The 40726-nt window shown below is 44.8% G+C and carries 37 protein-coding genes and 3 pseudogenes; 35 read left to right on the top strand and 5 right to left on the bottom strand.

The features are described from left to right. Together STRDD13_RS04545 and STRDD13_RS04540 are read left to right on the top strand one after the other, a co-directional pair. Positions 1-642 (top strand): glycine--tRNA ligase subunit beta (locus STRDD13_RS04545; RefSeq protein WP_156471274.1); only part of this gene is annotated, 642 nt, incomplete at its 5' end. Between the two features lie 32 nt (positions 643-674). Further along, positions 675-931 (top strand): annotated as a pseudogene (locus STRDD13_RS04540) (DUF896 family protein). Positions 932-1172: 241 nt separating this feature from the next. On the opposite strand, the gene STRDD13_RS04535 reads toward STRDD13_RS04540, so the two are convergent. Together STRDD13_RS04535 and STRDD13_RS04530 are read right to left on the bottom strand one after the other, a co-directional pair. After that, positions 1173-1844, bottom strand: coding sequence for a potassium channel family protein (locus tag STRDD13_RS04535; RefSeq protein WP_067102444.1), 672 nt, complete (start codon positions 1842-1844; stop codon positions 1173-1175). A 10-nt stretch (positions 1845-1854) separates the two neighbouring features. Beyond that, the gene (locus STRDD13_RS04530) at positions 1855-3210 is read right to left on the bottom strand and encodes a TrkH family potassium uptake protein (protein ID WP_067102442.1); all 1356 of its coding nucleotides are present in this window, start codon (positions 3208-3210) and stop codon (positions 1855-1857) included. 339 nt (positions 3211-3549) lie between these two features. On the opposite strand from STRDD13_RS04530, the gene rsmH reads away from it, so the two are divergent. The 25 genes and pseudogenes from rsmH to greA all read left to right on the top strand — a co-directional run bounded on the left by rsmH (position 3550) and on the right by greA (position 31525). After that, positions 3550-4500 carry a 16S rRNA (cytosine(1402)-N(4))-methyltransferase RsmH gene (gene rsmH, locus STRDD13_RS04525; RefSeq protein ID WP_067102439.1) on the top strand — a complete coding sequence of 317 codons (951 nt, stop codon included), beginning with the start codon at positions 3550-3552 and terminating at the stop codon, positions 4498-4500. 17 nt (positions 4501-4517) lie between these two features. Then, positions 4518-4850 carry a cell division protein FtsL gene (ftsL, locus tag STRDD13_RS04520; protein ID WP_067102436.1) on the top strand — a complete coding sequence of 111 codons (333 nt, stop codon included), beginning with the start codon at positions 4518-4520 and terminating at the stop codon, positions 4848-4850. Continuing rightward, a pseudogene (pbp2x, locus tag STRDD13_RS04515) lies at positions 4843-7160 on the top strand (penicillin-binding protein PBP2X). The gene ftsL and the pseudogene pbp2x overlap by 8 nt, the downstream one beginning before the upstream one ends. Position 7161: 1 nt before the next feature. Continuing rightward, positions 7162-8172, top strand: a complete 1011-nt coding sequence (gene mraY, locus STRDD13_RS04510) for a phospho-N-acetylmuramoyl-pentapeptide-transferase (RefSeq protein WP_067102430.1) — start codon at positions 7162-7164, stop codon at positions 8170-8172. Positions 8173-8299: 127 nt separating this feature from the next. Beyond that, positions 8300-9643 carry a DEAD/DEAH box helicase gene (locus STRDD13_RS04505; RefSeq protein WP_067102428.1) on the top strand — a complete coding sequence of 448 codons (1344 nt, stop codon included), beginning with the start codon at positions 8300-8302 and terminating at the stop codon, positions 9641-9643. A 45-nt stretch (positions 9644-9688) separates the two neighbouring features. Next, positions 9689-9913 (top strand): DUF4059 family protein, encoded by a 225-nt coding sequence (locus tag STRDD13_RS04500; protein WP_067102426.1) that lies wholly within the window; start codon positions 9689-9691, stop codon positions 9911-9913. A gap of 9 nt (positions 9914-9922) precedes the next feature. After that, on the top strand, positions 9923-10846 hold the full coding sequence (gene trxB, locus STRDD13_RS04495; protein ID WP_067102423.1) for a thioredoxin-disulfide reductase: 924 nt from the start codon (positions 9923-9925) through the stop codon (positions 10844-10846). 3 nt (positions 10847-10849) lie between these two features. Next, the gene (locus STRDD13_RS04490; protein ID WP_067102421.1) at positions 10850-11407 is read left to right on the top strand and encodes a YceD family protein; all 558 of its coding nucleotides are present in this window, start codon (positions 10850-10852) and stop codon (positions 11405-11407) included. 182 nt (positions 11408-11589) lie between these two features. After that, positions 11590-13011 carry an NADP-dependent phosphogluconate dehydrogenase gene (gene gndA, locus STRDD13_RS04485; RefSeq protein ID WP_067102418.1) on the top strand — a complete coding sequence of 474 codons (1422 nt, stop codon included), beginning with the start codon at positions 11590-11592 and terminating at the stop codon, positions 13009-13011. 2 nt (positions 13012-13013) lie between these two features. After that, entirely contained in the window at positions 13014-13706 is a 693-nt protein-coding gene (locus STRDD13_RS04480; RefSeq protein ID WP_067102415.1) for a winged helix-turn-helix transcriptional regulator, read from the top strand. A gap of 146 nt (positions 13707-13852) precedes the next feature. After that, positions 13853-14248 carry a CopY/TcrY family copper transport repressor gene (locus STRDD13_RS04475; protein ID WP_067102413.1) on the top strand — a complete coding sequence of 132 codons (396 nt, stop codon included), beginning with the start codon at positions 13853-13855 and terminating at the stop codon, positions 14246-14248. A 37-nt stretch (positions 14249-14285) separates the two neighbouring features. Beyond that, positions 14286-14654, top strand: a complete 369-nt coding sequence (locus tag STRDD13_RS04470; protein ID WP_067102412.1) for a cupredoxin domain-containing protein — start codon at positions 14286-14288, stop codon at positions 14652-14654. Between the two features lie 106 nt (positions 14655-14760). Next, a complete protein-coding gene (locus tag STRDD13_RS04465) occupies positions 14761-16998 on the top strand; it encodes a heavy metal translocating P-type ATPase (protein ID WP_067102410.1) in 2238 nt (745 codons plus the stop codon). Between the two features lie 342 nt (positions 16999-17340). After that, positions 17341-18477, top strand: coding sequence for an AI-2E family transporter (locus STRDD13_RS04460; RefSeq protein WP_067102407.1), 1137 nt, complete (start codon positions 17341-17343; stop codon positions 18475-18477). A gap of 83 nt (positions 18478-18560) precedes the next feature. Continuing rightward, positions 18561-19034: a transcriptional regulator NrdR gene (gene nrdR / locus STRDD13_RS04455; RefSeq protein WP_067102404.1), complete on the top strand. Its 474-nt coding sequence runs from the start codon at positions 18561-18563 to the stop codon at positions 19032-19034. Between the two features lies 1 nt (position 19035). Further along, positions 19036-20223: a DnaD domain protein gene (locus tag STRDD13_RS04450; RefSeq protein WP_067102402.1), complete on the top strand. Its 1188-nt coding sequence runs from the start codon at positions 19036-19038 to the stop codon at positions 20221-20223. Next, complete coding sequence (dnaI, locus tag STRDD13_RS04445; protein ID WP_067102400.1) at positions 20224-21129, top strand: primosomal protein DnaI; 906 nt, start codon at positions 20224-20226, stop codon at positions 21127-21129. Then, positions 21122-21835 (top strand): nitroreductase family protein, encoded by a 714-nt coding sequence (locus STRDD13_RS04440; protein WP_067102397.1) that lies wholly within the window; start codon positions 21122-21124, stop codon positions 21833-21835. Before dnaI ends, STRDD13_RS04440 begins: the two co-directional genes overlap by 8 nt. Positions 21836-21849: 14 nt before the next feature. Continuing rightward, entirely contained in the window at positions 21850-23160 is a 1311-nt protein-coding gene (der, locus tag STRDD13_RS04435) for a ribosome biogenesis GTPase Der (RefSeq protein ID WP_067102396.1), read from the top strand. Positions 23161-23356: 196 nt separating this feature from the next. After that, entirely contained in the window at positions 23357-26494 is a 3138-nt protein-coding gene (locus tag STRDD13_RS04430; RefSeq protein WP_067102391.1) for a pilus expression-regulating Snf2 family helicase, read from the top strand. A gap of 23 nt (positions 26495-26517) precedes the next feature. After that, positions 26518-27252, top strand: coding sequence for a divisome accessory protein ZapJ (locus STRDD13_RS04425; RefSeq protein ID WP_067102388.1), 735 nt, complete (start codon positions 26518-26520; stop codon positions 27250-27252). Then, positions 27249-28580, top strand: coding sequence for a UDP-N-acetylmuramate--L-alanine ligase (gene murC / locus STRDD13_RS04420; RefSeq protein ID WP_067102385.1), 1332 nt, complete (start codon positions 27249-27251; stop codon positions 28578-28580). Before STRDD13_RS04425 ends, murC begins: the two co-directional genes overlap by 4 nt. A 64-nt stretch (positions 28581-28644) precedes the next feature. After that, a complete protein-coding gene (locus tag STRDD13_RS04415) occupies positions 28645-29130 on the top strand; it encodes a GNAT family N-acetyltransferase (protein WP_067102383.1) in 486 nt (161 codons plus the stop codon). Between the two features lie 168 nt (positions 29131-29298). After that, entirely contained in the window at positions 29299-30948 is a 1650-nt protein-coding gene (mltG, locus tag STRDD13_RS04410) for an endolytic transglycosylase MltG (RefSeq protein WP_156471244.1), read from the top strand. A 91-nt stretch (positions 30949-31039) separates the two neighbouring features. Continuing rightward, positions 31040-31525: a transcription elongation factor GreA gene (greA, locus tag STRDD13_RS04405; protein WP_067102380.1), complete on the top strand. Its 486-nt coding sequence runs from the start codon at positions 31040-31042 to the stop codon at positions 31523-31525. A gap of 270 nt (positions 31526-31795) precedes the next feature. Here greA and yidC read toward each other — a convergent pair. After that, positions 31796-32718 (bottom strand): annotated as a pseudogene (gene yidC, locus STRDD13_RS04400) (membrane protein insertase YidC). Positions 32719-32795: 77 nt separating this feature from the next. Beyond that, the gene (locus STRDD13_RS04395) at positions 32796-33074 is read right to left on the bottom strand and encodes an acylphosphatase (RefSeq protein WP_067102377.1); all 279 of its coding nucleotides are present in this window, start codon (positions 33072-33074) and stop codon (positions 32796-32798) included. Positions 33075-33141: 67 nt separating this feature from the next. On the opposite strand from STRDD13_RS04395, the gene STRDD13_RS04390 reads away from it, so the two are divergent. Both STRDD13_RS04390 and STRDD13_RS04385 read left to right on the top strand, forming a co-directional pair. Next, positions 33142-33882, top strand: a complete 741-nt coding sequence (locus tag STRDD13_RS04390) for a TrmH family RNA methyltransferase (protein ID WP_067102372.1) — start codon at positions 33142-33144, stop codon at positions 33880-33882. Between the two features lie 66 nt (positions 33883-33948). Beyond that, positions 33949-34650, top strand: a complete 702-nt coding sequence (locus STRDD13_RS04385) for a Bax inhibitor-1/YccA family protein (protein WP_067102369.1) — start codon at positions 33949-33951, stop codon at positions 34648-34650. Between the two features lie 126 nt (positions 34651-34776). Here STRDD13_RS04385 and pepC read toward each other — a convergent pair whose 3' ends face one another. Continuing rightward, complete coding sequence (gene pepC, locus STRDD13_RS04380; RefSeq protein ID WP_067102366.1) at positions 34777-36102, bottom strand: aminopeptidase C; 1326 nt, start codon at positions 36100-36102, stop codon at positions 34777-34779. A 136-nt stretch (positions 36103-36238) separates the two neighbouring features. Here pepC and STRDD13_RS04375 point away from each other — a divergent pair, with 136 nt between their 5' ends. From STRDD13_RS04375 to xerD, 6 genes are all read left to right on the top strand, one after another. Then, positions 36239-37519, top strand: a complete 1281-nt coding sequence (locus tag STRDD13_RS04375) for a diaminopimelate decarboxylase (protein ID WP_067102363.1) — start codon at positions 36239-36241, stop codon at positions 37517-37519. 66 nt (positions 37520-37585) lie between these two features. After that, a complete protein-coding gene (locus STRDD13_RS04370; protein ID WP_067102360.1) occupies positions 37586-37816 on the top strand; it encodes a YneF family protein in 231 nt (76 codons plus the stop codon). Between the two features lie 88 nt (positions 37817-37904). After that, entirely contained in the window at positions 37905-38699 is a 795-nt protein-coding gene (racE, locus tag STRDD13_RS04365) for a glutamate racemase (RefSeq protein ID WP_067102357.1), read from the top strand. Then, positions 38696-39709 carry a nucleoside-triphosphate diphosphatase gene (locus STRDD13_RS04360; RefSeq protein ID WP_067102354.1) on the top strand — a complete coding sequence of 338 codons (1014 nt, stop codon included), beginning with the start codon at positions 38696-38698 and terminating at the stop codon, positions 39707-39709. The genes racE and STRDD13_RS04360 overlap by 4 nt, the downstream gene beginning before the upstream one ends. Beyond that, positions 39688-40206, top strand: a complete 519-nt coding sequence (locus STRDD13_RS04355) for a metallophosphoesterase (protein WP_067102351.1) — start codon at positions 39688-39690, stop codon at positions 40204-40206. Before STRDD13_RS04360 ends, STRDD13_RS04355 begins: the two co-directional genes overlap by 22 nt. Before the next feature lie 9 nt (positions 40207-40215). Next, the coding region (xerD, locus tag STRDD13_RS04350; RefSeq protein ID WP_082781177.1) for a site-specific tyrosine recombinase XerD at positions 40216-40726 on the top strand (511 nt) is incomplete at its 3' end.

Below are 40726 nucleotides of genomic sequence, written 5' to 3'. Positions count from 1 at the left end.
GTTGGCTTGATTCCATCAGGTTCCAATGATCCTTATGCGCTTCGTCGTGCCACACAAGGGATTGTTCGTATCTTGGATGCCTTTGGCTGGCACATCCCGATGGATGAGTTGATTGAAAGCCTTTATGCCCTTTCATTTGATAGCCTTTCCTATGACCATCAAGCAGAAGTGCTCCACTTCATCAAAGCGCGCGTGGACAAGATGATGGGACGCACACCAAAAGATATCAAAGAAGCTGTTCTTGCTGGTTCAAACTTTGTCGTTGCAGATATGCTGGAAGCAGCTGAAGCTCTTTCGGAAGCTGCGAAGACGGATGGCTATAAGTCTGCTGTTGAGTCCCTCTCTCGTGCCTTCAACTTGGCAGAAAAAGCAGATGCTTCAGTAGCAGTCGATGCTAGTCTCTTTGAAAATGATCAAGAAAAAGCCCTTGCTAAAGCGATTGATGAGCTTGAATTGACAGGTTCAGCTAGTGACAAATTGGCTCAACTCTTTGCTCTGAGCCCAGTCATCGATGCCTTCTTTGACAATACTATGGTCATGGCAGAAGATGAGGCTGTGAAGAACAACCGTCTGGCCCTTCTTGCAGGCCTTGTCGCAAAAGCTAAGGCTGTCGCAGCTTTTAACCAATTGAACACAAAATAAGGACTGATAACTGGTAGAAAGAAGGTTTGATGATGACACCTGAAAAAATCGCTCGAATCAATGAGCTGGCTAAAAAGAAAAAACAGAAGGATTGACTGCTGAAGAAAAAGTGGAGCAGGCCAAACTTCGGGAAGAATACATCGAAGGCTACCGCCGTGCGGTACGCCACCATGTAGAAGGCATTAAGATTGTGGATGAAGAAGGTAATGATGTCACTCCAGAAAAACTACGCCAAGTCCAACGGGAAAAAGGTTTGCACGGCCGTAGTTTGGATGATCCAAAGTCCTAAATCTCGCAGGAATAGCGCCCGAACAGTCTAGAATGATTAGGAATAAACCACGGAGAGTGGGACGACGAAATCGAATTCTAACGAATGACCGATTTCGTCGTTCCACTCTCTTTTGTGATGGTCAAAATAAAAATGGATCAAGCGCTATAAAAATAGCAGAACGTCAATAGAAAGGGGCAAGAATTCCCTTTACAAAAGGAAATTGAAAACCTCCGCATCCTTGCATGCGGAGGTTTTCTTATTAGGACATTCGATTGGTGAATTCTTCAAAATGGTCTACAAGGTCATTTGTTGCAACGGCAACGATCGTCTCTTCGGTATTAAAAACGTATTCGGGCATCACCTGAATATTGAGTTCTTTTGTCAGCATGTCTCGGTAGGCGATGATATTCATCAGGTATTTTTGTCTCAATTTTAATTGAACCAAACTCTTCCCTATCCAAGACTCCGGAGGACGAAATTCGATGATAGACGTTTTGTCATCCAGCTCAATGACCTCAGTAGTATAGCGATGAAGGAGTTGCTTGGCGATAGACACCCCTGTTTCTCTTTCAGGGGAAATCACCTTATCGGCTCCAATTTTCAACAAAACTTCAGACATGGTCTTGCTTTTTACTTTGGCAATCACGGTCTCGACACCCAGAGATTTACAGTGTAGGACTGCCAGAACACTGGATTCTAAGTTTTCACCTGTCGCAACAACAACTGCGTCGCAACTATCGATACCGGCGGCACGAAGGAGGTCTTTGTCTGTAATATCCCCGATGATTCCCCGGGACAGGATGGCCTCGAGTTGATTGACCTGGTAGTCATGGTCATCTACAGCGATGATGTCGCAGTTGTATTTGCTAAGTGTTTTGGCAATCGTGGAGCCAAAGGTTCCTAAGCCTAAAATTCCAATCGTGTATGACATATCTTCTCCTTTAAACAATCATAGATGATCTTGAATAATGAATGGCCTTTTCCTTCCCATCCTTTTGAGAGGACAGGCTCAGCAAAATGGACATTGGTCCAACTCTGCCAAAGAACATGAGGGCCATGATAATAAATTGACTCAGTTGAGTAAGATCAGGGGTGAGGTTGGCTGTAACTCCTACAGTAGCAAGAGCAGACATCGCCTCAAACATCAGGCTCAAAAGGGGTTTTCCAGGATCGGTTAAGGTAAGTAAGAGGAGCCCCCCGATGAAGGTAGAAATAAAAATAGCGGACACGGCGAAGGCTTTCCGGATGGTAAGCGGATCAATGGTATGGTGTCTAAAGTTTGTATAGGGATGGCCGGCAATTTCGCTTTTAGCGTAGAGGAGTAAGACGAGAAAAGCTGTGATCTTGATCCCACCTGCGGTCCCCCCAGGAGCGCCTCCCAGCATCATTTGGAGGATATAGAGCAACATAGTAGAAGGCTGGGCTTGACTATAGTCAATGGAAGCAAAGCCGGCTGTTCGCATCGTAACCGTTTGGAAAAAGGAAGCTAGGATTTTCTCAAATTGGGGAAGGTTTCCAATGGTATGAGGATTGTTGTATTCGGTTAGAAAGGTTAGAATGGTCCCGCTTAGCAGGATGATTGTCGTTAAAGCAAGAACGACTTTTGTGTGGAAGCGGATTTTAGGGCGGTGTTTTTTGAAAAAGATTTGTCCACGGAGGTCAAACCAGACAGCAAAGCCCAATCCTCCCATAATGATCAAGGAGGCAATCGTCAAATTGACTAGGGGATCTCCGACATAATCTTGGAGGCTGTTAGATCCGAAATTATCAAAACCGGCATTACAAAAGGCAGAAATGGCTAGAAAGATGGAGGTAAAAGAACCTCTTGCCCATCCAAAAGTCGGAATAAATCGAAAACTAAGGAGCAGGGCACCGATAGCCTCTGTGACAAAGGTGAAGGTAAAGACGGAGTAAAAGAAGGAACGGAAATGCTTGGTATTTGAAACACTTAGAGCTTCTTGAAGAGTAGCCATATTGATAAAATTTAGCTTTCGTCGTCCCCATAGGGCGATTAAGCCGATGAAGCTAATGAGAGAAAGCCCCCCAATCTGCATTAAAAGCATGCAGATGATTTGGCCAAAAGTTGTGTAAGTGGCTGCTACTGAGACTGTAAAGAGGCCAGTCACACAAACCATGGAAGTAGCGGTAAATAGATTGTCCCAGTAATGAGCCTTAGAGGTCGCTAGTTGTGAAATCGGTAAGGACAGTAAAATCGACCCAACCAATATAACGCCCAGAAAACTCAGAATGATACGTCTCGTTGGGGTCAATTTCAATTTTAAGAGCAAAGTAGACATGATGAGCCTTTCCGTATTGTTGATCGTGTTCACTTGTTATTTTAACATAATTTTTCTGTCTTCTTCCTATCTTTTATATAGTTTCAGATTCTATCACTGAAGAATGAGCGTCCCGGTTACGAGAAGTTTATTTCGGACGTCATGTTGATTGGATTCTCATTTCTTTTTTGTTGTGAGATGCCTCGATTCAATGAATCAGAAAATGTAGATTCTTCAATGACTCCCGCTATTTTCTGCTATCCATTTTCATTTTGAGGTTAGTTGGGTCCGCTTGATTCGATCAAAAAGAAATTGTTTCGGTTTTTCCTAGCCGACTTCTTGTGATATAATAGATAAGATATGACCCAAGAATTTAATCATACAACGGTTTTGTTGCAGGAAACAATTGATATGCTGGATGTCAAACCAGATGGCATCTATGTGGATGCGACACTAGGTGGTGCTGGCCATAGTGACTACTTACTGAGCCAATTGTCCGACAAGGGCCACCTTTATTGTTTTGATCAGGATCAGGTGGCGATTGACCATGCTAAAGTACGTCTCGCTCCTTATATCGAGCGGGGCATGGTGACCTTTATCAAAGATAATTTTCGATATCTCCAATCAAGGCTGGCTGCTCTAGGAGTGACGGAGATTGATGGAATTTGCTATGATCTGGGCGTTTCGAGTCCCCAGTTGGATGAGCGGGAACGAGGATTTTCTTATAAAAAGGACGCTCCGTTAGACATGCGGATGAATAGAGAGGCTTCGTTAACGGCTTATGAGGTGGTCAATAGCTATGCTTATCATGATTTGGTCCGAATTTTTTTTAAGTATGGAGAAGATAAGTTTTCCAAGCAGATTGCTCGTAAAATCGAGCAAGCAAGAGTCCTAAAGCCGATTGAAACAACGACTGAATTGGCAGAACTCATCAAGGCTGCCAAGCCTGCCAAAGAGCTGAAAAAAAAGGGACATCCGGCTAAGCAGATCTTTCAGGCTATTCGGATTGAAGTAAATGATGAGCTGGGGGCGGCAGATAGCTCTATCCAACAAGCGATGGATATGCTCGCTTTGGATGGAAGGATTTCAGTGATTACCTTTCATTCCCTAGAGGATCGTTTGACCAAACAGCTCTTTAAAGAGGCTTCTAGTGTTGATATTCCAAAAGGCTTACCCTTCATCCCTGAGGAGCTCCAGCCTAAGATAAAATTGGTCAATCGCAAGCCGATACTTCCAAGTCAGAAAGAATTAGCAGCCAACAACCGAGCCCACTCAGCTAAGTTGCGCGTGGCTCAGAAAATACACCTATAATTAAAAGAGGTTCTTCCATGTTACCTAGTCAAGATAAAGAAACCAGCCGGAATCTATTAACTAAAAGATTTCAAACCTTTTCTCGAATTGAAAAGGCCTTTTATAGTAGTATTGTTTTTTCTGGAGTAGTTCTGGCTATCGGAATCATTTTTCTACAGACGCGTCTCCAGCAAGTACGGTTGGAAATGGCAGATATCACGCAACAAAATGAAGCCAAGCAGGTGGAAATTAACGAGGCAGAACAATCCATCAATGAATTGGGAAGTTATGCGAATTTGATGAAGATTGCGAAAAAGGGGAAATTGACCTTTAATAATCAGAATATCGGAGTAGTCAATCCAGATGAATAAAAGAAATTTTGGGAAAAGGGCCCTGATCCGCTATATTTTAAAACAACGGAGTCGCCCAGGAAACAATCGTCGGCGTGTCGGTCAAAATTTAATCCTGCTTTCGATTTTTATCTTTGCTGTTTTTTAATTAATTTTGCAGTGATTATCGGGACGGATCATAAGTTTGGAGTCAAACTCTCGGAGGCTGCTTTAAAAGTTCACCAATCCGTCCAAGTCAACTCTGCCCGCCGTGGGACGATTTATGACCGAAATGGTCAACCCATTGCCGAGGATTCAACGACCTATACCATCTATGCGATCGTAGATAAGACCTATGCACGAGCCAACGGAGAAAAGCTTCATGTTCAAGAAAGCCAATACAACCAGGTGGCAGATATTCTCAATAAGCAACTTGGATTGGAAAAAAACTATGTCTTAGAGCAACTGAAGCAAAAAAATGCTTTCCAAGTCTATTTCGGTGCCAAGGGCAAGAATATTAGCAATACGACGATGACAGCCATCACCAATGCGATGGACCAAGCAGGAATCAAAGGAATCGCCTTTAATTCTAGTCCTAGCCGACTCTATCAAAATGGCCACTTTGCTAGTCACTTGATTGGTCTAGCTAGTCTGAGGGACAACGAGGATGGTAGCCAAAGCCTAGTTGGAAATACCGGATTGGAACAAGCCTTTAATGGGATTTTATCCGGAAAAGATGGACGAACCGTCTATGAAAAGGACAGCGCAGGACGTCTCCTTCCTGGGACAGACATTATTGAGGAGAAGACAGTCAACGGTCAGGATGTTTATACTACGCTTTCTGTTGACTTGCAGATGTCTCTTGAGTCCAATATGGACAATTATATAAGCAAAACTCAACCTGTTAATGCGCAGGCCACCATTATGTCTGCCAAGACAGGAGAAATTCTTGCCACGACCCAACGTCCAACATTTGATGCGAGCACCCAAGAAGGAGTTAATGACAAAGACTTTTCTTGGTCGACCCTTCTATACCAAGGTCAGTATGAGCCTGGTTCTACGATGAAGGTGATGACCTTGGCTGCAGCAATTGATAATGGAACCTTTAATGCTAACGCGGTCTACACCAATAATACCTACAAGGTCATCGATACGGAGATCAATGACTGGGAAGTCAATGAAGGAAAGCCGACCCGAACCATGACCTTTGCCCAAGGTTTTGCCTTCTCTAGTAATGTCGGGATGACCATGTTGGAACAACAAATGGGCAAGGATAAATGGCTCAATTATCTGAACAAGTTTAAGTTTGGCTACCCAACTCGCTTTGGGATGCTGGGAGAAAGCTTTGGCTCGCTACCAGAAGATAATGAAGTGTCCATTGCCATGTCAGCCTTTGGTCAGGCGATTTCAGTCACGCCGATTCAAATGATGCGGAGTTTCTCTGCTATCGGAAATGATGGGGTGATGTTGGAACCAAAGATTATTTCTGGGATTTACGACTCTAATGACCGGTCAGCTCGTGTAGCAAAACCAGAAGAGATTGGGCATCCGGTCTCAAAATCTGCTGCTGCGCAAACGCGAAATTATATGATTAGTGTTGGGACGGACCCGACTTATGGAACTCTCTATGCCTCTTCTTTAGGCGGACGCATTATCTCAGTAGATGGCTATAATATTGCAGTTAAGTCCGGTACGGCACAGATTGCGGCATCTGCTAAGGATGGTGGAGGCTATTTGCAAGGAGCGCATGACCATGTGTACTCCGTCGTAGCGATGATTCCAGCTGAAGATCCTAAATTTATCATGTATATGACAGTGCAACAGCCTAAGAGTATGACTGGGATTGAATGGGCGGATATTTTTAACCCCATGCTGACGCAAGCGATGCAATTAGATAGTACCTTAAACTTATCCAACTCATCCGTTGCCCTAAATGATACGGGCAAAGAAACAGAGTATGTGCCGGGTGATGCCACGAAATTAATGGACAAGTTAGGATTAAAAAATCCCCTTCCTGGAGATGTCGCAGATGAATTACGGCGTCATCTTGTTCATCCGGTCGTGGTTGGAAACGGATCGACGATTATAGCTGCATCCTTTGATGCAGATGAGAAGGTAAAGGCCAACCAGCAAGTCTTGCTCTTGACCGAAAAGCCGAACTCCGAAAACGCTGAGAGCTTAACGATTCCAGATATGTACGGCTGGACCAAAGCTAACGCCACATTGTATGGAGAGTGGATGGGGATAGAAATCACCTTTAAGGGCAAGGGGTCCAAGGTGACAGCTCAAAGTGCGAACACAGGAACTCTGGTTTCTCAAACGAAAAAAATCACATTAACGTTAGGAGATTAACATGTACGCTGCTCTTGTTGCAGGCATCTTATCCTTTTTTGTGACGGTTCTATCAATTCCGTCTTTTATCCGTTTTTATCAAGCCAAGCGGATCCAAGGTCAACAGATGCATGAAGATGTCAAACAGCACCAGTTTAAGGCTGGTACGCCGACGATGGGTGGGGTTGTCTTTCTGACAGTTGCACTTCTTGTTAGCTTAGTTTTACCTTTTCTTGTCCCTGTCAAAATGACGAGTGCCACCTACGGTATCCTTTTGATTCTCTTTGTTTATGGCCTGGTTGGGTTTTTGGATGATTTTTTGAAGATTTTTCGTCAAGTGAATGAAGGGCTTAAGCCCCTGCAAAAGCTAAGTCTTCAAATTCTAGGTGGGTTGATTTTCTACTTCCTTCACTTCCAACAAGCCGGTGGAGAAGGTGCGACCACTCTTCATGTGTTGAATTGGCAATTCCCTTTGGGAGCTCTTTACATTGTGTTTATGCTCTTTTGGGTTGTTGGCTTCTCCAACGCAGTGAATCTGACCGACGGGATTGACGGATTGGCTTCCATTTCAGTTGTCATCAGTCTTTCTGCTTATGCCTATATCGCTTATCGCCAAGGGCAAATGGATATCCTCTTTTTATGTGTCAACTTGATTGGGGGACTGCTTGGTTTCTTTGTCTTTAACCACAAGCCAGCCAAGATTTTCATGGGAGATGTGGGGTCTCTAGCCTTAGGTGGAGTCTTAGCGGTGATTTCAATTGCGCTTCACGTCGAGTGGACCTTGCTGTTGATTGGTTTGGTTTATGTTCTTGAAACCAGTTCAGTTATGATCCAAGTGACCTACTTTAAAATAAGCAAGCGGAAGTACGGAGAAGGGCGTCGGATTTTTCGGATGACTCCCTTCCACCATCACCTCGAATTAGGAGGCTTATCAGGCCGAGCAGATAAGTGGTCAGAATGGAAGGTAGATGCCTTTTTATGGAGTCTGGGTCTCCTCATGAGCTTGGTGACCTTGGCGATTTTATACCTCTAATCGAGAGGACATCTTCATCAAGGAAAAATGAGAGATCAAAGAAGGGAGAGAGTAGGAACTGGTTTTTCTACTATATACTCCCTTCTTTTTCTGTTATAATAGGAAAAGTAGAAATAAAGAGGATCACATGAAATTTACAGATTTTACATTAAAGCCCTATATTCAAACAGCCCTCAGGGCGATTCGGTTTGAAAAGCCAACCCCTGTCCAAGAAAAGTTGATTCCTGTCATCTTGTCTGGACGAGACCTTGTTGGGGAGTCAATGACAGGTTCTGGGAAAACCCATACCTTTTTGTTGCCAATTTTTCAAAAACTAGAGGAAAAAGAAGACTATGTTCAAGCCGTCATTACGGCTCCGTCACGCGAATTGGCGAGTCAGATTTACCAAGCGGCTCGTCAACTGGCACAACACTCTCCAGAAGAAGTTCGTGTTGCCAACTATGTCGGAGGGACGGATAAACTCCGTCAGAAGGAAAAATTACAGGTCAACCAGCCACATATCGTGATTGGGACACCAGGTCGAATTGATGATTTGGTGAGATCAGGCGATTTGGACATTCATCGTGCGACTACTTTTGTCGTGGACGAAGCCGATATGACGCTTGATATGGGATTTCTTGAAACCGTCGATCAGATTGCCAGTCGCCTGCCTAAGAACGTCCAATTTTTGGTGTTTTCTGCAACGATTCCCCAGAAATTACAGCCTTTTTTGAAGAAGTACCTTAACAATCCTGTTATGGAACAAATCAAGTCGGAAACCGTCATCGCTGATACCATTGATAACTGGCTGATTTCAACCAAAGGACAGGATCGGAACAGCTTAATTTATACGATTACTCAGCTGATGCAACCCTATTTGGCTATGATATTTGTCAATACAAAGGCACGAGCAGATGAGTTGCACCACTATTTATTGTCCCAAGGGTTAAAGGTTGCTAAAATTCACGGCGATATCCCACCGCGGGAACGAAAACGGATCATGTCCCAAGTGAAAAACCTAGACTACCAGTACATTGTAGCGACAGACTTGGCGGCTCGTGGGATTGATATCGAAGGTGTTAGTCATATTATTAATGACGCGATTCCACAGGATTTGTCTTTCTTTGTTCATCGCGTCGGTCGAGCAGGACGAAATGGTCTGGCCGGGACGGCGATCACCCTTTATCAGCCAAGTGATGATAGCGACATTCGCGAGTTGGAAAAAATGAATATCCACTTCCTTCCCAAGACAATCAAGGATGGAGAATTTCAAGATACCTATGACCGAGATCGTCGTGTGAGTCGGGAGAAAAAGCAAGAAAAACTAGACCTTGAGATGATTGGTTTGGTCAAAAAGAAAAAGAAAAAGATTAAGCCAGGTTATAAAAAGAAAATCAAATGGGCAGTGGACGAAAAACGGCGCAAGACCAAGCGGATTGAAAACCGAGCAAAAGGTCGTGCCGAACGCAAGGCCAAACGTCAAAGTTTTTAATTCTTGCCAAATAAAACAAGAAGGTTTATAGTATAGGAATATCAAATGTTAAATACGATTTTAGGACTCTATCTTCAGAGTCTTTTCATCGCAGCAGTCGGCATGCTTGTTGTTTGTGGTGCTTGGTTGCTATGGCATTTGGGAAGGCATCATGACAGCGAAGAAGAAAGACGGAGTTTTGTATTTGATCTCCTCATTATCTACGTCATGACAGTTCCCATATTTGCCTTTGCGGTGATTGGACTTCAGCTGATTGTGAGAGCACGATAAGGAGAGAGTATGTACGATACGATTGTAGTAGGATCAGGACCGGCAGGAATGACCGCAGCGCTTTATGCAGGTCGAAGCAATTTAAAGGTTGGACTATTGGAGCGGGGGATATACGGTGGCCAAATGAACAATACCGCCGAGATTGAAAACTATCCAGGTTATAGTATGATTTCGGGGCCGGATTTGTCTGAGAAGATGTTTGAACCTCTAGAAAACTTTGGTGTAGAGCATCTTTTTGGAAACCTTGTGCGCATTGAGACAGAAGGTCAGATTAAGAAAGTCATCACGGAGGATGAGGTTTATGAGGCCAAATCTGTCATTTTAGCGATGGGGGCTCAACACCAGCTTTTGGGAGTACCAGGAGAAGAAGCCTACAATAGCAGAGGCGTTTCTTATTGTGCGGTGTGTGATGGAGCTTTCTTTAAAGGACAAGAACTTCTCGTGGTTGGAGGAGGAGATTCGGCGGTAGAAGAAGCGATTTATCTGACACAATTTGCTTCGAAAGTCACGATTGTCCACCGCAGAGACCAATTGCGGGCCCAAAAGATTCTGCAAGACCGTGCTTTTGCGAACGAGAAAATCCATTTTATATGGGATACGGTTGTCGAAGAAATCAAGGGAGATGAGCGTAAAGTCTCTTCCGTGGTATTGAAGCATGTCAAGACAGGAGAACGTTCGGAACAAGCCTTTGGGGGAGTCTTTATCTATGTTGGATTAAATCCTCAGTCTGAAGCTGTCAAAGAACTTGGTGTGACCGACGATGGGGGATGGATCCGGACGGATGAGCATATGGCTACCAGTCAGGAAGGGATTTATGCAGTCGGAGATATCCGCCAGAAGGAACTGCGTCAGATTACAACAGCTGTTGGGGATGGCGCTATTGCTGGAAAGGCTGTGTATGACTACCTCTTAGCACTAGAAGACGAAGGATAGACGATGAAGTTTCATATTTTAGATATTAAGAAAAATCCAGAAGGTCTCTCTTTTCAGGAACAATTGGACCTAAAAGCCTCCTTAATGGAACGGAACGCAGAAATTCTGGACCTGAGTCCAGTAGATGTCCAAGGGGTCATTCGCTATGAAGCAGATCTTTACTTCTTAGAGTATCAGATGACCTATACCATCACCTTGGCTTCCAGTCGATCGATGGAACCTGTCTTGCTTGAGGAAAGTCAAGCGATTCAGGAGATATTTGTAGCGAATGAACAGGATGCGAAAAACCAAACTCTTATCGAGGAAGACCTCGTCTTGCTGATCGAAAAAGACGAGTTGTCCTTGGATGAAAGTGTCGCAGACAATATCTTGATGAATATTCCCTTGAAGGTTTTGACACCAGAAGAGGCTAGCAGGGACCTTTTCCCTCAAGGAAAAGAGTGGACGGTTCTTTCTCAGGAAGAGTATGAAAGCCTGAGCCAAGAGAACAAAGAGGCAAATAGTCCTTTTGCCGGTCTTCAAGGTCTCTTTGATTCCGACCCAGAAGAACCTCTTGGATAGAGGAAGTTATGAAGCGGGAGAGCTGGACTCTGAGATGCATTCTGGTGAAAAGCGTTACCTGTATCTCGGCCTGCTTCCTCAACAGGAGGCGAGGTCATTGAGAAAGAGCTGGCTAAGATAAATTCTTTTCATTCCCTCTTAAACATGGTAAAATAGTAGCAAATGAAATAGAGGAGTATTACATGACAAAAGCAAACTTTGGTGTTGTAGGAATGGCCGTAATGGGTCGTAACCTAGCACTTAATGTCGAATCACGTGGCTATACCGTAGCCATCTATAACCGTTCTGCTGATAAGACAGAAGATGTGGTCGCAAGCAATCCAGGGAAAAATCTTGTTCCAAGTTATGATGTGGAAAGCTTCGTAAATTCCATCGAAAAACCTCGTCGGATCATGCTTATGGTGCAAGCCGGTCCTGGTACAGATGCGACGATTCAAGCACTTTTGCCACATTTGGATAAGGGAGATATCTTGATTGATGGAGGAAATACCTTCTTCCAAGATACCATCCGTCGAAACGAAGAATTGGCTAATTCAGGGATCAACTTTATCGGAGCAGGGGTCTCTGGTGGGGAAAAAGGTGCCCTTGAAGGGCCTTCTATCATGCCTGGTGGACAAAAAGAAGCCTATGACTTGGTGGCAGATGTTTTGGAAGAAATTGCAGCGAAAGCCCCTCAAGATGGCAAACCATGTGTGACCTATATTGGCCCGGATGGAGCTGGTCACTATGTGAAAATGGTTCATAACGGGATCGAATATGGGGATATGCAGTTGATTGCAGAGTCTTACGACCTCATGCAAAACTTGCTTGGTTTGGATGCAGCTGAAATGGCTGAAATCTTTACAGAGTGGAATAAAGGAGAGCTCGATAGCTATTTGATCGAAATTACTGCTGATATCCTGACTCGTAAAGATGACGAAGGTCAAGATGGACCAATCGTTGACTACATCTTGGACGCTGCTGGAAATAAGGGGACTGGTAAATGGACCAGTCAAAATGCCCTAGATTTGGGTGTTCCTCTGTCCCTCATCACGGAATCTGTCTTTGCCCGCTACATCTCTACCTACAAAGAAGAACGTGTGCATGCAAGCAAGATCTTACCAGGTGTGGACTACAAGTATGATGGGGACAAGGGCGAGTTGATTGAAAAGATTCGTCAAGCCCTTTACTTCTCAAAAATCATCTCTTATGCTCAAGGATTTGCGCAATTGCGTGTTGCTTCCAAAGAACACAACTGGAACTTGCCATTTGCAGACATTGCTTCTATCTGGCGGGATGGCTGTATCATCCGTTCTCAGTTCTTGCAAAAGATCACGGATGCCTACAATCGTGAACCAGACCTCGCGAACTTGTTGCTCGATGAGTACTTCTTAAATGTCACCAGCAAGTACCAACAAGCTGTTCGCGATATCGTAACGATCGCAGTACAAGCTGGAGTACCAGCTCCAACTTTTTCAGCTGCAATTACCTACTATGATAGCTACCGTTCAGAAAATTTGCCAGCCAACTTGATCCAAGCGCAACGGGACTACTTCGGAGCCCACACTTATCAACGAAAAGATAAGGATGGTGTCTTCCACTATTCTTGGTACGACGAAAAATAAATATGGCCAAAAAAATCTTAATTGCTGGGAAGGAACGTAGTCTTTCGCATTTTGTCTCCATGGAACTGCAAAAGCAGGATTATATTGTAGAATATGCTGGAACTGGTGCTGAGGCGATTTCTTTGACGCAAGAGACTGATTTTGACTTGCTGATTGTGAGTTACCGCTTATCGGATATGACCAGTACCGAGTTAAATCAGCAATTATCTCAAACCAAACCAGGTTTGGTGATGATTGTCGTACTGGAAGATCATGAGATGAAGGACCACCAAGTGGCTATTGAAGAATATGCTGCCTTGATCGTGATTAAGCCCTTCATCATTTCCGATTTGATTGATCAAGTCACGGATATCTTTATGGCGCGTGATTATATTGATGAGCATTGTAAGCAGGTTCGCCTAAAGGCTGCTTACCGGGATTTGGAAATTGACTTTCAGCATCGGACCGTTTCACGAAATGGGCAACAGATTAATCTGACTCGTCGAGAATATGACTTGCTAGCAGCCTTGATGGATAGTCAAGGGGTTGTCAGCCGACATCAGCTGTTAGACCGTGTTTGGAAGTACGAAGCAGTGAATCAAACCAACATCGTAGATGTCTATGTCCGCTATCTGCGTGGCAAGCTAGACCTGCCGGGTAAGGAATCCTATATCCAAACAGTTCGTGGCAAGGGATACGTGATGCGAGAAGAATAGAGTATCACTCGAACATTAAATCATGCATGAAGAGAGGAAAGTTCATTTCCTCTCTTTTTATGATCTCTTTGATTGACAAATGTAGTCCAAAAGAGTAGACTATTCGTATCAAAAGGTTTACAGATGTAAATCAAAAGGAGGGAGCAATGCATATTTCAAATGCCGAGTGGCAAGTCATGAAAATCATATGGATGAAAGGGAATTTGACGAGTAGTGATCTGATTGAACAATTGGCAGACCGTTTTTCCTGGTCCAAGTCAACCATCAAAACCCTCTTGAGTCGTCTGGTGGACAAGCAGTGTCTATCAAGAGAAAAGCGGGGGAAGTCTTACCTTTACTCTGCTCTATTGACCCAGGAAGAGAGCCTTGAGGTGGTCGTAGAAGACGTGCAAAGCAAGGTTTGTTCTCGGAAAATGAAGCAGGTTCTTGCAAAACTTGTGGATCAGAGTGATTTTACCCTTTTCGAATTGCAGGAGTTGCAATGTTTACTAGAAAAAAAGAAGCTAGAAGCCGTTCCAGAGGTGGCTTGCAATTGTATGTAGAGATTACCTTGTCTCTGAATGAAAGGAAGGTCGAAAGATGACGCTAATCGTATCTATTATTTGTCTAGCCATAATTGCTTTTATCTGGTGGTGGTTTTTTGGACATCACGAGGAGGATGGGAAGCGTGCTCAGCGGCGGTCGGGCTATCAAGAGATTGAAGTAGAGGTGATGGGAGGGTATTCTCCAAGCCGAATCATTTTGAAAAAAGATGTGCCTGCTCGGATTGTTTTCCACCGAAAGGACCCCTCTTCGTGTTTAGACCAAATCGTCTTTCCAGACTTTGGGGTGCATGCGGATTTGCCCTTAAACGACCGCTATGTGGTGGAGATTACACCAAAAGAGAGCGGGACATATGGCTTTGCGTGTGGGATGAACATGATGCATGGACAGCTCATTGTGGAATAAGGGATTTTCGTGCGTTCAAAATGGAAGTTTTTGCAAGGACTGCAGAGTGGTGAAGGAAATGGCCTTTTCGTAATGTATGTCCAGCACAGTGTATAAGGGAGAGAATATGTCAGAACTACATATGGCCAATTTAGAAAATGGCATTCAAAAGATCAGAATTAGGGCAGAAAAGGGCTACCACCCAGCTCATATCCGACTGCAAAAGGGAGTTCCGGCTGAGCTGACCTTTCATCGGACGACTCCTTCAGCCTGTTACAAAGAAATTTTATTTGAACACGAGGGGATTTTAGAGCCGATTGCGGAAGGAGAAGAGCGGGTCATTCGCTTTACCCCTCAGGAAACGGGGGAATTTGAGTTTTCGTGTGGGATGAAAATGCAAAAAGGAACCTACACGGTTGTGGAACCATCCAGTCGCCGTCCATGGGGGACCTGGGAACGATTTCTCTTAGCGACGGTGTTTTCTGCCGTCTTATTGCTATTGATGATTGGGATGTACACGGGTCTCTTCAGTCACGAGTGGATGCGCTGGGGAACGTTTATAGCAACGACTCCTATCATGCTCCTTTCAGGAAGAGGTTTTCTTCAATCTGCCTGGGCCTCCTTTAAAAAGCACAATGCCAATATGGACACCTTGGTCGCTCTTGGGACCCTGGTAGCGTACGTCTATAGTCTAGTGGCCCTCTTCACGCCTGACTTACCGGTCTATTTTGAGAGTGCTGGTTTTATTATATTCTTTATCCTTTTGGGACAGGTGTTTGAAGAACGCATGCGTCGCAGTGCCTCCCAGGCAGTGGAAAAATTGCTCGACTTACAAGCAAAAACAGCTCAGGTTTATCGAGACGGGGACTATGTCTCTGTGCCTTTGGAAGAAGTAAAGATTGGGGATCTCATTCGTGTCCGTCCGGGAGAGAAAATCGCTGTTGATGGAGTGGTCACAGAAGGAAAAACCAAGATTGATGAGTCTATGGTGACAGGAGAACCCATGCCAACGAGCAAAGGGATTGGAGATCCCGTCATTGGTTCTACCATCAATACGAATGGAACGATTATCTTTCGAGCAGAGAAGGTCGGTTCAGACACTTTGTTAGCGCAGATTGTGGATTTTGTGAAAAAAGCGCAGTCTAGTCACGCTCCGATCCAAGACCTGACAGACAAGATTTCAAAGATTTTCGTACCCCTTGTGACCATTTTAGCAATCGGAACTTTTATGGTGTGGTATGCGATTGTTGGGGTCAGCCTGAACGAGGCGCTTTTGTATGGGGTATCGGTTCTCATTATCGCCTGCCCTTGCGCACTGGGTTTAGCTACTCCAACCGCTCTCATGGTGGGGACCGGACGATCGGCTAAGATGGGGGTTCTCATCAAAAACGGAACGGTATTACAAGAAATTCAAAGCGTTCAAACCCTTGTTTTTGACAAGACCGGAACCATTACCAAGGGGAAACCGGAGGTGACCGATATCGTCGGAGACCGCAATCGTGTCCTATCGATCGCTGCTGCACTAGAAGAATATTCAGAGCATCCTCTGGCACAGGCAGTCTTGCAGTTTGCAAAAGATAGCGAGGTTTCGATGCCACCAGTTCAAGAGTTCCAAGCTGTGGAAGGAATGGGCGTACAAGGCCGAGTCGAAGGACAGATGGCCTACCTAGGCAATGCGAAATTCCAAGAGGGTCGACAGTTCTCTGTCCAGTTACAGGAGTCGATGCGCAAACTTCAGGATGAAGCAAAGACGGTCGTGATGTTGGCTGTAGAAGCAGAAGTCATCGGCTTGATCGCTATCCAGGATGCTCCAAAAGAGAGCTCTAAAGCAGCCATTCGTCAGCTCAAACGTCGAGGCCTTGAAACGATTATGCTGACAGGAGATCACGAACGAGTGGCTCGAGCGATTGGAGAACAGGTAGGGATTGATCATGTGATTGCTGATGTCTTACCGCAGGAAAAGGCAGAACAAATCCAGCGTTTGCAAAGAACCCGGAAGGTTGCGTTTGTCGGGGATGGGATCAATGATGCCCCTGCCTTATCTATTGCAGATGTCGGAATCGCGATGGGATCTGGGACCGATATTGCCATCGAATCAGGTGGGATTATCCTGACTCATAATGACTTAATGGGGGTCGTACGGGCTATGGAGATGAGCAAGAAGACCTTCCGCCGGATTGTGCTCAATCTGTTTTGGGCTTTTGTATACAATGTGATTGGGATTCCGATTGCTGCAGGTCTCTTTGCTAGCGTTGGTTTCACACTAAATCCAGAGCTGGCTGGTCTAGCCATGGCCTTTAGCTCCCTTTCTGTCTTGATTAGTTCCCTTCTTCTGAACTACACTCGAATGGATTTAGGAGAATAGGAGGAGCTGGTCGATCAAGACCTGGCGATCAGTGACCAGATAGAAATCTATTAGGCCCAGTTGGGGCTGGGACAACAGTCCTAGCCTCTTTTTTGTTTTTGGATTGTCGAGCAAGACGCAGTGGTTGAGTGGGCCCTACTAGGCTGATTTCATCCGCTTTTACAGCTCGATTCAACTGTGCGGAGGTGGGACGACCAAATCGAATTCTAAGGAATTCCCGATTTCTGTCCCACCCTTTTCGTCTTCTTGACGCAAAGGGATGTGATTGGAAACCAAAGCAGTTCTTGCTATTTTGGAGACTTTCGGTATAATAGTTCTTAAACAGAGATAAGGAATAGTACGATGAAAGTAAGTCACGATTTTAAAGAAAAAGCCCTTCTCATCTTATTTGCAGCAGCTGTTATTTTGGGAGTGATCCACTATAATGATATTTATGGAATGCTGCAGACTCTTTTAAGGAGTATGAATGCCCTCATTATTGGAGCGATTTTGGCCTTTGTTCTCAATGTCCCGATGAAAAAATTCGAGGAAATTTTTGATAAAATACCATACCTCCGCGTGGCCAAACGGGGTCTTGCTATTTTGGGAGTTGTCGTTGGCTTTATTCTCGTGGTGACAGGGATTATGATGATCATTATTCCCACGATGACGGTGACGATCCAAGAGTTTGTCCAGTATGTCAGCACTAACGCCCCAGACTGGGTGAACTACTTGCAAAAGCGGGGCTTGTTGACTGAGGAGCTTCGAAATCAGGCTTTGGAGACGATTCGGACCTATGCGAATTTCAACACCATTACGACCTATGCTCCCTCTATCTTATTTGGCTTGATTGATAATCTAAATGGTATTTTTTCAAGTATTCTGACCTGGGTGATGGCTTTCTTCTTTACACTAAGCTTTTTAGGGGCAAAAGAGCATCTCAAATCCATGACCAATCAGTTGATGGAAGCTTTTGTTCCAAAGCGTATTTCTGGGATTGTTAGTTATGTAGGAAAGGTGATTTCTGAAACCTATAGCCAATTTCTCATGCGACAGATGTTGGAAGCCTTTATTATGGGCTTTCTAACCTACTTGACCTATTCCATTGCCCAAATCCCGTATGCGGAGATGGCAGGTGTCTTGATGGGAGTCCTAAGCTTCATTCCTTATATCGGTCCCATGTCGGCCTGTGCGATTACGGCTCTCTTTATTGTGACGCAAAATCCTTTGCGGGCCCTTTTGGCAGTGATCATTTATGCCATTTTGCAGTTGGTGGAAGGAAACATTATCTATCCTCGGGTCGTCGGTCGATCCGTCGGTCTACCAACTCTTTTTACCTTAGCAGCGGCTCTGATTGGAGGAAGTCTATTTGGCTTATTGGGAATGATTTTCTTTGTTCCAGTCTTTGCTGTGATTTATCGATTGATGAGAGAATGGACGGAGTACCGCTTGAAGCAACAAAAGGCCAGTAATCCTTCTGTCCCTGAAGAGACTATATAAACCAAGAGGAAGCAAGATGCTTCCTTTTGTTTTGCTCTCTTTTGTGGTAAAATGAACTGATAGGAATAAGAAGGAGAATGTATATGCGCTGTCCAAAATGTAATAGTGTCAAATCCAGTGTCGTAGACAGTCGGCAGGCTGAAGATGGGAATACCATCCGACGTCGCAGATTATGTGAACATTGTGGTCACCGCTTTACAACTTATGAGCGGATCGAGGAAAAAACCTTGGTGGTGGTCAAAAAAGACGGGACACGGGAGCAATTTTCAAGAGAAAAGATTTTTAACGGCATCATCCGTTCTGCTCAAAAACGACCGGTGTCCACTTCAGAAATTGATGAAGTGGTATCCCGCATCGAACAACGCGTGCGGGCACAGAGTGACGGGGAAGTACTAAGTGATGTCATTGGCAATCTGGTTATGGAAGAATTGGCAGAATTGGATGAAATCACCTATGTCCGTTTCGCCTCTGTCTACCGTTCCTTTAAGGATGTGAGCGAGATTGAGAAGCTATTGAAACAGATTACCAACTCCCAAAAACGTAAAAAACAAGATTAGTATGAGACCAAATCAAACCTATTCCTATTTAAGGAAGTCCAAGATTAGCTTAGATTCCATCAGTTTGGCCCAATGTTATTTGCCGATTTTGGGACCGGAAGCCTTTAGTTTGTATCACTACCTTGTATCTCAGTATGACAATGGCCAAGAAACCTATACCTTCAGCCATCTACTCAATCACCTGAATATGGGGATGGATCGCTTAGAAGCGGCTTTAGATCGACTTTGTGGACTAGGCTTGTTGCAATTGTATCGAGAGGAGGAACACACGACCCTTCTCCTTCGACCGGCTTTACCTCGAGACCGCTTTCTAAGGCAACCTCTTTTAGCAGGACTTTTAGCTCAACGCATCGGAGAGCCGGCACTTGAACAATTGCAAGAACAGGTGGATCCTGTAGGAGAAAATATCAGCAAATCCTTCTCGGCTGTATTTGAAATGGATGGGCAGTCAAGCCCTGTTTCGTCACAGACGGAAGGAGAAAGGGAATCTGGTATCCCGCATTTTCAACTCGAGGCCTTTGAAAGCATGATGCAACGGGAACAGTATCATTTCGAAGACCGGTCTTCCGATACCGTAGCCTTGTATCAGCTAGCCGATAAGACAGGGCAGTCTTGGATGGATCTTTATCAGTTGGCCAAAAAAACGGCGGTGGGTCGAACATTTTCTATGAAGCGATTAGCGCAACAGTTGCGCCCGCAACAAGTGAAGGAGAAAGATCTTACGGCACAAGAGCAGGCGGTTTCCCGGGAGGCCAAGTCGCATTCCGCGAAAGAGTTCTTGGTTCTTCTAAAGCAGAACCGAAATGCCCAAGTCATGCCGTCAGAGACAGCCCTTTTAAAGGACCTGGCAGCACTAGGTCTTTTGGATGAAGTGATCAATGTCGTGGTTCTCTATACCCTGAACCGTGTGGATTCAGCTAATATTAATGAAACGTATGCCAAAAAGGTCGCCAATGACTTTTCCTACAAGGGGATCCATACATCAGAAGAAGCGGTTTATGCCTTACGAACTCTCCGAGAACAAGGGCGTTCTGATAAGAAAGCATCCGTAGCGCCAACCACGAACCAGCGAACGAACATTCCTGAGTGGAGTAAAAAAGAAGTCAAGACAGAAAAAACCGCAGAGGGTCAAGCTAAAATGGCGGCTCTTCGCGAGCAATTCCAAGCATTAGAAGAAGGAGGTGACTAGATGGAGCCCATTAAGAACCAATTATCTTCCGCACAAAACCAGAGTCGTGCAACCTATGAAGAAATTGTCCAATCTGTGATGACAGACCCCCGCGTGATCCAGTTTATAGCGGAGCATCAAATGACGCAACAAGAGATTGAGCGGTCTATTCCGAAATTTCTAGAATTCATCTCAGAAGAGGCAAAGTTTGCTGCCCACTCTCAAGATGTGATCGCAACCGGCTATCAGCCGATCCTCATCATGAATGAAGGGTATGCGGATGTGTCCTATCTGGAGACACAGGAGTTGATAGACTTTCGTCGAGAAGAGGCCGTCAAAAACCGCATTCGCTTGATTAGCTTACCGGCCAGTTTACGGGCCATTACGCAGAAGGATCTAGATTTTCAGGATGAAAATCGTTTTGAAGTTTATCAGGCCTTGCAAGAGGTCATTTCCTCTGCACCAGATATCCAGCGAGGCTTATACCTCTTTGGTCACTTTGGGATTGGGAAATCCTACTTGATGGCGTATCTGGCACACCAATTATCCAAACAGCACCAATTGGCTACGACCATGCTCCACTACCCTACTTTTGCGGTTGATATCCGAAATGCCATTAAAGATGCCTCTGTCAAGGAAAAAATCGATGATATCAAGTCTGCTCAAGTCCTGATCCTAGATGATATCGGGGCAGAGCAACACAGTGCTTGGGTGCGAGATGATGTCCTGCAGGTGATCCTCCAACATAGGATGCAGGAAAATCTGCCAACCTTTTTTACATCGAACTTTTCTTTCAAGGATTTGGAGCGCCATTTTGCTGCGGGTAGAAACGGCGATGAGACTTGGCAAGCCAAGCGTGTCATGGAACGTATCCGTTACCTAGCTAAGGAAATCCATTTAGAAGGGGTGAACCGACGCTATGAATGAAACCATAGACGTGATGAAACGGCATATTTCGGTCCGTCGGTTTACCGACGAGAGAATTCCCGATGCGACGTTGAGAGAAATCATCGAAGCAGGCCGGTCCGCTTCGTCTTGGAAAAATTTCCAGTCGACCTCTATCATCGTGATTCGCTCCCAAGAAAAAAAGGAAGCCTTCTATGCGATTGATAGTCAACCGGCAGTCTTATCCTGCGACACCCTCTTGGTCTTTGTAGGCGATTTAAATCGGGCTAGTAAGGCGGCAACACTTCATGATGCGACGTTTGATGCTAAGGGACCAGAAAACCTCTTAATCTCTTCTGTAGATACGGCCTTGGTCGCTCAGAATACCTTACTTGCTGCGGAAAGTCTGGGCTATGGTGGGGTGATGATGGGGCTCTTACGCCAGCATTCGACGGAGATAGCGGACTTGCTCCAGCTTCCTGACTACACCTATCCCATTTTTTCCTTGGCTTTGGGGAAACCAGACCAGCATCATCCGGTCAAACCACGTTTGCCCTATGAAACGGTGGTTTTCGAAGAGGTCTATCAAGAACAGACAACTGCTACGATCAAGGCCTATGATGCGGTCCAAACGGCCTATGCCGGAAGTCGCCAGCAAAATCTCTGGTCCGAACGGATTGTCCAACAATTTGGCCAGAAAGAGCAAGCAGAAACCAAACGATTACTTGAACAACACAAATTATTATAGAAGCGAGAAACATTATGGCTTTACCAACGATTGCCATCGTCGGTCGTCCCAATGTTGGGAAATCGACCTTATTTAACCGGATTGCGGGGGAGCGGATCTCCATTGTCGAAGATGTCGAAGGGGTGACCCGAGACCGGATTTATGCGACAGGAGAATGGCTCAATCGCAAATTTTCTTTGATTGATACTGGTGGGATTGATGATGTCGACGCCCCTTTTATGGAGCAAATTAAACATCAAGCAGACATCGCCATGGATGAGGCAGATGTTATTGTCTTTGTCGTATCCGGAAAGGAAGGGATTACCGATGCGGACGAGTATGTCGCACGTCGCCTCTACCAGACCCATAAGCCGGTCATTCTAGTGGTGAATAAGGTCGATAACCCTGAAATGCGTAATGAAATCTATGATTTCTATGCCCTAGGCTTAGGAGACCCTTATCCGGTGTCGTCTGTGCATGGGATCGGGACAGGAGATGTTTTAGATGCCATTGTGGAAAATCTGCCCAATGAAATCGAACCAGAAAATCCTGACATGATTAAATTCTCTTTGATCGGTCGTCCCAATGTTGGGAAATCGAGCCTAATCAATGCCATTCTAGGGGAAGACCGGGTCATTGCCAGTCCGATTGCTGGAACCACCCGTGATGCGATTGATACGACTTTTGTCGATAGCGAAGGTCAGGAATATACCATGATTGATACGGCTGGTATGCGAAAGTCTGGTAAGGTTTACGAGAGTACAGAGAAATATTCCGTCATGCGGGCCATGCGGGCTATTGACCGATCAGATGTCGTCCTTATGGTCATCAATGCAGAAGAAGGAATCCGCGAGTACGACAAACGGATTGCCGGATTCGCTCATGAGGCTGGTAAGGGCATGATTATCGTGGTCAATAAATGGGACACAGTTGAAAAAGACAATCATACCATGAAGAATTGGGAAGAAGACATCCGGGACCAGTTCCAATATATCAGTTATGCCCCGATTATTTTTGTCTCAGCAAGGACCAAACAGCGTCTCCATAAACTTCCGGGATTGATCAAACAAATCAGTGAGAGTCAAAATACCCGCATCCCGTCAGCCGTCTTAAATGACGTGATCATGGATGCCATTGCCATTAATCCGACGCCGACGGATAAGGGAAAGCGCCTAAAAATCTTCTATGCGACCCAGGTTGCAACCAAACCACCGACTTTTGTGGTCTTTGTGAACGAAGAAGAGCTCATGCACTTCTCTTACCTGCGGTTCTTAGAAAACCAAATCCGTCAAGCCTTTGTCTTTGAAGGAACTCCGATTCACCTGATTGCCCGTAAGAGGAAATAAGGAGATTCAGCTCAAAAGAGGATGCGTTTGCCGATGAATCCGCTTTATTAGATCAATCATCGAATCAGCTAATAAAAAAGATCAAATAGGATGGAAGATTCTCTCCGTCCTTTTTCTTTGGCTTGGAGAGATGATCTATCTAGGCTATTTTAAGCCTTCTATGCTATAATAAAAAGATTAAGTGAAGGAGTGGCGTATGGGTCGATTGATGCCAGGTTGGGTTCGTCAGGAAGGAATTCAACTCTATCAAGATGGAAGAATTCAATTTCAAAAAGAAGAAGCAGGCTTACTGGTCTTTGAAGTAGACCAGGAGCATTTCGAGTATGCAAGCAAGGATGAAAGACTAGCCTGTACCTGTTCTACCTTTACCCAAAAGTCCTATTGTTCCCATTTGGCAGCCGTAGAGTACTTTTTAAAAAATGATCCTCTTGGTCGTGAATTAGCTGAGAGCTTTCAACAAGCAGATGAAATTCGCCAAAAAGAAGAACGGGCTACTGAGGGGAGCATCTTTCTAGACCGACTTCTTGGAAGTCAAGAAAAAGACACCTCGGTTTCTTACCAACTCAAGGTAGAAGGGGTCCTGTCTCCTTATGATCAAAATATCGATTGGGAGTTTTGGATTTCTCGTTCTCCGGGTGGGCGGACTTATATTATTCGGGATATGGCGGCTTTTTTGCAGATTGTGCGCCGAGGAGCCTGCTATCAGCTTGGAAAGAATTACTATGAACCCTTGAAGATAGCGAAGTTTGATCCAGCTAGCCAAGATCTGATTCATTTTTTGTGGACTTGTCTACCTGAAAAAACAAGGGCTGATTCTTCTATTTTGACGCAGTTCGGACGTGTTGTCCGTCTGCCCTTATATAGCTTTGAAGAAGGGGTCCGTCTCCTTTCTGCCTTGGCTGATTTCCAATTCATTGTGGGGAAAAAAAGCTACACCAGTCTTCCTCTTTTTCCTTTGGAAGCAAAAGATGGACTGTTTTCCTTTCGAGTCAAGGTGCACACGCATCATATGACCCTCACAATGGAAGAAGCGGACGGTCATTCTCTCTTTAAAAATCGTTTCTTCTTTTTCCGTGGAGTGATTTACCAGTTGGATGCGGCGCAACAATTCTTGCTTCAAGAATGGGAACAGATGGAGAAGAATGAGCAAGGGAAACGGGTTTTGGAGGTTCATTTTCACGATCGACACAAACTCGCACAGACGCTAGCGAAATTAGCTGTCTTGGGACAAGTAGAGGCCCCTGAGGCCTTGCGGATGTATGATTTTACCGCTCTGTATATGTTTGATCTTGTTCCTGAAAAGGGGTTAACCTTGGAGCTCCGACTCGATTTTTCAGGAACGCAGGTCATCAGTCAGACGATGCTGGATCACCTTCCTTTTACGTGCCATTATTTGCATTTACAGGAAGTTCGACATCTCATAGCGGATGCTGGTTTTGAAGGGTTTTTCACCGCTTATCAGTCTGGGAAGACCGATCTGTACCATTTTTTCACCCAGCTGTTACCCCTATTTCAAAAAAGCGGTCAGGTGACACTTTCCCCACGCCTAGCAGCCCAGTATTCGGATCAACGGCCAGAGATTTTGATTGACCGACAATCCCATTTCCTGGAGGTCACCTTCCAATTTCAAGATATTGCGGAAGAGGAAATTCAAGAGGCCATGCAGGCCTTGCTCAATCATGAGACGTATTACCAAACGCAGGATGGGCGGATTCATCTCTTTGATGAAGAAACACAGCGGATTAGCGCTTCTTTAGTAGCCCTGCGAGCGACGAAACAGGAGCATGCTCGCCTACAGTTGTCCCCTTTCACCTCTTATCAATTATCTCAAGTAACAGAAGAGAGTCCGCTGATCCACTGGTCAGAGGACTTTCGAGAAATGGCCTATCACTTATCTCATCCTGAAGCTTATCCTTTGAAAGAAGGTGGTGTTCGAGCGCGCTTGCGCCAATACCAGCGGATTGGGGTTCAGTGGTTGTCTATGCTAGACCACTATGGATTTGGGGGGATTTTGGCGGATGACATGGGCTTGGGAAAGACGCTTCAGACCATTGCGTTTTTAGCAGCGACTTTAGAAAACAAGGACCAGGTCCTGATCCTAGCTCCTTCTAGTTTGATTTACAATTGGCAGGAAGAATGGCAAAAATTTGCTCCGCATATCCAAACCAGTGTTGTCTATGGGACCAAGGAAGAGCGTCTTCGTCAGTTGGATTGTGCGTCACAAGTGATCATCACGAGTTATACGTCCTTTCGTCAAGATAGGGCTCAGTATAAAATGAAAACGATTGATTATTTGATTTTGGATGAAGCGCAGGCGATGAAAAATGCCCAAACCAAGCTGGCACGATACCTGAGAGAATTTGAAGCCAAACGATGTTTTGCCTTATCAGGTACTCCGATTGAAAATCGTCTAACGGAAATTTGGTCTATTTTTCAAATCGTTCTGCCAGGCTTGCTTCCTTCTAAGAAGGATTTTCTCCAGCTGTCCCCTCAAGAGGTTTCCCGCCTGATTCGTCCCTTTGTCCTTAGACGAAAAAAGGAAGAGGTCCTTATGGAGCTACCAGACTTGATTGAGGTGACGATTCAAAACGATCTACTTCCCAACCAAAAGAGCTTGTATCTGGCCCAGTTGCGACAAATGCAAGAAACGGTCAGTAAAGCGACAGATGCTGAAATCTCGCGGAATAAGCTCCAGATTTTATCAGGGATTACCCGCCTTCGTCAAATTTGTGACACTCCTAGACTTTTTCTGGAGGACTATACGGCTGATAGTGGAAAGATGGAGACTCTTCGTCAGCTCTTAATCCAGTTAAAAGAAGGAAATCATCGTGTCTTGATTTTTTCTCAATTTAGGTCGATGTTGGACTTGATCGGAAAAGAAGTAGAAGCGCTTGGTTTGGATCACTATCTCTTGACAGGTTCAACGCCGGCAAAAGAAAGACAAGAGATGACAATTGCCTTTAATGCTGGTAGTAGAGACGCTTTTTTGATCTCCTTAAAAGCTGGAGGAATCGGTCTCAACCTCACTGGAGCAGATACGGTCATTCTAGTGGATCTCTGGTGGAATCCTGCTGTCGAGGAGCAAGCGGTTAGTCGTGCTTACCGGATGGGGCAGCAACGGACGGTTGAGGTCTATCGCTTGGTAACACGAGGGACGATTGAGGAGAAAATGCTCGAGCTGCAAGAGCGTAAAAAACACTTGGTGACCGCTGTTTTGGATGGAAATGAAAGTCGGGCTAGTCTGACTGCAGAAGATATTCGTGAAATTCTTGGGATTGAAGAGAACCTCGAAAAAGAAGCCAAATTCAGCCCAAATAGTGGAAATATGCTATAATAGTCTGTTGAAAGGATGAGCCTATGACGATGTTTGATAATCGCTTTCCCTTACTGCCGGATAACGAGCCAGTAATCGTGGATCGCCCTTATATGAATCTCTATGAAGAAACAGATTTAATCAGTAATATAACAGGTCCCTATCAGGAAAAAAATTATGGGGAAAGACTCGAAACGACGACGGTAGGAGGAAAAAAAACTCCTGAACTCACTTCGCACAGTCTTTCACAAGTGGAGGAGGGGAAGCGTCCGCCAGTTCTTCCTGTTCATCCAACAAGTCCGGTTCCTCCCCCTCTAGCTCACCCGAAAAGGTCTCAGAGGGAGATGCCCGTTCAAGAACCTCTTAGCCGTCGTCCACGGCAGGATGGTACAAAAAGTCTAGGGCAACTGGCTCGTGAGGAAGCGCATGAGGACATCAAAAGGAAGCGACAGGCGCCTTATTTGCAGGATGCTCCCTCTCATCGTCCCTACCATCCGCCTCACAGATCTAATCCAGCTCCCCTTGAGGGAGAAGAGGACTCTGCTCGATTGAGCCGTCTAGGACAACGTCTCCGCCAAGAACAGTATATCCTAGCAGATATGCCAACTGTCTACTCGCTAGACAAGGAAGATCGAGACCAAGGACAAGAGCGACCACGCAATAGCTATGATTTTTTGAAAAAAAGTCAAGTGTATCACTACCCTGAACGTCAACAAGAGCGTAACCGGCAGATCGCTCAGGAACTCAATCTCACACAAATGGAAAAGGAAAATCTATGACCAAGACCTATCATTTTATCGGAATTAAAGGATCGGGTATGAGCGCACTTGCTCTGCTCTTGCATCAAATGGGCTATCCTGTGCAAGGAAGTGATGTAGAGAAATATTATTTCACACAAAGAGGATTGGAGCAGGCGGGGATTTCTATTCTCCCCTTTGATACGAAAAATATCTCAAAAGATGTGAATATTATTGCCGGAAATGCCTTTCGCCCAGATAACAATGTTGAGATTGCTTCAGCGGAAGAGCAGGGACTATCCTATCAGCGCTACCATGAGTTTTTAGGGGAGTTCATGAAAGGGTTTACCAGTTTTGGAGTTGCGGGGGCCCATGGGAAGACCTCTACGACTGGTTTGCTAGCGCATGTCTTGCACAACATTACAGACACTTCTTATCTCATTGGGGATGGGACAGGACGTGGATCAGCTCAAGCCCAGTACTTTGTGTTTGAAGCAGATGAATATGAGCGGCATTTCAAACCCTACCACCCTGAATACAGCATTATCACCAATATTGACTTTGACCATCCAGATTATTTCACTGGTATCGACGATGTCTTCAATGCCTTTAATGATTACGCAAAGCAAGTGACAAAAGGTTTATTTGTCTACGGGGAAGATTCGTACTTACGTGAGATTCAGTCAAGCGCTCCTATTTTTTACTATGGATTTGGAGAGGACAATGATTTTATAGCCTATGATGTTCGTCCATCTACCAAGGGCTCTACTTTCCGTATACGGCATGATGAAAAGGAGTTGGGGGAGTTCCATATCCCTACTTTTGGTCGCCACAATGTCATGAATGCGACAGCTGTTATTGCCACCCTTTATACAGAAGGGTTTGATTTGCAATTGGTACGGGAGCATCTTCAAACGTTTGCAGGGGTGAAGAGACGCTTTACGGAAAAAATTGTGAATGGGACGGTTATTATTGATGACTTTGCCCATCATCCAACCGAAATCTCTGCAACGATTGATGCAGCGAGACAAAAATACCCAAGCAAAGAAATCGTAGCTGTTTTTCAACCGCACACATTTACCCGGACGATCGCCTTGCTCGATGAATTTGCCGAGGCCTTAGAGGCAGCTGATGCCGTCTATGTGGCTGAGATCTATGGTTCTGCGCGTGAAGTCGATAAGGGCGAAGTCCGCTCGGCGGATTTGGTTGCAAAAGTTTCGAAAGCAGGTGGTTTGATCAGCCTGGAGAATGTTTCTCCACTATTGGATCATGACAATGCAGTCTATGTCTTTATGGGGGCTGGAGATATTCAGTCTTACGAATATGCTTTTGAACAACTGTTAGGCAATCTCTCCCATAATGTTCAATAAGAAGGATAAAGAGTTTGGAATCTAGCCAAGCTCTTCTTTCCTTTTGGAAAGAAAGGATGTACGGATGTTATTAAGGAATTTACAACCCGAGGATCTTTCGGAAATAATCGCGATTGAATCCGATAATTTTGACCCTAGTGAAAAGATAGAAGACGATAGCTTCTACTATTACGCAACCAAACTACCAGAGAGTTGCTTGGTACTGGAGGAGAATCACCAAGTGGCGGCCTATTTGATTGCAGTTCCTTCAGACCGGGATACGGTAGCAGATGCGATCTTTTTAGATCCAGCTTCCCTGCATGGGCAAGACCGCTACTTGTCCATTGCCTCCTTATCCGTAGCAGAAGGGTTCAAGGGCCAAGGTCTAGCGACTCTTCTGCTGGCAGGACTCAAAGAAATCGCAGTAGCACAGTCTTATCAAGGGATTGCCTTGACATGTCATGATTATCTCCTCTCTTTTTATGAACGGCATGGATTTGAGGATCGAGGCCTATCAGCTTCTACTTTTGGTGGCCAAGAATGGTATGATATGTACTGGCCGGCTCCTTAGAACCTCTTTTGAAAATGATGGGAGATGGAGTGAAAAGAAGTCAAACAGGCGCGAGAATAACTATGAAACTTTCTTGAAACCTTTCAAAAGGCCCGCTATCGTTGATTTTCTTGCATTTATGTACTATTTAAGATATAATATCATTTATTGTGTGAAAGGAGATGGATTGTGGCAAACGATTTAAACGATAAACACACAGAAGGCCGTCCTGAAAGTCAATCTTATCAGTCTCGCCCTCAGCATTTAGAAGGAAATGAAGAGAAAGCCAAACTGACAGACCAACAGCAGTCTAGCGACTCTGTTCATCAGGATACGGTGGAACGCAACTTGTCCCTGCTTCGTCAGATGGTTGCCCAACAGGAGGCAGAATTGCACCAGGCTGATCAAGCAGTAGAAAGTTCAGCAGGGAGCCTTCCTGAGGAAGAAGGAAGCCTTGATTCAGATGCTACACGTGTCTTTTCTGAGCCTCTTGTCCCTGCAGAAAGCACCCGTGAGGATACGGTTGAAGTCAAAGAAGAGGCATTAGATGAAAAGACAGTCCAACTCACCCCTCCCCTTACAGACAAATCTTTGACAGAAGACGAGGACGACATGCCCCGAAAGGATACGAAAGCCAGTCGCAGACACACGCATAGTAAGAAAGCGAAGAAAGAGTTAAAACGGCAAGAAAGAGCTTCACGAAAGATTGCTTTGACCGTTATTGCAATTCTTATCATTGGGTTGGGCATTGCTGGATATACCGGGTGGAACTACGTATCGAGTAGTTTAGGACCACTTGATCGGAGCAATACGACCTATGTCCAAGTGGAAATTCCATCTGGAACTTCGACCTCTCAAATTGGGAAACTACTAGAAGAGAAGAAACTTATAAAGAATGCAACGATTTTTTCTCTTTATGCTCGTTTGAAGAGTTACAATAATTTTCAAAGTGGTTATTACAACCTGCGCCCTTCGATGTCTGTAGATGAAATTGCACAAGCCTTACAAGATAAGGGAAGTGAAACGGCAACGGAGCCTGTCCTAGGTCGTGTCCGGGTGATTGAAGGCTACACCATTGATCAGATTGCGGCCAATATCTCCGATAATGTCATGACGGACGATACAACAGATAAGACCCCTTACACTTCGGATGCCTTCCTAAAGGCTGTAAAAGATACCAGCTTTATCCAGCGGATGAAGGAAAAGTATCCTCAATTATTGGGCAGTCTACCTGCAGCCAATTCAGGAGTGAAATACCAGTTAGAAGGCTACCTCTATCCTGCGACTTATGACTATCATGAAGGGGAATCTGTAGAAGACCTGATTGATCAGATGCTAGGAACGCTAAATACTTACCTAACAAGCTATTACAGTCAGATTGAGAAGTCGGGCTATTCTGTCAATGAAATCTTGACTCTGGCTTCCTTGGTCGAGAAAGAGGGCGTCCGAGATGAGGACCGCCGGAACATTGCGAGCGTCTTTTACAACCGCTTAAATGCAGGGATGCCTTTGCAATCCAATGTTGCCTTACATTACGCAGCTGGAAACTTAGGGTCTACCTCTACCATTGCAGATGATGCTCAGGTCGATACTCAAATGGATTCACCCTATAATATTTATATCCATACAGGATTGATGCCTGGACCAGTAGATAGTCCAAGTATTGATGCGATTAAATGGACGATCCAGCCTAATCAGACCAATTATTATTATTTTGTAGCTGATATGCAATCAAGAAACAAGGACATTTATTTTGCTCAGACACTTGAGGAACACAATAAGAATGTTGCAGAGCATGTCAATGCCTACCTAACCGGTTCCAGTTCGTCCGGAAATTAAGAAAAACTTGGAGTATAAGAGAAGACAGGGGGATCTGCTAGATCCTCCGTCCTCTTTGCTGAAAACATTAAAAATAGAAAGAAAGAGAAACATGGCAGAAAAAACATTTCCAATGACCCTTGCAGAAAAGGAACAACTCGAAAAAGAATTAGAAGAATTAAAATTAGTTCGTCGCCCAGAAGTGGTCGAACGGATTAAAATTGCGCGTTCCTACGGAGATCTCTCTGAAAATTCCGAGTATGAAGCAGCAAAAGATGAACAAGCCTTTGTGGAAGGACAAATTTCTACGATTGAAAACCAAATCCGCAATGCGGAAATTGTGGACAGTGACTCTGTTGCAGCAGATGAGGTAGCGATTGGAAAGACTGTTACGATTCAAGAAGTAGGCGAAGACGATGAAGAAGTCTATTATATCGTAGGGGCTGCTGGAGCAGATGCTTTTGCCAATAAGGTATCCAATGAAAGCCCAATGGGACAAGCCTTGATTGGCAAACATACAGGAGAAATCGCAACGATTGTCACTCCTGCAGGTGGCTACGATGTTAAGATTTTGAAAGTTGAAAAAACTTCTGTCTAATGCTGGAGATACATCAAAAGAAGAGAGTGGGATAGAAATCGGTCATTCCTTAGAATTCGATTTCGCCGTCTCCCCTCCGCACAGTTGAGTCGAGCTGTAAATGCTGATGCAATCAGCGTCGTAGAGCCCACTCAACCACTGCGTCTTGCTCGACAATCCAAAAACAATTGAGAGGCTAGGACTTTTGTCCCAGCCTCTTCTTTTTCAGTGTCTTTCTTTCAAGAAAAAATCCAAGGACCCTTTAAAGGAGGCCTTGGATCAGGATAGGGGTTAGCGAGAACGCTGTTTACCAGCATTTCGATTACGATTTTTCTGTTTCTTCTGCTCAATGGCCCGGTCCGTTTGGGGCGTTACATCCTTCATAGTAGAAGCCGCAGATTTGACAGGTTTGAGTGGGCGATCTTTAAACTCTTCTTCGATTTTTTCTTTAATCCTGGTCGAATGAGGTAGTTTGTAATGGCCTGTTGGACGATGGTAAAGATTCCTCCGACCACCCAGTACAGAGTGACACTAGCAGGGCTCATAATTGAGAAGATGATAATCATGGCTGGATTTAAGTAGAGCATAGAACGCATTTGTCGGCGTTGGGTCTCATCCAGGTTGTATAGGGACATATAGCCTTGTAGGAGATAGAGGATCCCTGCAGCAGCTGTCAGAATCATACTAGGTGTTCCTAATGGAATGTTTAGGAAGCTGTCCCCTTCAACTCCTGCAGTGTAGCGTGCGGCATAGAAAATAGCAGTGAAAAAAGGCATTTGAATCAGAAGCGGAAGGCATCCCATTCCGCCCAGCATGCTCACCCCATATTCTTTTTGAGTCGCTAAGAGCTCTTGCTGCGCAGCCATCCGTTCCGTTGCATCTCCTTTGCGCATCCGTTCTTGGATGGGACCAAGGATCGGTTGGAGGTAGATCATTCGCTCGGAGTGAGCGGCACTCTTATAGGACTGGCGAAGTCCCAACGGCAAGATGATGAGCCGGACGATGATGGTCACGATGATGATGGCTAAACCGTAGCCAAGCCCCACGTTTTTGGCGAAAAATTGGATGAGCTCTCCCATCGGACGGACCAGGAAGTTATAAATAATTCCTTCTCCTGTCGGTCTCCCATCAGATCCAGTCTTGACACAGCCAGACAAGACCAATAGCATGATTCCAGCTAAGCTAGCTAGTAATAGTCGTTTGTTTCGTTTCACGTTTACACTTTTCCTTTTATCTAAAAATTGTCTTTTCTTATTTTACTGTTTTTTACTAGATTAGACAAGCTTTATCCTTAGTTTTGGATTCGAAAGTCTGGATAGTCTGGGAAATTGCTGAGGGTGATATCTAAGTAAGTTACTTTTGAAAAAGGGGTCGGACCTTTGCGGATTTCTTGAGCAAACTGGCTCAATTTAGCATCTTGATTGGATTGAGCATGAATGGTTACTGTCCCATTGTCCTCATTCCAAACAGCTCCTTGAATGTCTCCCAGTTGGTCGGCTAGCATTTTGACACCCCATCGAAATCCCACACCTTGAACGCGACCGGAAGCAATCATTTTTAGTTTTTTCATGGCACTCTCCTTTGACTTCTTACTGACTTTATTATATCATGAGTGGTATCAAATGAAGGAGCTCAAAATGGAAGTTATCTGCTCTAAAGCAAATGCAACCGTCAAGCAGGTTAAAAAGTTACTGCAGAGAAAATACCGAACATCTAGTTATCTGATTGAGGGGTGGCATCTTCTGGAGGAGGCTGAAAAGTCTGGGGCCCAGATCCTCCAAATCTTTGTCCTAGAAGACCAAGTGGATCGGCTGAACGATCTCCAAAAAGTGAAAGTGGTCTCCAAAGAGATTTTAAACTACTTGACGGATAGCAAAAGCCCCCAAGGAGTTTTGGCTGAAGTGGCCCTTCCCAATGATAGTCTACCAGTAGAGTATAAGGGGCGCTATCTCATCCTAGAGGATGTGCAGGATCCAGGAAATGTTGGGACGATGATCCGAACAGCAGACGCTGCTGGGTTTGACGGGGTCTTTATGTCAAACCGATCTGCCGATTTGTACAGTCTCAAGGTCGTTCGTTCGATGCAGGGAAGTCAATTTCATCTACCTGTCTATCGTGTGGATCTTGAAGTATTGCTAAAACAAATGAAGGAACAACATCTTCCTCTCTTTGCCACAACCCTGTCGGATCAGTCGGTCGATTATCGTCAGCTATCAGTCGGCAATCAGTTTGCGCTCATTATGGGAAATGAAGGACAGGGGATTTCGGAAACAGTAGCGACACTAGCAGATCAGCTCGTGCATATCCCGATGCCAGGGCAGGCTGAAAGTTTGAATGTTGCGGTTGCAACAGGGATTTTGCTTTTCCACTTTATTTAAGCTTGTTTTTTTAAAGTGTGATATAATTAGTGTACAAAATGAAAAAATTAGAAAGTAGGAAATGATATGAACAATGATCGTGTGATTATCAATCAAACTGAAGTTAGCGCCTTAAATCGATTTTATGCGCGTGTTTATGGTTTTGTCGGATTGGGAATCGGTATCTCTGCCTTGGTCTCTTTTTTGAGTTTGACCGTTTTCCAAGAAGCCTTGCTTTCCGTATTGACGAGTGGATCTGGTCGGTTCTTGGTTTGGGGACTCATGATTCTGGAAGTCTTCCTTGTCTTTAGTGCCAGTCGAGCAGCGGTGCGGAATTCACGAAATGCTTTGCCACTTTTCATCGCTTATTCAGCTTTGAATGGGTATACGCTTAGTTTCATTTTAGCCTTTTATAGTGTCGGAACAGTGACCAATGCCTTCTTATCCGCAACCTTGATGTTTGGTGTGATGGCTGTGGTTGGAGCAGTGACCAAGCGTGATTTGTCTGGCATGGCTCGCGCCTTCTATGCAGGCTTGATTGGAATTATCATCGCAAGTTTGATCAATATGTTTTTAGGAAGTTCAGGTTTGGACTTCATCATTTCCATTGTTGGGGTCTTGATCTTTGCTGGATTGATCGCCTATGATAACCAACGCATTCGGTATGTGTTTGAACAAACAGGTGGCCATGCTGGACAAGGTTGGGTTGTTTCTCTTGCTTTAGAACTCTATCTTGATTTCATCAATATTTTCTTATATCTCCTTCGGATCTTTGGAAGCCGTGATTAAGAAAATTTCTTACCTCATCCTTTTAAAACTAGAAAAGTCCTGAAAGTGAAGAACACTTTCAGGACTTTTGATATGGTGGATAAGTGGTAAAATAGCTTCTTGTAAAGAAGGAGCCGTTTTGGGTGCTTAGTTGGCTAAAGCACCCATTGGATCCCAAGGGTCAAGGAGGATTGGTTCTGCTTCATAAGCTGTGCGTTCTTCTTCCCTTAAGAAATCCTTTCGGACGATAATTTGGTAGGTGAACTCATCCATCCAAGCATCGGATGCGACGAAGTAGCCTTTGTCGCCGACTTTTTCACCCCAAGAATTTTCGACTTTCCACTTGAGGGGCTGGCCAGTTTCATCCAGGTCCACTCCGGTCAAGACCATGGCGTGGGTCATCAGAGATTCACTGTAGTCCAATCGCCCGGCCTTATCCTGGTGGAAATTCAAGTCCAGAGCATCCTGGAAATTGTAGGTCGTCGTAGCGAGGATCCCTGCTTTACGATCGCTAAATTGACCCACATCAGAACCAAACCAAACAGTCTCACCTGCCTGTAACTGAGCGATAGCTAATTCTTTGAAACGATCCATTTCAAGGTTGATGTATCGAACAGCAGGCGCCCCAACTACATTTCCTAAGAGGTCAACAGTATAGGATTTTCCGTAAGGTTTGTCAGCAGTTGGCGCATTGATAACCGCTACATAGTCGGATAGGTTGAGATTCAGGTATTTTTTGAAGAAGTCTTGAGGGGTGATGTTTTGTTCGGTGTGAAATTGGTTGTCTTTATCCCGGTAGGAGAAATCAAAGTGACGTGGTGGTAGACCTAGATTGGCCGCAAGGAATTGGAAAATTTTCTTGAGGAGCTCTTTGCGTTTTGCTTCCACATCTCTACCTGCTGCAATAGTTTCGCGAAGATCTTGTGCCCCTTGTCGAAGTAGTTTATTCAGGTATTGGTTCAGCTCACGACTATTACTAGAGGAGATGGATTCAGGGTATAGGGATTTTGGAACGACCCCATATTTTTCAAAAAGGGAGACGACCATGTCCCATTGTCCGCCATCTTGCTGAGGGGTGTCCAAGAGGAACTTGACCTTTCGACTACCGAGGTCTTGATCGGCTGTAGCGATGATTTGCTCAAAGAACCAGTTAGATTTTTCGTACTTGTCCCAGAAGAAAGTATGGGCTTGAGACAATTCGAAATTTTCCAGTTGGTAATCATGAATGAGCTTATGGCGGAAGGTGTTAAGTGCTGCGAACATCCAACAACGCCCGGACGCTTTTTGATTTGAAACGGGGTCTTTGGTCAAGTCAATCGAAAAGCTAAAGTCGTTTTCGATAGCAGCTTGCCGTGTCTTAAGGGAGTTGAGAAGGCCATTGTGCGTGATGGCATTTTCCATGGCCCGATACTTCGGATTGCTTTCGTAGGAATCATAGAGTTCTTGAGTGAAATCACTAGTCAGTTCTAACATATACGTTCTCCTTTACGTTTGCTTCCCCTTTATTATATGCCTTTGAGATCAGATTGCAAGAAAAATCGGAAAATTTACGAGCTGATCCTTTTTTTACAAAGACAGTACAGTCGAGGAATTATGGTATACTAGAAGAATGAAGACGAAAAATAACCCAAACAACAAGCACCCTTTTGTGGATTTAGAAACGATTCAGAACTTGAGTCAGCATTACCCGACCCCTTTCCACTTATATGATGAGAAGGGGATTCGGCAAACAGCTAGAGACCTATATAAGGCTTTTTCTTGGAACCAAGGTTTTAAGGAGTTTTTTGCGGTCAAAGCGACCCCCAATCCTGCTATTTTACGGATTTTAAAGGAAGAAGGTTGTGGTGTCGACTGTGCTACAGATGTGGAATTAATGATGAGTCGAACAGTCGGCTTTAGGGAACATGAGATTAGCTTTACATCCAATGACACTGGGGCATCCGAATTTGTCTACGCTCGTGAGATTGGAGCGATGATTAACCTGGATGCCTATGAAGATATTGCCTTTTTGGAAGCAAATGCTGGCCTTCCCAAATGCCTGTCCCTGCGCTATAATCCAGGCGGGGTCTTTGAATTGGGATCAGACATTATGGATCACCCAGAGGAGTCTAAGTTTGGGATGACAAAGGCCCAGCTTTTTCAAGGCTATCGTGAGCTAAAAGAAAAGGGAGTGGAGTCTTTTGGCTTACATGCTTTTCTTGCCTCCAATACAGTGACCAATGCCTACTATCCAACGCTAGCTGCTCAGTTGTTTGAACTAGCCGTTGAGATCAAGGAAGAAATCGGGATTGAACTAGATTTTATCAATTTATCAGGAGGTATTGGAGTAGATTATAGTCCTAATAACCAGCAAAATGATATTTTTGCCATCGGAGAGGGAGTGAGGAAACAGTATGAAGCGATTCTTGAACCAGCTGGATTGGGGCAGATAGCCATTTATACAGAGTTAGGCCGCTTCATGTTGGCCCCTCATGGACATTTGATTACTCGGGTTCTTCATCGGAAAAAAACCTACCGCCAATATGTAGGTGTAGATGCTTCGGCTGTCAATCTTTTGCGTCCAGCAATGTATGATGCTTATCACCATATCACCAACCTGTCCAATCCAGATGGAGCGGAAGAAGTGGTTGATGTGGTGGGCTCGCTCTGTGAAAATAATGACAAATTTGCGAAACACCGTTCCTTACCTCAGCCACGTATCGGAGATTTTCTTGTGATCCATGATACAGGGGCTCACGGCTTTTCCATGGGCTATAATTATAATGGACGCCTCCGTTCAGCTGAAATTTTACTACATGAGGACGGGTCAGAACAAGTCATTCGCCGGGCGGAAACACCAGAAGACTATTTTGCTACCTTGTATGGCTATTCGATGGACCGGGAAAACTAGACTTTTCATTGTAAAAGCGAGTGAAATCTGATATAATATCAACAGAATATGAAGGAGAATTAGATTATGCCTATTTGGATTGCGATCTTATTGATTATTGTTGCTCTACTTGGTGGAATGGTATTAGGCGCCTTTTTAGCGCGTCGTCAAGTACAAAGTTTTATTGCGGATAAACCTATTTTAGACGAAAATGCGCTTCGAGTAATGATGTCAAATATGGGACAAAAGCCTAGCGAAGCCAAGATTCAGCAGACTTTGCGCCAAATCAAAGCGTCCCAACGCCAAGGAAAGAAATAAAAATAGAGGGACTGGGAAGAAGCTTCTCAAGTCCTTTTTGCATGAGCGATAAGAAGGACTCAGTTGAACACCAATATAAGGAGTAAGGATGGACAATCGACCAATCGGATTTTTAGATTCAGGAGTCGGTGGACTTACGGTCGTCAGAGAGTGTCTGCGCCAATTACCACATGAAGAGGTTGTTTTTGTAGGAGATTCAGCCAGAGCGCCATACGGGCCCCGACCGGCGGAGCAAATTCGAGAGTATACCTGGCAGTTAGTTCAGTTTTTGCTTTCAAAGGATGTCAAAATGATCGTGTTGGCCTGCAATACAGCGACTGCAGTCGTTTGGGAAGAAGTCAAAGAAGCCCTGGATATTCCTGTTTTAGGGGTCGTCTTGCCGGGATCGAGCGCGGCTATTCAGGAGACCCACAATAAGCAAATCGGCATCATCGGGACACAAATGACCATTGAGTCAGATATCTACCGTCAAAAAATTCAGTTGCTCATGCCGGAAGCCAAGGTTCATTCGTTGGCCTGCCCGAAGTTTGTTCCATTAGTGGAATCAAATGAGGCAACTTCTAGTTTAGCTAAAAAGGTTGTTTATGAGACCTTACAGCCTTTGGTTGGGAAGATTGATACACTCGTCTTAGGATGCACGCATTACCCCTTGCTCAGCAGGATCATTCAGAATGTCCTTGGAAAGGATGTTACCCTAATTGATTCAGGAGCTGAAACGGCGCGAGATATTTCAGTCTTGCTCAATTATTTTGAAATTAACCATAGCCGAGACCAGGTCACTCGGGAGCCCCGCTTTTATACAACCGCAGGGGTCGAAACCTTTAAAGAAATCGCCCAAGAATGGTTGGGGCGTCCAGTAGAAGTGGAGCATGTGGAATTATGAAACAAGAAATCCTCGAATATAAAGATCAGCAAAACTGGTTTGTTGGACAATTTGGAGAAAAACTGGAACTCTCTGGATTTTTTGGGAAGCAGGGTGGGTTCGAACGGACTCGATTAGCATCTCTTCTTGAAAAGCTCTATGCTCTCTCTGGCTTAGAGGAGGGGGACGACCCGTGTGCCCCTCAGATTCATCTGATCCAGAAAGATGGAGATGACTTTGCTTTTCTATCTTTTGTGGTCGAGATGTTGCAGACGCGGATGGATCAGCAGTGGAGTGTCCGTCGGCATAGGGGAGCCCTCCTGGTCTTGGCTGGAGATCGCGTGCTCCACCTGGAATTACCAGATGGAGAGATGACCATAGAGCAGTTGTTTGGTCAAGGAACAGGCCAACAGTATGATTTTGGAGAGACGATCCTAATCGCGACCAAGAACGAAGGAAAAACAAAGGAATTCCGAGCCTTCTTTGAACGGTTGGGCTATCAAGTAGAAAATCTCAACCAATACCCGGAACTGTCCGATGTAGAAGAGACCGGTATGACCTTTGAAGAGAATGCTCGCTTAAAAGCTGAAACCATCTCAAACGAAACAGGGAAAATTGTATTAGCAGATGATTCCGGTTTAAAAGTGGATGCTCTTGGTGGTTTGCCTGGGGTCTGGTCTGCCCGTTTTTCCGGACCGCAAGCGACAGATGCTAAAAATAATGCCAAGCTCTTACATGAACTAGCCATGGTCTTTGAGACAGAGAAACGCTCGGCTCAATTTCATTGTACGCTCGTAGTGGCCTGTCCAGGCCGAGATAGTTTGGTTGTTGAAGCAGATTGGCCAGGCTATATTGCGACGGCTCCGAAAGGAGACAATGGTTTTGGTTATGATCCCATCTTCTTGGTCGGAGAAACTGGCCGGACGTCTGCAGAATTGACTGTGACAGAGAAAAATCAGCAATCCCATCGGGCAAAGGCATTGGAAAAATTAATGGAGGAATTTCCAAAATGGCAAGCACAACAAAACTAATTATTATGAGCGATTCACATGGAGATCGTGAAGTAATCGCTCAGATTAAGCGTCATTATCAGGATCAGGCAGATGTCTTCTTTCATAATGGAGACTCCGAACTAGCTCCTACTGATCCGGTCTTACAGGATGTTTTGGTCGTCGCTGGGAATTGTGATCGCCCTGGTTTGTTTCCTAACAATATGGTGGCAACGATTGATGGCCTTGTGATTGCTCAGACACATGGGCACCTTTATGGAATCAACTTCAGCTGGCAAAAATTAGACTATTGGGCTCAGCAAGAAGGAGCAGACATCTGTATTTACGGACATTTGCATGTACCATCTGTAGAAAAAAGAGGGGCAACCCTGTTTATTAATCCTGGGTCTGTCAGTCAACCCAGAGGAGCTGTTCAGGAGAAGTTGTATGTCCTTCTGACCATTGAAGAAAGCCAAATTTTAGTTGATTTTTACACCCTAGATCATGAACCTTTTGCGCATTATCAGTTTGATAGATAAGAGGGAAGCATGGACCTAACATTAGAATTAGACCATTTTATCGCTAGTAAAGACTTGTCTTCGAATTCACAGTTGGCTTATCGTTATGATTTACTTCAATTTCTCGAGCGAATCGATGGGAAACTGACGGCTGGGCAATTAGCCCTGTATGGAGCCAGTTTATTGGAGCTAAAACCAAGCGTCCAACGGCGGAAAATATCGACGGTGAATCAGTATTTGTATTACCTATACGAACAAGAACTGGTCGAACGCTTGTACAAGCTAAAGCCCAAAAAGCAAGTGAAAACACAAGAAAAGACAGTAGAAAGGGCAGATTTGAGTCCCCTCTTTCAGGAATCATCTCAAGTGGATGGTCAACTGATTGCCCTTTTAATCGCTCAAATAGGATTAACTCCTAGTGAACTCTCTACGCTTAAGTGGGAGGATGTCCATCTCTCAATGCGTGTGATGACCATTCAACGTGGGGGTGTCAAGCGGGTTCTTTCCATACCAGACTCCCTTTTACCCTATGTGACCGAAC

It is taken from the genome of Streptococcus sp. DD13, from assembly GCF_001578875.1.
Classification (GTDB): Bacteria; Bacillota; Bacilli; order Lactobacillales; family Streptococcaceae; genus Streptococcus.
This window is presented reverse-complemented; position numbering and strand designations above follow the sequence as displayed.

What these genes read in the sequence shown, in the direction of transcription:
- STRDD13_RS04535 (WP_067102444.1), bottom strand. Translation starts at nt 1,844, where the DNA reads ATGTCATACACGATTGGAATTTTAGGCTTAGGAACCTTTGGCTCCACG.
- STRDD13_RS04530 (WP_067102442.1), bottom strand. Translation starts at nt 3,210, where the DNA reads ATGTCTACTTTGCTCTTAAAATTGAAATTGACCCCAACGAGACGTATC.
- rsmH (WP_067102439.1), top strand. Translation starts at nt 3,550, where the DNA reads ATGACCCAAGAATTTAATCATACAACGGTTTTGTTGCAGGAAACAATT.
- ftsL (WP_067102436.1), top strand. Translation starts at nt 4,518, where the DNA reads ATGTTACCTAGTCAAGATAAAGAAACCAGCCGGAATCTATTAACTAAA.
- mraY (WP_067102430.1), top strand. Translation starts at nt 7,162, where the DNA reads ATGTACGCTGCTCTTGTTGCAGGCATCTTATCCTTTTTTGTGACGGTT.
- STRDD13_RS04505 (WP_067102428.1), top strand. Translation starts at nt 8,300, where the DNA reads ATGAAATTTACAGATTTTACATTAAAGCCCTATATTCAAACAGCCCTC.
- STRDD13_RS04500 (WP_067102426.1), top strand. Translation starts at nt 9,689, where the DNA reads ATGTTAAATACGATTTTAGGACTCTATCTTCAGAGTCTTTTCATCGCA.
- trxB (WP_067102423.1), top strand. Translation starts at nt 9,923, where the DNA reads ATGTACGATACGATTGTAGTAGGATCAGGACCGGCAGGAATGACCGCA.
- STRDD13_RS04490 (WP_067102421.1), top strand. Translation starts at nt 10,850, where the DNA reads ATGAAGTTTCATATTTTAGATATTAAGAAAAATCCAGAAGGTCTCTCT.
- gndA (WP_067102418.1), top strand. Translation starts at nt 11,590, where the DNA reads ATGACAAAAGCAAACTTTGGTGTTGTAGGAATGGCCGTAATGGGTCGT.
- STRDD13_RS04480 (WP_067102415.1), top strand. Translation starts at nt 13,014, where the DNA reads ATGGCCAAAAAAATCTTAATTGCTGGGAAGGAACGTAGTCTTTCGCAT.
- STRDD13_RS04475 (WP_067102413.1), top strand. Translation starts at nt 13,853, where the DNA reads ATGCATATTTCAAATGCCGAGTGGCAAGTCATGAAAATCATATGGATG.
- STRDD13_RS04470 (WP_067102412.1), top strand. Translation starts at nt 14,286, where the DNA reads ATGACGCTAATCGTATCTATTATTTGTCTAGCCATAATTGCTTTTATC.
- STRDD13_RS04465 (WP_067102410.1), top strand. Translation starts at nt 14,761, where the DNA reads ATGTCAGAACTACATATGGCCAATTTAGAAAATGGCATTCAAAAGATC.
- STRDD13_RS04460 (WP_067102407.1), top strand. Translation starts at nt 17,341, where the DNA reads ATGAAAGTAAGTCACGATTTTAAAGAAAAAGCCCTTCTCATCTTATTT.
- nrdR (WP_067102404.1), top strand. Translation starts at nt 18,561, where the DNA reads ATGCGCTGTCCAAAATGTAATAGTGTCAAATCCAGTGTCGTAGACAGT.
- STRDD13_RS04450 (WP_067102402.1), top strand. Translation starts at nt 19,036, where the DNA reads ATGAGACCAAATCAAACCTATTCCTATTTAAGGAAGTCCAAGATTAGC.
- dnaI (WP_067102400.1), top strand. Translation starts at nt 20,224, where the DNA reads ATGGAGCCCATTAAGAACCAATTATCTTCCGCACAAAACCAGAGTCGT.
- STRDD13_RS04440 (WP_067102397.1), top strand. Translation starts at nt 21,122, where the DNA reads ATGAATGAAACCATAGACGTGATGAAACGGCATATTTCGGTCCGTCGG.
- der (WP_067102396.1), top strand. Translation starts at nt 21,850, where the DNA reads ATGGCTTTACCAACGATTGCCATCGTCGGTCGTCCCAATGTTGGGAAA.
- STRDD13_RS04430 (WP_067102391.1), top strand. Translation starts at nt 23,357, where the DNA reads ATGGGTCGATTGATGCCAGGTTGGGTTCGTCAGGAAGGAATTCAACTC.
- STRDD13_RS04425 (WP_067102388.1), top strand. Translation starts at nt 26,518, where the DNA reads ATGACGATGTTTGATAATCGCTTTCCCTTACTGCCGGATAACGAGCCA.
- murC (WP_067102385.1), top strand. Translation starts at nt 27,249, where the DNA reads ATGACCAAGACCTATCATTTTATCGGAATTAAAGGATCGGGTATGAGC.
- STRDD13_RS04415 (WP_067102383.1), top strand. Translation starts at nt 28,645, where the DNA reads ATGTTATTAAGGAATTTACAACCCGAGGATCTTTCGGAAATAATCGCG.
- greA (WP_067102380.1), top strand. Translation starts at nt 31,040, where the DNA reads ATGGCAGAAAAAACATTTCCAATGACCCTTGCAGAAAAGGAACAACTC.
- STRDD13_RS04395 (WP_067102377.1), bottom strand. Translation starts at nt 33,074, where the DNA reads ATGAAAAAACTAAAAATGATTGCTTCCGGTCGCGTTCAAGGTGTGGGA.
- STRDD13_RS04390 (WP_067102372.1), top strand. Translation starts at nt 33,142, where the DNA reads ATGGAAGTTATCTGCTCTAAAGCAAATGCAACCGTCAAGCAGGTTAAA.
- STRDD13_RS04385 (WP_067102369.1), top strand. Translation starts at nt 33,949, where the DNA reads ATGAACAATGATCGTGTGATTATCAATCAAACTGAAGTTAGCGCCTTA.
- pepC (WP_067102366.1), bottom strand. Translation starts at nt 36,102, where the DNA reads ATGTTAGAACTGACTAGTGATTTCACTCAAGAACTCTATGATTCCTAC.
- STRDD13_RS04375 (WP_067102363.1), top strand. Translation starts at nt 36,239, where the DNA reads ATGAAGACGAAAAATAACCCAAACAACAAGCACCCTTTTGTGGATTTA.
- STRDD13_RS04370 (WP_067102360.1), top strand. Translation starts at nt 37,586, where the DNA reads ATGCCTATTTGGATTGCGATCTTATTGATTATTGTTGCTCTACTTGGT.
- racE (WP_067102357.1), top strand. Translation starts at nt 37,905, where the DNA reads ATGGACAATCGACCAATCGGATTTTTAGATTCAGGAGTCGGTGGACTT.
- STRDD13_RS04360 (WP_067102354.1), top strand. Translation starts at nt 38,696, where the DNA reads ATGAAACAAGAAATCCTCGAATATAAAGATCAGCAAAACTGGTTTGTT.
- STRDD13_RS04355 (WP_067102351.1), top strand. Translation starts at nt 39,688, where the DNA reads ATGGCAAGCACAACAAAACTAATTATTATGAGCGATTCACATGGAGAT.